Origin of the sequence: Streptomyces sp. NPDC058637 (assembly GCF_042717325.1) — a bacterium.
GTDB lineage: Bacteria > Actinomycetota > Actinomycetes > Streptomycetales > Streptomycetaceae > Streptomyces.
Genome location: NZ_JBHXRD010000037.1, coordinates 1 through 57,671, shown reverse-complemented (window position 1 = coordinate 57,671; position 57,671 = coordinate 1). Strand labels below are relative to the sequence as shown.

The 57,671-nt window shown below is 71.5% G+C and carries 47 protein-coding genes (1 of these 47 running past the window's edge); 32 read left to right on the top strand and 15 right to left on the bottom strand.

Annotation, left to right across the window (positions count from 1 at the left end):
* From ACFWVP_RS29465 to ACFWVP_RS29425, 9 genes are all read left to right on the top strand, one after another.
* Window positions 1-424: the 3' end of an acyl-CoA dehydrogenase family protein gene (locus tag ACFWVP_RS29465; RefSeq protein ID WP_384501015.1), read on the top strand. The gene continues 1,523 nt to the left of window position 1, outside the view; the window shows 424 of its 1,947 coding nt (coding positions 1,524-1,947); its start codon lies beyond the left edge, outside the window; its stop codon occupies window positions 422-424.
* 81 nt (window positions 425-505) lie between these two features.
* A complete protein-coding gene (gene aroA, locus ACFWVP_RS29460) occupies window positions 506-1,732 on the top strand; it encodes a 3-phosphoshikimate 1-carboxyvinyltransferase (protein ID WP_384501014.1) in 1,227 nt (408 codons plus the stop codon).
* Window positions 1,733-1,780: 48 nt separating this feature from the next.
* Complete coding sequence (locus ACFWVP_RS29455) at window positions 1,781-2,278, top strand: nucleotidyltransferase domain-containing protein (RefSeq protein WP_384501013.1); 498 nt, start codon at window positions 1,781-1,783, stop codon at window positions 2,276-2,278.
* An 87-nt stretch (window positions 2,279-2,365) separates the two neighbouring features.
* Window positions 2,366-3,619 carry a 1-deoxy-D-xylulose-5-phosphate reductoisomerase gene (gene dxr, locus ACFWVP_RS29450; protein ID WP_384501012.1) on the top strand — a complete coding sequence of 418 codons (1,254 nt, stop codon included), beginning with the start codon at window positions 2,366-2,368 and terminating at the stop codon, window positions 3,617-3,619.
* Window positions 3,616-4,926 carry a M50 family metallopeptidase gene (locus ACFWVP_RS29445; protein WP_384501011.1) on the top strand — a complete coding sequence of 437 codons (1,311 nt, stop codon included), beginning with the start codon at window positions 3,616-3,618 and terminating at the stop codon, window positions 4,924-4,926. Before dxr ends, ACFWVP_RS29445 begins: the two co-directional genes overlap by 4 nt.
* A gap of 171 nt (window positions 4,927-5,097) precedes the next feature.
* The gene (gene ispG / locus ACFWVP_RS29440) at window positions 5,098-6,255 is read left to right on the top strand and encodes a flavodoxin-dependent (E)-4-hydroxy-3-methylbut-2-enyl-diphosphate synthase (RefSeq protein ID WP_384501010.1); all 1,158 of its coding nucleotides are present in this window, start codon (window positions 5,098-5,100) and stop codon (window positions 6,253-6,255) included.
* Between the two features lie 166 nt (window positions 6,256-6,421).
* A complete protein-coding gene (locus ACFWVP_RS29435) occupies window positions 6,422-7,267 on the top strand; it encodes a GNAT family N-acetyltransferase (RefSeq protein WP_384501009.1) in 846 nt (281 codons plus the stop codon).
* 29 nt (window positions 7,268-7,296) lie between these two features.
* Window positions 7,297-7,872 carry a GNAT family N-acetyltransferase gene (locus ACFWVP_RS29430; RefSeq protein ID WP_384501008.1) on the top strand — a complete coding sequence of 192 codons (576 nt, stop codon included), beginning with the start codon at window positions 7,297-7,299 and terminating at the stop codon, window positions 7,870-7,872.
* A gap of 73 nt (window positions 7,873-7,945) precedes the next feature.
* Window positions 7,946-9,646, top strand: coding sequence for a proline--tRNA ligase (locus tag ACFWVP_RS29425; protein WP_384501007.1), 1,701 nt, complete (start codon window positions 7,946-7,948; stop codon window positions 9,644-9,646).
* Between the two features lie 125 nt (window positions 9,647-9,771).
* On the opposite strand, the gene ACFWVP_RS29420 is transcribed toward ACFWVP_RS29425, so the two are convergent.
* From ACFWVP_RS29420 to ACFWVP_RS29410, 3 genes are read right to left on the bottom strand one after another with little or no spacing between them, the layout of a single operon-like run.
* Window positions 9,772-10,677 carry an aminoglycoside phosphotransferase family protein gene (locus ACFWVP_RS29420; protein ID WP_384501006.1) on the bottom strand — a complete coding sequence of 302 codons (906 nt, stop codon included), beginning with the start codon at window positions 10,675-10,677 and terminating at the stop codon, window positions 9,772-9,774.
* A 29-nt stretch (window positions 10,678-10,706) separates the two neighbouring features.
* Window positions 10,707-11,207 (bottom strand): ferritin-like domain-containing protein, encoded by a 501-nt coding sequence (locus tag ACFWVP_RS29415; protein ID WP_384501005.1) that lies wholly within the window; start codon window positions 11,205-11,207, stop codon window positions 10,707-10,709.
* Window positions 11,204-11,737, bottom strand: a complete 534-nt coding sequence (locus ACFWVP_RS29410) for a hypothetical protein (RefSeq protein WP_384501004.1) — start codon at window positions 11,735-11,737, stop codon at window positions 11,204-11,206. Before ACFWVP_RS29410 ends, ACFWVP_RS29415 begins: the two co-directional genes overlap by 4 nt.
* A gap of 170 nt (window positions 11,738-11,907) precedes the next feature.
* On the opposite strand from ACFWVP_RS29410, the gene rimP reads away from it, so the two are divergent.
* The 10 genes from rimP to ACFWVP_RS29360 all read left to right on the top strand — a co-directional run bounded on the left by rimP (window position 11,908) and on the right by ACFWVP_RS29360 (window position 25,213).
* Entirely contained in the window at window positions 11,908-12,414 is a 507-nt protein-coding gene (gene rimP, locus ACFWVP_RS29405) for a ribosome maturation factor RimP (protein WP_384501003.1), read from the top strand.
* A gap of 2 nt (window positions 12,415-12,416) precedes the next feature.
* Window positions 12,417-13,457 carry a transcription termination factor NusA gene (gene nusA, locus ACFWVP_RS29400; RefSeq protein ID WP_384501002.1) on the top strand — a complete coding sequence of 347 codons (1,041 nt, stop codon included), beginning with the start codon at window positions 12,417-12,419 and terminating at the stop codon, window positions 13,455-13,457.
* A 148-nt stretch (window positions 13,458-13,605) separates the two neighbouring features.
* Window positions 13,606-13,893, top strand: a complete 288-nt coding sequence (locus ACFWVP_RS29395; protein ID WP_384501001.1) for a YlxR family protein — start codon at window positions 13,606-13,608, stop codon at window positions 13,891-13,893.
* 140 nt (window positions 13,894-14,033) lie between these two features.
* Window positions 14,034-17,171, top strand: a complete 3,138-nt coding sequence (infB, locus tag ACFWVP_RS29390) for a translation initiation factor IF-2 (RefSeq protein ID WP_384501000.1) — start codon at window positions 14,034-14,036, stop codon at window positions 17,169-17,171.
* Between the two features lie 211 nt (window positions 17,172-17,382).
* Complete coding sequence (locus ACFWVP_RS29385) at window positions 17,383-17,679, top strand: DUF503 domain-containing protein (RefSeq protein ID WP_384500999.1); 297 nt, start codon at window positions 17,383-17,385, stop codon at window positions 17,677-17,679.
* A gap of 25 nt (window positions 17,680-17,704) precedes the next feature.
* Window positions 17,705-18,163: a 30S ribosome-binding factor RbfA gene (gene rbfA / locus ACFWVP_RS29380; RefSeq protein WP_384500998.1), complete on the top strand. Its 459-nt coding sequence runs from the start codon at window positions 17,705-17,707 to the stop codon at window positions 18,161-18,163.
* Window positions 18,160-19,056: a tRNA pseudouridine(55) synthase TruB gene (gene truB, locus ACFWVP_RS29375; RefSeq protein WP_384500997.1), complete on the top strand. Its 897-nt coding sequence runs from the start codon at window positions 18,160-18,162 to the stop codon at window positions 19,054-19,056. The genes rbfA and truB overlap by 4 nt, the downstream gene beginning before the upstream one ends.
* A gap of 207 nt (window positions 19,057-19,263) precedes the next feature.
* Window positions 19,264-23,037 carry a trypsin-like peptidase domain-containing protein gene (locus ACFWVP_RS29370; protein WP_384500996.1) on the top strand — a complete coding sequence of 1,258 codons (3,774 nt, stop codon included), beginning with the start codon at window positions 19,264-19,266 and terminating at the stop codon, window positions 23,035-23,037.
* A gap of 43 nt (window positions 23,038-23,080) precedes the next feature.
* Window positions 23,081-24,034: a bifunctional riboflavin kinase/FAD synthetase gene (locus tag ACFWVP_RS29365; protein WP_384500995.1), complete on the top strand. Its 954-nt coding sequence runs from the start codon at window positions 23,081-23,083 to the stop codon at window positions 24,032-24,034.
* Window positions 24,035-24,109: 75 nt separating this feature from the next.
* A complete protein-coding gene (locus ACFWVP_RS29360; RefSeq protein ID WP_384500994.1) occupies window positions 24,110-25,213 on the top strand; it encodes an XdhC family protein in 1,104 nt (367 codons plus the stop codon).
* Between the two features lie 69 nt (window positions 25,214-25,282).
* On the opposite strand, the gene ACFWVP_RS29355 is transcribed toward ACFWVP_RS29360, so the two are convergent.
* The 8 genes from ACFWVP_RS29355 to eccE all read right to left on the bottom strand — a co-directional run bounded on the left by ACFWVP_RS29355 (window position 25,283) and on the right by eccE (window position 36,752).
* Complete coding sequence (locus ACFWVP_RS29355; RefSeq protein WP_384500993.1) at window positions 25,283-26,296, bottom strand: oligopeptide/dipeptide ABC transporter ATP-binding protein; 1,014 nt, start codon at window positions 26,294-26,296, stop codon at window positions 25,283-25,285.
* Entirely contained in the window at window positions 26,293-27,351 is a 1,059-nt protein-coding gene (locus tag ACFWVP_RS29350; RefSeq protein WP_384500992.1) for an ABC transporter ATP-binding protein, read from the bottom strand. The genes ACFWVP_RS29355 and ACFWVP_RS29350 overlap by 4 nt, the downstream gene beginning before the upstream one ends.
* The gene (locus ACFWVP_RS29345) at window positions 27,348-28,268 is read right to left on the bottom strand and encodes an ABC transporter permease (protein WP_384500991.1); all 921 of its coding nucleotides are present in this window, start codon (window positions 28,266-28,268) and stop codon (window positions 27,348-27,350) included. The genes ACFWVP_RS29350 and ACFWVP_RS29345 overlap by 4 nt, the downstream gene beginning before the upstream one ends.
* Window positions 28,265-29,356 (bottom strand): ABC transporter permease, encoded by a 1,092-nt coding sequence (locus tag ACFWVP_RS29340; protein ID WP_384500990.1) that lies wholly within the window; start codon window positions 29,354-29,356, stop codon window positions 28,265-28,267. The genes ACFWVP_RS29345 and ACFWVP_RS29340 overlap by 4 nt, the downstream gene beginning before the upstream one ends.
* Window positions 29,357-29,359: 3 nt before the next feature.
* The gene (locus ACFWVP_RS29335; RefSeq protein WP_384500989.1) at window positions 29,360-31,234 is read right to left on the bottom strand and encodes an ABC transporter substrate-binding protein; all 1,875 of its coding nucleotides are present in this window, start codon (window positions 31,232-31,234) and stop codon (window positions 29,360-29,362) included.
* 198 nt (window positions 31,235-31,432) lie between these two features.
* The gene (locus ACFWVP_RS29330; RefSeq protein WP_384500988.1) at window positions 31,433-34,342 is read right to left on the bottom strand and encodes an SCO5717 family growth-regulating ATPase; all 2,910 of its coding nucleotides are present in this window, start codon (window positions 34,340-34,342) and stop codon (window positions 31,433-31,435) included.
* A gap of 335 nt (window positions 34,343-34,677) precedes the next feature.
* On the bottom strand, window positions 34,678-35,400 hold the full coding sequence (locus tag ACFWVP_RS29325; protein WP_384500987.1) for a hypothetical protein: 723 nt from the start codon (window positions 35,398-35,400) through the stop codon (window positions 34,678-34,680).
* Window positions 35,400-36,752: a type VII secretion protein EccE gene (eccE, locus tag ACFWVP_RS29320; protein WP_384500986.1), complete on the bottom strand. Its 1,353-nt coding sequence runs from the start codon at window positions 36,750-36,752 to the stop codon at window positions 35,400-35,402. The genes ACFWVP_RS29325 and eccE overlap by 1 nt, the downstream gene beginning before the upstream one ends.
* Before the next feature lie 224 nt (window positions 36,753-36,976).
* Here eccE and eccB point away from each other — a divergent pair, with 224 nt between their 5' ends.
* From eccB to ACFWVP_RS29300, 4 genes are all read left to right on the top strand, one after another.
* On the top strand, window positions 36,977-38,518 hold the full coding sequence (gene eccB / locus ACFWVP_RS29315; protein WP_384500985.1) for a type VII secretion protein EccB: 1,542 nt from the start codon (window positions 36,977-36,979) through the stop codon (window positions 38,516-38,518).
* Between the two features lie 44 nt (window positions 38,519-38,562).
* Window positions 38,563-39,792, top strand: coding sequence for a type VII secretion-associated serine protease mycosin (gene mycP / locus ACFWVP_RS29310; RefSeq protein ID WP_384500984.1), 1,230 nt, complete (start codon window positions 38,563-38,565; stop codon window positions 39,790-39,792).
* Window positions 39,793-40,015: 223 nt separating this feature from the next.
* The gene (locus ACFWVP_RS29305) at window positions 40,016-40,366 is read left to right on the top strand and encodes a hypothetical protein (protein ID WP_384500983.1); all 351 of its coding nucleotides are present in this window, start codon (window positions 40,016-40,018) and stop codon (window positions 40,364-40,366) included.
* Between the two features lie 51 nt (window positions 40,367-40,417).
* Window positions 40,418-40,726 (top strand): WXG100 family type VII secretion target, encoded by a 309-nt coding sequence (locus ACFWVP_RS29300; protein WP_384500982.1) that lies wholly within the window; start codon window positions 40,418-40,420, stop codon window positions 40,724-40,726.
* 76 nt (window positions 40,727-40,802) lie between these two features.
* Here the strand turns inward: ACFWVP_RS29300 and ACFWVP_RS29295 are convergent, their stop codons facing one another.
* Both ACFWVP_RS29295 and eccCa read right to left on the bottom strand, forming a co-directional pair.
* Window positions 40,803-41,036 carry a DUF397 domain-containing protein gene (locus tag ACFWVP_RS29295; RefSeq protein ID WP_384500981.1) on the bottom strand — a complete coding sequence of 78 codons (234 nt, stop codon included), beginning with the start codon at window positions 41,034-41,036 and terminating at the stop codon, window positions 40,803-40,805.
* 346 nt (window positions 41,037-41,382) lie between these two features.
* Window positions 41,383-45,336, bottom strand: coding sequence for a type VII secretion protein EccCa (gene eccCa, locus ACFWVP_RS29290; RefSeq protein WP_384500980.1), 3,954 nt, complete (start codon window positions 45,334-45,336; stop codon window positions 41,383-41,385).
* 185 nt (window positions 45,337-45,521) lie between these two features.
* Here eccCa and eccD point away from each other — a divergent pair, with 185 nt between their 5' ends.
* From eccD to ACFWVP_RS29260, 6 genes are all read left to right on the top strand, one after another.
* Window positions 45,522-47,003 carry a type VII secretion integral membrane protein EccD gene (gene eccD, locus ACFWVP_RS29285; RefSeq protein ID WP_384500979.1) on the top strand — a complete coding sequence of 494 codons (1,482 nt, stop codon included), beginning with the start codon at window positions 45,522-45,524 and terminating at the stop codon, window positions 47,001-47,003.
* 177 nt (window positions 47,004-47,180) lie between these two features.
* A complete protein-coding gene (rpsO, locus tag ACFWVP_RS29280) occupies window positions 47,181-47,471 on the top strand; it encodes a 30S ribosomal protein S15 (RefSeq protein ID WP_003965855.1) in 291 nt (96 codons plus the stop codon).
* A gap of 274 nt (window positions 47,472-47,745) precedes the next feature.
* Window positions 47,746-49,959 carry a polyribonucleotide nucleotidyltransferase gene (locus ACFWVP_RS29275; RefSeq protein ID WP_384501031.1) on the top strand — a complete coding sequence of 738 codons (2,214 nt, stop codon included), beginning with the start codon at window positions 47,746-47,748 and terminating at the stop codon, window positions 49,957-49,959.
* The gene (locus tag ACFWVP_RS29270; RefSeq protein WP_384500978.1) at window positions 49,956-51,335 is read left to right on the top strand and encodes a M16 family metallopeptidase; all 1,380 of its coding nucleotides are present in this window, start codon (window positions 49,956-49,958) and stop codon (window positions 51,333-51,335) included. The genes ACFWVP_RS29275 and ACFWVP_RS29270 overlap by 4 nt, the downstream gene beginning before the upstream one ends.
* A gap of 38 nt (window positions 51,336-51,373) precedes the next feature.
* On the top strand, window positions 51,374-52,126 hold the full coding sequence (gene dapB / locus ACFWVP_RS29265; protein ID WP_384500977.1) for a 4-hydroxy-tetrahydrodipicolinate reductase: 753 nt from the start codon (window positions 51,374-51,376) through the stop codon (window positions 52,124-52,126).
* A gap of 13 nt (window positions 52,127-52,139) precedes the next feature.
* Window positions 52,140-52,592, top strand: coding sequence for a hypothetical protein (locus ACFWVP_RS29260; RefSeq protein ID WP_384500976.1), 453 nt, complete (start codon window positions 52,140-52,142; stop codon window positions 52,590-52,592).
* Between the two features lie 76 nt (window positions 52,593-52,668).
* Here the strand turns inward: ACFWVP_RS29260 and ACFWVP_RS29255 are convergent, their stop codons facing one another.
* Together ACFWVP_RS29255 and ACFWVP_RS29250 are read right to left on the bottom strand one after the other, a co-directional pair.
* Complete coding sequence (locus ACFWVP_RS29255) at window positions 52,669-53,223, bottom strand: hypothetical protein (RefSeq protein ID WP_384500975.1); 555 nt, start codon at window positions 53,221-53,223, stop codon at window positions 52,669-52,671.
* Window positions 53,224-53,328: 105 nt separating this feature from the next.
* Window positions 53,329-53,568, bottom strand: coding sequence for a hypothetical protein (locus tag ACFWVP_RS29250; RefSeq protein ID WP_384500974.1), 240 nt, complete (start codon window positions 53,566-53,568; stop codon window positions 53,329-53,331).
* Between the two features lie 233 nt (window positions 53,569-53,801).
* On the opposite strand from ACFWVP_RS29250, the gene thyX reads away from it, so the two are divergent.
* The 3 genes from thyX (at window position 53,802) to ACFWVP_RS29235 (ending at window position 57,406) form a co-directional block, all read left to right on the top strand.
* Window positions 53,802-54,539 carry an FAD-dependent thymidylate synthase gene (gene thyX, locus ACFWVP_RS29245; RefSeq protein ID WP_384500973.1) on the top strand — a complete coding sequence of 246 codons (738 nt, stop codon included), beginning with the start codon at window positions 53,802-53,804 and terminating at the stop codon, window positions 54,537-54,539.
* 152 nt (window positions 54,540-54,691) lie between these two features.
* Window positions 54,692-55,591, top strand: a complete 900-nt coding sequence (gene dapA, locus ACFWVP_RS29240) for a 4-hydroxy-tetrahydrodipicolinate synthase (RefSeq protein ID WP_384500972.1) — start codon at window positions 54,692-54,694, stop codon at window positions 55,589-55,591.
* A 129-nt stretch (window positions 55,592-55,720) separates the two neighbouring features.
* Window positions 55,721-57,406, top strand: coding sequence for a ribonuclease J (locus tag ACFWVP_RS29235; RefSeq protein WP_384500971.1), 1,686 nt, complete (start codon window positions 55,721-55,723; stop codon window positions 57,404-57,406).
* Window positions 57,407-57,671: the final 265 nt, after the last annotated feature.

Here is a 57,671-nt window from a genome sequence, read left to right as displayed (position 1 = left end):
CGTCGAGCGTTCCGCCCGCAAGCTGGCCCGCTCGACCTTCTACGCGATGTCCCGCTGGCAGGGCCGCATGGAGACCAAGCAGGGCTTCCTCGGCCGGATCGTCGACATCGGCGCCGAACTCTTCGCGATGAGCGCGGCCTGCGTCCGCGCCGAACACCTGCGGGTCAACGACGACCACGGCCGCGAGGCGTACCAGCTCGCCGACGTGTTCTGCCGGCAGTCCCGCATCCGGGTGGAGGAGCTCTTCAACCGGCTCTGGTCCAACACCGACGACATCGACCGCCGCGTGGTCGACGGAGTCCTCGCCGGCACGTACACGTGGCTGGAGGAAGGCGTCATCGACCCCAGCGGCGACGGCCCCTGGATCGCCGACGCCACCCCCGGCCCCGCCACCGGGGAGAACGTCCACCGCCCCATCCGCTGAACCGGCACCATCCTCGCGGGGCGCGTCCACTGCCTGGACGCGCCCCGCGCGCACGCCCGGCGCACGGCAAAATGGGCGCCCGTGACCGTCATCCACATCCCCGGCTCCAAGTCCGTCACCGCCCGCGCCCTGTTCCTGGCCGCGGCGGCGGACGGCAACACCACCCTCCTGCGCCCCCTGTGTTCGGACGACACCGAGGGGTTCACCGAGGGACTGACCCGCCTCGGATACGGAGTCAGCCGCGAGCCGGACCGCTGGCACATCGAGGGCCGCCCCTCCGGACCCGCCGTCACCGACGCCGAGGTCCACTGCCGCGACGGGGCCACCACCGCGCGCTTCCTGCCGACGCTCGTGGCCGCCGCGCCCACCGGCTCGTACCGCTTCGACGCCTCCGCGCAGATGCGCCGGCGCCCTCTCGCCCCGCTCACCGAGGCCCTGCGGACCCTCGGCGTCGACCTGCGCCACGAGGGCGCGGAGGGCCACCACCCGCTGCGGATCGAGGCGTCCGGCGTCAGGGGCGGCGAACTGACCCTGGACGCGGGGGAGTCGTCCCAGTACCTCACCGCCCTGCTCATGCTCGGCCCGCTCACCGCCGAAGGGCTCCGGATCGACGTCACGGAGCTCGTGTCGGCCCCGTACATCGAGATCACCCTTTCGATGATGCGCAGCTTCGGTGTCGAGGTCGTCCGGAAGGGGAACACCTTCACCGTCCCGCCGGGTGGCTACCGTGCCACCACGTACGCCGTCGAGCCCGACGCGTCCACCGCGAGCTACTTCTTCGCCGCGGCGGCCCTCACCGGCCGCGAGGTCACCGTCCCCGGCCTCGGCGCGGAAGCGCTCCAGGGCGACCTGCGCTTCACCGACGTCCTGCGCCGCATGGGCGCCGAGGTGCACACCACGGCCGACGCGACCACGGTCCGGTCCACCGGATCCCTCCGCGGCCTCACCGTCAACATGCGCGACATCTCCGACACGATGCCCACCCTCGCCGCGATCGCCCCGTACGCCACCTCACCCGTACGCATCGAGGACGTCGCCAACACCCGGGTGAAGGAGTGCGACCGGCTGGAGGCCTGCGCGTCGAACCTGCGGCGGATGGGGATCACCGTGCACACCGGGCCCGACTGGATCGAGATACACCCCGGCACGCCCCGCCCCGTCGAGATCGCCACCCACGGCGACCACCGCATCGTGATGTCGTTCGCGGTCGCCGGACTGCGCGCACCGGGAATGAGCTACGACGACCCCGGCTGCGTGCGCAAGACGTTCCCCGGCTTCCACGAGGCGTTCGCCGAGTTCGCCGGCTGACGGGAAAACGCCGTGCGTCCGGACGGCGGCAACACCTACCCTGCGCCCATGATGTCCCGGAACGACGTCCTGACCATCCTGGCCCTGCTGCGAGGGGCCGGAGCCGGCGTGGTGATCGCCGGAGGCTGGGGCATCGACGCCCTGCTCGGCGAGGAGACCCGCGAGCACCGTGACCTCGACCTCCTGCACGTCCGGGAGCAGGAGCCCGTCGTCGTCGAGGCCCTGGTCTCGGCCGGCTACACCGAAACGCTCGACTGGCGGCCCGCACGCTTCGTGCTCAGCCACCCCTCCGGTCTCGAGATCGACCTGCACCCGCTGGAGTTCGCCCCCGACGGCTCCGCCCTGCAGTCCTCCCTCGATCCCGCCGAGCCCTTCCGCTACCCCGCGTCCTGCTTCGTCACCGGCACCATCGGCACGACCACCGTGCGCTGCATCTCCGCCGAACAGCAGGTGCGCTTCCACCAGGGGTACGAACCGGCCGAACGCGACGTGCTGGACATGGCCCGGCTGAAGGGCAGGTTCGGCATCGATACGGCCGCCCGGTGACGAGATCCCGTGCGGCACGTCCCCGGGGCACGGCCGACCGGGGACGCACTGTCGGAGCGCACAGCCGATGCGGCAACAATGGGGGGCATGAGCGACAGCCCCGTACCCCTCGCCGATCCGCATCTCGTATTCGACGCCGCGGACGGACGCCGGGACCTTGTGATCCTCGGCTCCACCGGGTCCATCGGCACCCAGGCCATCGACCTGGTGCTGCGCAACCCCGACCGCTTCCGTGTCACGGCGCTGTCCGCCGCGGGCGGCCGGGTCGAGCTCCTCGCGGAGCAGGCGCGTCGGCTGCGGGTGCGTACGGTCGCGGTCGCCGCCGAGGACAAGGTGCCCGCGCTGCGCGAGGCCCTGAGCGCGCGGTACGGCACCGGGGAGCCGCTGCCCGAGATCCTGGCCGGGCCCGACGCCGCCACGGAACTCGCCGCGAGCGACTGCCACACCGTGCTCAACGGGATCACCGGTTCGATCGGCCTGGCCCCCACGCTCGCCGCGCTGGAGGCGGGCCGTACGCTCGCCCTCGCCAACAAGGAGTCGCTGATCGTCGGCGGCCCGCTGGTGAAGGCACTCGCGGCCCCCGGCCAGATCATCCCGGTCGACTCCGAGCACGCCGCGCTCTTCCAGGCCCTCGCCGCCGGAAAGCGCGCCGACGTGCGCAAGCTCGTCGTGACCGCGTCCGGCGGGCCGTTCCGCGGCCGGACCCGGAGCGAGCTGGCCGACGTCACCCGCGAGCAGGCCCTGGCGCACCCGACCTGGGCCATGGGCCCGGTCATCACCGTCAACTCGGCGACCCTGGTCAACAAGGGACTGGAGGTCATCGAGGCGCATCTTCTCTACGACATCCCGTTCGACCGGATCGAGGTCGTCGTCCACCCCCAGTCATACGTTCACTCGATGGTGGAGTTCACCGACGGTTCCACCCTCGCCCAGGCCACCCCGCCCGACATGCGCGGCCCGATCGCCATCGGGCTCGGCTGGCCCGAGCGCGTCCCCGACGCTGCCCCCGCCTTCGACTGGACGAAGGCCTCCAGCTGGGAGTTCTTCCCGCTGGACACCGAGGCGTTCCCGTCCGTAGGGCTCGCCCGGCACGTGGGCACGCTGGGCGGCACGGCACCCGCGGTGTTCAACGCCGCGAACGAGGAGTGCGTGGACGCGTTCCTGGCGGGACGGCTGCCGTTCAACGGAATCATGGATACGGTCACAGCGGTGGTGGCCGAACACGGCACCCCCGTCACGGGAACTTCACTGAGGGTCGCGGACGTCCTCGAAGCGGAGACCTGGGCCCGTTCCCGGGCCAGGAAACTCTCGGCGGAAGCGACAGCGGAGGCGCGCGCATGAGTATGACGACGATCCTGATGACGATCCTGGGGATCGCCATCTTCGCCGTGGGTCTGCTGTTCTCGATCGCGTGGCACGAGTTGGGCCACCTCTCGACCGCCAAGCTCTTCGGCATCCGGGTGCCGCAGTACATGGTCGGCTTCGGCCCGACGATCTGGTCGCGCAGGAGGGGCGACACCGAGTACGGCATCAAGGCCATCCCCGCGGGCGGCTACATCCGGATGATCGGCATGTTCCCGCCGGGAGCCGACGGACGGCTCGAGGCGCGCTCCACCTCCCCCTGGCGCGGCATGATCGAGGACGCCAGGTCCGCCGCCTTCGAGGAGCTCCGGCCGGGCGACGAGAGCAGACTCTTCTACACGCGCAAGCCGTGGAAGCGCGTGATCGTGATGTTCGCCGGACCGTTCATGAACCTGGTCCTGGCCGTCGCGATCTTCATGGGCGTGGCCATGACCTTCGGCTTCCAGACCCAGACCACCGAGGTCGCCGGCGTCCAGCAGTGCGTGATCGCGCAGAGCGAGAACCGCGACACCTGCGAGGCATCCGACCCGGTCTCGCCCGCCAAGGCGGCCGGACTGCGGGAGGGCGACAGGATCGTCGCCTTCGACGGGCAGAGGATCGACGACTGGGCGACCCTCTCGGACCGGATCCGGCAGACCGTCGGCCCGGCCACCATCACCGTGGAGCGCGACGGCGGGGAACAGACCCTGAACGCCGTGCTGAAGAAGAACGCCGTCGCGAAGAAGGACGCCGACGGCCAGGTCGTCCCCGACCAGTACGTCACCGCCGGCTACCTCGGCTTCGCGGCCAACACGGAGATCCTGCCGCTCTCCTTCGGCGACTCGGTCGTCCGCATGGGCGACATGATCGAGAACGGCGTCGACTCGATCATCGCGCTGCCGTCCAAGATCCCCGACCTGTGGAACGCCGCCTTCGGCGACGGCGAGCGCGCCGACGACTCCCCGGTCGGTGTGGTCGGCGCGGCCAGGATCGGTGGCGAGGTGATGAACCTCGACATCCCCGCGCAGAACCAGATCGCGATGATGCTGTTCCTGCTGGCCGGCTTCAACCTCTCGCTGTTCCTCTTCAACATGCTGCCCCTGCTGCCGCTGGACGGCGGGCACATCGCGGGCGCGCTCTGGGAATCCCTGCGCCGCAACATCGCCCGGGTGTTCAAGCGCCCCGACCCCGGACCCTTCGACGTGGCCAAGCTGATGCCGGTCGCCTACGTCGTCGCCGGGATCTTCATCTGCTTCACGCTGCTGGTGCTGGTCGCCGACATCGTGAACCCCGTCAAGATCACCTGATACCTCTCGTGTCCCACAGGTGGCGGCCGGACACACAGATGGCGTCCGGCCACTCACCGTGGGGGTGACTTGCCGACGGGGTGCGCCCGGTATGCGTCCGGTGCCGTAACCTCGAAGCCTGGAGCCCGGCGTTCTCGGGACCTCGATCCACACCTTGGGGATGCACAGCGCATGACTGCGATTTCTCTCGGAATGCCGGCCGTTCCGACCAAGCTCGCCGACCGACGGGTCAGCCGTCAGATCCAGGTCGGGTCGGTGGCGGTCGGCGGGGACGCACCGGTCTCGGTGCAGTCGATGACGACCACACGCACGTCGGACATCGGCGCGACGCTGCAGCAGATCGCGGAGCTGACGGCGTCCGGCTGTCAGATCGTGCGCGTGGCGTGCCCGACCCAGGACGACGCGGACGCGCTGTCGACGATCGCCCGCAAGTCGCAGATCCCGGTGATCGCGGACATCCATTTCCAGCCGAAGTACGTGTTCGCCGCGATCGACGCGGGGTGCGCGGCGGTCCGGGTGAACCCGGGCAACATCAAGCAGTTCGACGACAAGGTCAAGGAGATCGCGAAGGCGGCCGGTGACGCGGGGACGCCGATCCGCATCGGCGTGAACGCCGGCTCCCTGGACGCGCGACTGCTGAAGAAGTACGGCAAGGCGACGCCGGAGGCCCTGGTGGAGTCCGCGCTGTGGGAGGCGTCGCTGTTCGAGGAGCACGGCTTCCGGGACATCAAGATCTCGGTGAAGCACAACGACCCGGTCGTGATGGTGAACGCCTACCGTCAGCTGGCGGCGCAGTCCGACTACCCGCTGCACCTGGGTGTGACCGAGGCCGGCCCCGCGTTCCAGGGGACGATCAAGTCCGCCGTCGCGTTCGGCGCGCTGCTCTCCGAGGGGATCGGGGACACGATCCGCGTCTCGCTGTCGGCCCCTCCGGCGGAGGAGGTCAAGGTCGGTCTGCAGATCCTCGAGGCGCTGAACCTGAAGCAGCGGCGACTGGAGATCGTGTCGTGCCCGTCGTGCGGGCGCGCGCAGGTGGACGTGTACAAGCTGGCCGACCAGGTCAGTGCGGGACTGGAGGGCATGGAGGTCCCGCTGCGGGTCGCCGTGATGGGCTGCGTCGTGAACGGCCCCGGCGAGGCCCGCGAGGCGGACCTGGGCGTCGCCTCCGGCAACGGCAAGGGCCAGATCTTCGTGAAGGGCGAGGTCATCAAGACGGTCCCGGAGTCGAAGATCGTGGAGACCCTCATCGAGGAAGCCATGAAGATCGCCGAGCAGATGGAGAAGGACGGCATCGCCTCCGGCGAGCCCCAGGTCTCCATCGCGGGCTGACCCCACCCGACACCGTGCCCCGCAGGGCCCGCCCTGCGGGGCACAGCCATGTCCGCGGCCGGTCGCTTTCCCGCACCCCCGGGGCCCCGCATCCCGTGCGGGCGGCGCCTCCCGGCCTTGTTGGGTACAGTGCGGAAATCAGCAGACCATATGGTGAGGCCCCCCAGTGTTGACGCAGACCACCACCCGGGTCCTCGACCCGAGCGAGCTCCCCGCCGTGCTCGCGATCCTCGAGAGCGAACCCGTGGACAACGCGTTCGTGATGTCCCGCGTCCAGGTCGCGGGCCTCGATCCCTGGCGGCTCGGCGGCGAGATGTGGGGCTGGTACGCCGACGGCCGACTGCGCTCGCTCTGCTACTCCGGCGCCAATCTCGTACCCATCTGCGCCACCCCCGAGGCCGTCCGGGCCTTCGCCGACCGTGCCCGGCGGGCCGGACGCCGCTGCTCGTCCATCGTCGGCCCCGCCGGTCCCACCGCCCAGCTGTGGCGGCTCCTCGAACCGAGCTGGGGGCCCGCCCGCGAGGTCCGGCCCAACCAGCCGCTCATGGTCACCGAGAGTCCCTCCGCGGAGGTCGCGCCCGACCCCCTCGTCCGCCGCATCCGCAAGGACGAGGTGGAGGTGCTCATGCCGGCGTGCGTGGCCATGTTCACCGAGGAGGTCGGCGTCTCCCCGCTCGCCGGTGACGGCGGGCTCCTCTACCAGGCCCGGGTCGCCGAGCTGATCGGCACCGGCCGCTCCTTCGCCCGGATCGAGGACGGCAAGGTCGTCTTCAAGGCGGAGATCGGCGCGGCCACCTCCCGGGCCTGCCAGATCCAGGGCGTCTGGGTCGCCCCCGAATTCCGCGGCCGTGGCCTCTCCGAGACGGGAATGGCAGCCGTCCTGCGCTACGCGCTGGCCGATGTGGCACCGGTCGTCAGCCTGTACGTCAACGACTACAACACCGCCGCACGCAGGGCCTACAGCCGCGTCGGCTTCCGCGAGACCGGTGCGTTCATGAGCGTGCTGTTCTGACCGGGCGGCCCGGCCAGTAGGGTTCCGGCATGGCAGCAGCAACCCCCGCATCCCCCCGGGGCTCCGGGGCCCCCGACATCCTGGTCGGACCGCTCGACCTCGCCGCGCACGTCGACGAGGCCCTCGCCGTGCAGGCCGTCGCCTTCGGCCTCTCCCAGGACGAGATCGACGTACGCCGCCATATCGTGCTCCGGCACCTCGACCACCCGCAGGCCCGCGCCCTCGGCGCCACCACCCCCGCCGGACGGCTCGTCGGATTCGTCTACGGCCTGCCGAACAACCGCGCCCACTGGTGGTCCACCGTCGTCGAGCCGTACCTGCGCGCCACCGGCTCCGAGCGGTGGCTCGACGACTCCTTCGTGATCACCGAACTCCACGTCCACCCGGAGTTCCAGCAGCGCGGCATCGGCCGCAGCCTGATCACCGCCATCACGGACGCCGTCGGCCAGCCCCGCTCGATCCTCTCCGCCATCGACACGGAGAGCCCCGCCCGCGGTCTCTACCGCGCCCTCGGCTACCAGGACCTGGCCCGGCAGGTGCTCTTCCCCAGCGCCCCCATGCCGTACGCGGTGATGGGCGCGCCCCTTCCACTGCGCCGCCCCTGAACGAATCGATTTCCGCCCGCGCGGGGCACACGGCTAACCTCGGGCTCACCACCCTTGCGAGCAGGAGTTCATCATGGCCCAGGTCCAGCGCATGTCCCGATTGATGATCAAGACACTGCGTGACGACCCGGCGGACGCCGAGACGCTCAACCACAAGCTCCTCGTCCGGGCCGGATACGTACGTCGCACCGCAGCCGGCATCTGGACGTGGCTCCCGCTCGGCAAGAAGGTCCTGGAGAACATCACCCGCGTCGTCCGTGAGGAGATGGACGCCATCGGCGGGCAGGAGGTCCTGCTGCCCGCACTGCTCCCCAAGGAGCCGTACGAGGCGAGCGGCCGGTACGACGAGTACGGCGACCTGCTGTTCCGGCTCAAGGACCGCAAGGGCGCCGAATACCTCCTCGGACCGACCCACGAGGAGATCTTCACCCAGGTCGTCAAGGACATGTGCTCGTCCTACAAGGACCTGCCCGTGATCCTCTACCAGATCCAGACCAAGTACCGCGACGAGGCCCGTCCCCGCGCCGGAGTGCTGCGCGGCCGTGAGTTCCAGATGAAGGACTCGTACTCCTTCGACACCACCGACGAGGGTCTGGTCGAGGCGTACCAGGCGCACCGCGCCGCCTACATCAGGATCTTCGAGCGCCTCGGCCTCGACCACCGCATCGTCTCGGCCGTCTCCGGTGCCATGGGCGGCTCGGCGTCCGAGGAGTTCCTGGCGCCCGCCCCGGCCGGCGAGGACACCTTCGTCGACTGCCCGAACTGCGACTACGCCGCCAACACGGAGGCGGTGACCTTCAAGGCCACCCCCGCCGACGGTTCCGCGGTGGGCCCCGTCGAGGAGCTGGACACCCCCGACACCCCGACCATCGAGACGCTGGCCGCCCACCTCGGCGTCCTGGCCTCCGCAACCCTGAAGAACCTCCTGGTCAAGGTCGACGGCGAGATCGTGGCCGTGGGCGTGCCGGGCGACCGCGAGGTCGACCTCGGCAAGCTCGGCGAGCACCTCGCCCCCGCGGTCGTCGAGCTCGTCACCGCCGAGGACTTCGTGGGCCGCCCCGACCTGGTGCGCGGCTACGTCGGCCCTCAGGGCCTGGAGAAGGTCCGTTACATCGCGGACCCCCGCGTCGCCCCCGGCACCGCCTGGATCACGGGTGCCAACAAGGAGGGCAAGCACGCGAAGAACGTCGTCGCGGGCCGTGACTTCGAGGTCGACGACCAGCTCGACGTGGTGGTCGTCCAGCCGGGCGACCCCTGCCCCAACTGCGGCACCGGCCTGCGGGTGGACCGCGCCATCGAGATCGGCCACATCTTCCAGCTCGGCCGCAAGTACGCCGACATCTTCTCCCTCGACGTCCTCGGCCAGCAGGGCAAGCCCGTCCGCGTCACGATGGGCTCGTACGGCATCGGGGTCTCCCGTGCGGTGGCCGCCCTCGCCGAGCAGACCGCCGACGACAAGGGCCTGTGCTGGCCCCGTGAGATCGCGCCGGCCGACGTCCACGTCGTCGCCGCCGGCAAGGCGCTCCAGACCGAACTGGCCCTCGACGTCTCCGAGAAGCTCGGGGCCGCGGGCGTCCGCGTCCTGGTCGACGACCGCCCGGGCATCTCGCCCGGCGTGAAGTTCACCGACTCCGAGCTCATCGGCGTCCCGCAGATCCTGGTAGCCGGCCGCCGTTCGGCCGAAGGCGTCCTGGAGCTGAAGGACCGCCGTACGGGCGAGCGCGAGGAGCTCACCGTCGACGAGGCGATCGCCCGCCTGACCGCCCGGAGCTGACCCGCGTCCGGCGGAACGCGGAGGGGCCCCCACAGCCGTGGGGGCCCCTTTGCACGTCGTACCGCACAGCTCGCGTCGTGCGCGGCCCCCGTGCCCCGTGCCACGGCCGCCCGGCGGCGGCGGCGCTACAGCCAGCCGGCGAACTCCAGTGCCAGCTCCCCGTCCTGCCTGCGGCCCACGGACAGCGCGCGCGTGCCGGACTCCACGGCCCGGAACAGCGTCCAGCCGCGCAGCCGTGACTGGTCCACCTCCAGCGAGTCCGCCAGCTTCTTGACCCGGCGCCGTGCCGTCGCCGCGCCGCCCGGCGAGGCGATCAGATCCTCGACCCGGTCGCGCACCAGCCTGGCCAGGTCGTAGGCGCGCTCACCCACCAGCGGCTCGGGACCGACCGCCAGCCACGGCGCACGCTCGCCCGAGAGCACCTTGCTCTGACGGAAGTTGCCGTGCAGCAGGAGGAGTTCGGGGGAGTGCGCGACCAACTCCTCGCGGGCCTCCAGCGCCGAGGACACCAGCGGTCCGAGCTCCGGGTCCGCCGCCGCGGCCTCCCGCATCGGCCCCGTCCGCCGGGCGGTCCGCTCGGCGACCGTCTCGAAGGGGTGACCGGCCGGCGGCTCGACCCACAGCCGCCGCAGTGTCCCCGCGGCCTCCAGCAGGGCCTTCGCCTCGGGGAGGGAACGCAGGGACACCTCGTGGTGCAGCCGCTCCAGCAGCAGCGAGCCGCCGGTGGACGCGGGGGCCAGCAGTTCCACCGCACCCCAGCCGTTCCAGTGGGCGAGCGCCGCCCGCTCCGGGGCGGGCGCGGCGGCGGGCGGGGCGATCTTCAGGACGGCCGCCGTGCCGTCCCGCCGGGTCACCAGCACGACGAGGCTGCTGCGTCCGCCCGGGGCGACCACCCGGTCGAGGGTGACCTCCTCGGCGGACAGCGCCTCGTCGGTGAGTGCGGGGAGCCGCCCGAGCCAGTCGGCCGCGGCGGCGTCCCCGCACGTCTCGCCGAGCGCTCGCACCAGACGCTGCGGCGGTTCGAAACCCATACGCGCCTTGTTCCCTTTCAGATCCTGCTTCAGTGCGTCGCGCCCGTGGCGCCTGCCTCCGCCGTTCCGTCCGACGGGTCAGCCGCGGCCTTCTCGGCGAGCCCCGGAAAGGCTACGCCCGTGCCGCGCCAGCGCACCGCGCGCACGGCGGCCTCCCGGAGCGCGCCCGCGGCCTCCTGCCGCAGCGGCCCCTCGGCGGCCCGTACGAGATCGGAGCAGACGCCCGCGACCCGGTCCTCCAGCACGGCGGCGAGCCGCAGCGCGGCCGACGGGTCCGGCACCGCGAACGGCAGAGCGTACGCGGCGTCCGCCGCCACCGGCGTACCGCCCAGGTCGCGGACGGTCCGTACCAGCGCGTCACGGCGGGCCCGGTGCGCGTCATGGGCCGTCTTCGCGTCGGTGCGCCGGCCGCCCTCCAGGCGGCCGCCCAGCACCCCGTAGCCGTACACCGCGGCGTGCTCCGCGGCCAGCGCCGCCTGCGCGGCCGTCAACGTGCCCTTGTCGTCGCCCCGCTTGGTGCCGTCGGTCATGACGAGGTCTCCTTGGCCAGCTCGGTCAGCAGGTACGCGTGGACCGCTCCGGCGGCGGCGACCGAGGCCAGCAGCCGGGCCAGCTCGGGTGGGGCCTCGACCAGGGTCCTGGCGCGTTCGCCGGCCACCCGCCGTTCCTCGGCCGCCAGTTCCTTCAGGGCGGTCCTCGGGTCGGCGGGCGGAGCCGAGGACGTGGCGGCCTTCGGGTCCGCGGGGGCGGGCTTCCTCGCCGCGCTCCCGGAGAGCGCCGAGGCGTGTTCGCGGACGGCGGCCCTCAGCGGAGCCAGTCCGGCCGCCGTCGTCGGATGGAGGGCCGCCACCTGCTCGTACCGGGTGAGCAGTGCGGTGCTCGCGCGCGCGGCGGCCGTCCGCAGCGCCGTCTCGGCGCGCAGCGAGGCGGTCCGTGCGTCGGAGTCCGATCCGGGTGTCCCCGGGCCTTCGCCGCCACCGCACCCTGTCAGTACCGCGCCCAGGGCGACCGCTCCCGTGCTGATGAGCGCGTTCCTGCGCGTCGTCCCCGTGCGCCGCACTTGTCTCCTTCGACATGGTTTCTGACAGATTCTGTCCCGAAGTGATCACCGCGGCTGAGCGTACCCGCGGTCCGGCGGGAGGCGGACGGCAACACCCCCGCGGACCGGATACCCTTTGACCTGACACGCGACGAACCCACAACAGCACACGCGGCCGAGGAGTCACCCGGATGAGCACCACCCAGAGCGAGAGGCTGCGCGGGCTGCTCGAACCGCTCGTCAGCGCCAAGGACCTGGATCTCGAAGAGATCGAGGTGTCCCGGGCGGGCCGCCGGAGGGTGCTGCGAGTCATCGTCGACTCCGAGGACGGCGTGGAGCTCGACACCTGCGCCGAGCTGAGCCGCACGATCTCCGAGACCCTCGACGAGACAGACGCGATGGGCGACGACGAGTACGTCCTCGAAGTGAGCTCTCCGGGCGCCGACCGCCCGTTGACCGAGCACCGCCACTACGTACGCGCCATCGGCCGGCTGGTGAAGCTGACCCTGCGCACCGGGGAGCCGGCCGTCGAGCTGGTGGCCCGCATCCTCGCCGTCGACGACGAGGGACTCGACCTCGAAGTGCCGGGCGTCAAGGGCCGCAAGCCCACGTCGCGCCGTGTCGCCTTCGACGAGATCGCCAAGGCGCGCGTGGAGATCGAATTCAACCGCAAGGACAAGAAGGAAGAGGAGGCGTAGCCGTGGACATCGATGTGAAGCTTTTGAAGGGCTTGGCGCAGGACAAGGAGATCCCCTTCGACGTGCTCGTCGGGGCGATCGAGTCGGCCCTCCTCATCGCGTACCACCGCACCGAGGGCAGCCACCGCCGGGCACGCGTCGAGCTGGACGCCGGCGGCCACGTCGTGGTGTGGGCGAAGGAGGACCCGGCCGACCTCGAGGAGGGCCAGGAGCCCAAGGAGTTCGACGACACCCCGTCCGGCTTCGGCCGTATCGCCGCGACCACCGCCAAGCAGGTCATCCTGCAGCGGCTGCGCGACGCCGAGGACGACAGGACGTTCGGCGAGTACGCCGGGCACGAGGGTGACGTCGTCACGGGGCTCGTCCAGCAGGGCAAGGACCCGAAGAACGTCCTCGTCGACATCGGCAAGCTGGAAGCGATCCTGCCCGTGCAGGAGCAGGTGCCGGGCGAGGAGTACACCCACGGCCTGCGGCTGCGTACCTACGTCGTCCGGGTGGCCAAGGGCGTGCGCGGTCCGTCCGTGACGCTCTCGCGCACCCACCCCAACCTCGTGAAGAAGCTCTTCGCGCTGGAGGTCCCGGAGATCGCGGACGGCTCGGTCGTCATCGAGGCCATCGCCCGCGAGGCCGGCCACCGCACCAAGATCGCCGTACGCTCCACCCGGGCCGGCCTGAACCCCAAGGGTGCCTGCATCGGCCCGATGGGCAGCCGTGTGCGCAACGTCATGGCCGAGCTGCACGGTGAGAAGATCGACATCGTCGACTGGTCGGACGACCCGGCCGAGATGGTCGCCAACGCCCTTTCACCCGCACGGGTGAGCGAGGTCGAGGTCGTGGACCTCGGGACCCGCTCCGCTCGGGTGACGGTGCCCGACTACCAGCTGTCGCTGGCGATCGGCAAGGAGGGCCAGAACGCCCGCCTCGCCGCCCGGCTCACCGGCTGGCGGATCGACATCCGGCCGGACACCGAGACCGGCGAGGCGCGCGACATCGCCGACCGTGAGCGCGCCGAGCGCGCCCGGGAGCGGTCCGAGCGCGGCTGAGACACGGACGTCCGGAGGGCCCGCTCCGGCGGGTCCTCCGGGGTCTCCGAAGGAATAGATCAAGGCGTCATGCCGCTGAGATCACGACAACATCCGTTCGATTCTTGCCCCGAAGGGGTGAGGTCGGTGCGGGGAGGTAGACTTAAACGTGTCTGGCCGGACGCACGCCCGCGCTTGCCCCGAACGAACCTGTGTGGGATGCCGGGAGCGGGCGGCCAAGAGCGAGCTGCTGCGCATCGTGGTGGACAAGGGAGAAGTCGTCCCTGATCCACGCGGTACGCTGCCCGGCCGGGGTGCGTACGTGCACCCGGTCTCTGTCTGTCTCGACCTGGCGGTTCGCCGCCGGGCGTTCCCCCGGGCCTTCAAGGCCAAGGGGCCGTTCGATTCCGCGGCACTGCAGCGGTTCGTCGAGCGGGTGACACCGCAAGAAAAGTGAACGGCACGGGTCCCCGTGCGGTCAGGTACCTCGCGAGTTGGAAGTAGGTCGAGATTGCGATGAGCACTCGATGAGTACGCGATGAGTACGCCCATGAAGTAGCGACGGTCCGGCGGTAACCCGGACCTAAAAGGAGCGAAGTGGCTAAGGTCCGGGTATACGAACTCGCCAAGGAGTTCGGGGTGGAGAGCAAGGTCGTCATGGCCAAGCTCCAAGAACTCGGTGAATTCGTCCGTTCGGCGTCCTCGACCATCGAGGCGCCGGTCGTACGCAAGTTGACTGACGCACTGCAGGGTCCCGGTGGCAACGCCGGCAAGTCCGCTGCAAAGCCTGGCGCGCCCCGCAAGGCCGCCCCTTCCAAGCCCGCAGCGCCCTCCCCGGCCGCTGCGGCACGTCCCGCTGCCCCGAAGCCCGGCGTCCCGGCCCCCAAGCCGGCCGCCGCCGAGGTTCCCGAGAGCAGCGCCCCCGCGGCGCCCTCCGCGCCGTCCGCAGGCCCGCGTCCGGGTCCGAAGCCGGCTCCCAAGCCCGCTCCGGTCACCCCGGTGCCCGCCGCCGAGTTCTCGGCTCCGGCACCGGCCCAGCCGGCCGCACCCCAGCAGCCCCAGGCCCCGCGTCCCGCGGGTGCCACCCCGGGTCCCCGCCCCGCCCGTCCGGCTCCGGCCGGCGGTCAGCGTGACGGTGGCCGCGGTGGCGAGCGTGACGGCGGCCGTGGTGGCGAGCGCGGCGGCGACCGTCCGGCACGTCCCGCGGGCCAGGGCGCACCGCGCCCCGGCGGCGCACGTCCGGCGGGTCCCCGCCCCGGTAACAACCCGTTCACCTCCGGCGGCTCCACCGGCATGGCGCGCCCCCAGGCGCCCCGTCCCGGCGGTGCCCCGCGCCCCGGCGGCGGTCAGGAGCGCCCCGGCGCCCCGCGCCCCCAGGGTGGTCCCGCACAGAGTGGACGGCCTCAGGGCCCCGGCGGCGCACGTCCGTCCCCGGGCGGCATGCCCCGTCCGCAGTCCCCGCGTCCCGGCGGCGGTGCCGGTGCCCCCTCGGGTAACCGTCCGAACCCCGGCATGATGCCGCAGCGTCCCGCCGCGGGTCCGCGTCCCGGCGGTGGCCCCGGTGGCGGTGGCCGTGGTCCCGGCGCCGGTGGCGGCGCGGGCCGTCCCGGCGGTGGCGGCGGCGGTCGTCCCGGTGGCGGCGGCTTCGCAGGCCGTCCGGCCGGTCCCGGTGGCGGTGGCGGCGGTTTCGCCGGCCGTCCGGGTGGTCCCGGTGGCGGTGGCGGCGCGGGCCGTCCCGGTGGTGGCGGCGGCTTCGGCGGTCGTCCCGGCTTCGGTGGACGTCCCGGCGGCCCGGGTGCCCGTGGTGGCACACAGGGTGCGTTCGGCCGTCCCGGTGGTCCCGCGCGTCGTGGCCGCAAGTCGAAGCGGCAGAGGCGCCAGGAGTACGAGGCCATGCAGGCCCCGTCGGTGGGCGGCGTCATGCTGCCCCGTGGCAACGGACAGGCTGTCCGGCTGTCGCGCGGTGCCTCCCTCACCGATTTCGCCGAGAAGATCAACGCCAACCCGGCGTCGCTCGTCGGCGTGATGATGAACCTCGGCGAGATGGTCACTGCCACGCAGTCCGTCTCCGACGAGACGCTGAGGATGCTCGCGGACGAGATGAACTTCGTCCTGGAGATCGTCAGCCCGGAGGAGGAGGACCGCGAGCTGCTCGAGTCCTTCGACATCGAGTTCGGTGAGGACGAGGGCGGCGAAGAGGCTCTGGTCTCGCGTCCGCCGGTCGTGACCGTCATGGGTCACGTCGACCACGGTAAGACCCGACTGCTGGACGCGATCCGCAAGACGAACGTCATCGCGGGCGAGGCCGGCGGCATCACGCAGCACATCGGTGCCTACCAGGTCGGCGCCGAGGTCAACGGCGAGGACCGCAGGATCACCTTCATCGACACCCCGGGTCACGAGGCGTTCACCGCCATGCGTGCACGTGGTGCGAAGTCCACCGACATCGCGATCCTCGTGGTGGCGGCGAACGACGGTGTGATGCCCCAGACGATCGAGGCGCTGAACCACGCCAAGGCGGCCGACGTGCCGATCGTGGTCGCGGTCAACAAGATCGACGTCGAGGGCGCGGACCCGACCAAGGTGCGCGGTCAGCTCACCGAGTTCGGTCTGGTGGCCGAGGAGTACGGCGGCGACACGATGTTCGTCGACATCTCCGCCAAGCAGGGCCTCAACATCGAGGCTCTTCTGGAGGCCGTCGTCCTCACCGCCGACGCCTCGCTCGACCTGCGGGCCAACCCGGAGCAGGACGCGCAGGGTATTGCGATCGAGTCCCACCTCGACCGCGGCCGCGGTGCCGTCGCGACCGTCCTGGTCCAGCGAGGCACGCTGCGGGTCGGCGACACCATGGTGGTCGGCGACGCGTACGGACGAGTCCGCGCGATGCTCGACGACAAGGGCGAGAACGTGGAGGAAGCGGGTCCCTCGACCCCCGTCCTCGTGCTCGGTCTCACCAACGTCCCGGGTGCCGGCGACAACTTCCTGGTCGTCGACGAGGACCGTACGGCCCGTCAGATCGCCGAGAAGCGTGCCGCTCGTGAGCGCAACGCCAACTTCGCCCGCAAGGGTGTCCGGTTCTCCCTGGAGAACCTGGACGAGGCGCTCAAGGCCGGTCTGGTCCAGGAGCTCAACCTCATCATCAAGGGCGACGCGTCCGGTTCGGTGGAGGCCCTCGAGTCCTCGCTGCTCCAGCTCGACGTCGGTGAAGAGGTCGACATCCGGGTCCTGCACCGCGGTGTGGGTGCGGTCACCGAGTCGGACATCGACCTGGCGACCGGCTCCGACGCCATCGTGATCGGCTTCAACGTGCGCGCCGCAGGGCGTGCCGCGCAGATGGCCGACCGCGAAGGTGTGGACGTCCGGTACTACTCGGTCATCTACCAGGCGATCGAAGAGATCGAAGCGGCCCTCAAGGGCATGCTCAAGCCGGAGTACGAAGAGGTCGAGCTCGGTACGGCGGAGATCCGCGAGATCTTCCGCTCGTCCAAGCTGGGCAACATCGCCGGTGTGCTGGTCCGGTCCGGCGAGGTCAAGCGCAACACCAAGGCGCGCCTGCTCCGCGACGGCAAGGTCATCGCGGAGAACCTCAACATCTCCGGTCTGCGCCGCTTCAAGGACGACGTCACCGAGATCCGCGAAGGCTTCGAGGGCGGTATCAACCTCGGAAACTTCAACGACATCAAGATCGACGACGTCATCGCGACGTACGAGATGCGCGAGAAGCCGCGAGGCTGATCCACGGAGAACCCCGGGGGGTGACCCCCGGACTCTCCTGCACGGTCGGGGCCGGTCGACGGGTCGTATTTCCGTCGATCGGCCCCGGCCGTTCCGTGTACGGTTCGGGTGTTCCCGCCGAGTGACGGCGGGGCGTGGCTGTGCCGGTCCGGGGGACCCCCGGCACCGGCCACAGCCCCCGAACCCGAACCGGCGGGACATCCGGACATACATGTATGTGGGGACACTGTCATTCGATCTGCTCCTCGGCGACGTACGGTCGTTGAAGGAGAAACGCTCCATCGTCCGCCCGATCGTCGCCGAGATCCACCGCAAGTTCGGGGTGAGCGTCGCGGAGACGGGCGACCAGGATCTCCACCGCAGGGCCCGGATCGGTCTTGCCGTGGTCTCCGGGGACACCGGGCACCTCACAGACGTACTCGACCGGTGCGAGCGGATGGTCGCAGGCCGGCCGGAGGTGGAGCTGCTGTCCGTACGGCGGCGGCTGCACAACGACGAAGAAGACTGAGCACGTTCAAGAAGGAGACGGACCAGTGGCCGACAACGCGCGGGCAAAGAAGCTGGCAGACCTCATCCAGGTGGTGGTCGCCGAGAAACTGCAGCGCGGTATCAAGGACCCGCGTCTGGGCACGCATGTGACCATCACGGACACCCGGGTCACCGGCGACCTGCGGGAGGCCACGGTCTTCTACACGGTCTACGGGGACGACGAGGAGCGGGCGTCCGCGGCGGCCGGGCTGGAGAGCGCCAAGGGCATCCTGCGCTCGGCGGTCGGCGCGGCGGCGGGGACGAAGTTCACCCCGACCCTCGCCTTCGTGGCGGATGCCCTGCCGGACAACGCCAAGGCGATCGAGGACCTCCTCGACCGGGCCCGGGCCTCGGACGCCAAGGTCCGCGAGGCCTCCTCGGGCGCCGCGTACGCCGGTGACGCGGACCCGTACCGCAAGCCGGAGGACGAGGACGAGAACGGCGAGGGCTCACCTTCCGCATGACGCAGAACAAAACGCCGGACGGCCTTGTCATCGTCGACAAGCCGTCCGGCTTCACTTCGCACGACGTCGTGGCCAAGATGCGCGGCATCGCCCGCACCCGGCGGGTCGGCCACGCCGGCACGCTGGACCCGATGGCGACCGGTGTCCTGGTGCTCGGCGTCGAGAGGGCGACCAAGCTACTCGGTCACCTCGCCCTGACCGAGAAGGAGTACCTCGGTACGATCCGGCTCGGCCAGGACACCGTCACCGACGACGCCGAGGGCGAGATCACCTCGTCCACCGACGCCTCGGGCGTCACCCGTGAGGGCATCGACGCCGGGGTGGCCGCGCTGAGCGGCCCGATCATGCAGGTGCCGTCGAAGGTCAGCGCCATCAAGATCGACGGCAAGCGGTCGTACGCCCGGGTTCGCGGCGGCGAGGAGTTCGAGATCCCGGCCCGGCCGGTGACCATCTCGTCCTTCCGCGTCTACGACGTCCGCGAGGCGGTCGCCGAGGACGGCACCCCCGTCGTCGACCTGGTCGTCTCCGTCGTCTGCTCCTCGGGCACGTACATCCGCGCCCTGGCCCGGGACCTCGGTGCCGGACTCGGCGTCGGCGGACACCTGACCGCGCTGCGGCGCACCCGGGTCGGCCCGTACGGGATCGACGCCGCCCGGACGCTGGAACAGCACCAGCAGGAGCTGACCGTGATGCCGGTGGCCGAGGCCGCGGCCTCGGCGTTCCCCCGCTGGGACGTCGACGAGAAGCGCGCCAAGCTGCTGCTCAACGGTGTCCGGGTCGACATGCCGGCGTATCCGCCGGGGCCGGTCGGGGTCTTCGGGCCCGACGGGACCTTCCTGGTGCTCGTCGAGGAGCAGAAGGGCAAGGCCAGGAGCCTCGCCGTCTTCGCCTGAGGACCGCCCCTGAGAGGGCCGGTCCGTCGTGGAGCGGGCAGCCCCCCGGTGCCCGCTCCACGATCCCCCTCCCGCGACCATTCCTGTCCACGGAGAACTGCGAATTCACCCCGATGGACGGGCGCTCGGAGTGACGAAGGGGTGTGAGGGGGGCGCTTTGGCCCCTCGCGCTTCTCGTACCGATCACCCGGGACCTACCGTCGGACCATGGGTAGCGGGGACCGGTCGAAACTGGTGAGAATCTGCGATCGGGCCGGCCGGCCGCGAGGGACGGGATTCGTCGCGGACGACCGCGGGACGGTCGTCACCAGCCACCAGGCCGTCGGCTCCGCCACGGCCTTGATGCTGCACGCGGCGGACGGCCGTAGCTGCCCGGTCGGGCCCGACGACATCACAGCGCTGCCCGCTCTGGGGCTCGCCCTGCTGCGCACCGGAGGGCCGGAGGTCCTCGGTGCGGAGCCGCTCCCCATCGCCGTCCGCGACCGGGTCGGGACGGGCACCTACGTGCGGATCGCCGCCCACGGCTGGCGGGAGGCGCGGGTGCTCGGCACGACCCCGGCGACGTACGCGGAGGGCGGGCGCAGCCACCCGGTGGGCGAGGTGCTGGAGCTCGCCCTCGGCACGGACGGACGCGACGCGCTCCGCTCGGGCGGGGCGGCCGTCGGCGGTCCGGTGACCGACCCACGCACCGGGGCCGTCCTGGGCGTGCTCTCCACCGCGCTCACGGCCGGGCACGAGGCGGCGGGACTCGCGGTGCCGCTCGTCGGCCGGGAGCACGGCCGGGGTGCCGAAGGTCCGCTCGCCGAGCTGCTGCGCCGCAACGCGGGCGGGGTCCCCGGATACGGCTGCGACCTCAACCTCGCGGGTGCCCTCCAGCTGACCGCCACCTCGCTCGGCCACACGGTCCGGCCGACAGGCGCGGAAGCGGTCGAACGCCCCCACGTCGGTGCGGAGTTCACCGCCTTCGAGGCGGGCACAGGACCCGTCCTGGGGCTCGTAGGAGGTCCCGGGACGGGCCGCACCACCGAACTGGCCGCGCTGGCCGGCCGCCGTGCCGACGGGCCCGTGCCGGCGCTCACGCTCTGGCTGCGCGGCGCCGATCTGTACGCCGACGACACCTCGGTCGCCGACGCGATGACGCGGGCGCTCCGGGGTTCCGGGCGGATCGTCACCGCGGCCGGGGCCCGGGGTGACATGACGACGGCCACCCCCGAGCGGGTGGCCGGCCTCGCCGCCGCGTCCGGGCACCCGCTGCTGGTCGTCGTGGACGGCCCCGAGGAGATGCCGCCGCTGCTGGCCCACCGGCTCGCCGAATGGACCCGGGGAACGGCCGCGTGGCTGCGGGCGCACGGGGCGCGGATGGTCGTCGCCTGCCGTCCGGAACACTGGGAGACCGCAGGCGCGCTCTACCCTCCGGACGCCCTGCACCGCCCCGAGCGGCCCGCCCGGGGTCTGCCGCCCGCGGTCCGACTGGGCGACCTGACCGCGGACCAGGCCGAGCGGGCCAGGGAGCGGTACGGCATTCCGCCGGACGCCATCGCCCCGGGGCACGACCGGCATCCGCTCACCCTGCGGCTGCTCGCCGAGGTGCGGGCGGCGCTGCCGCCCGACGTGCCGGGCCGGCCCGGCACGTCGGAGGTCTTCGCCGCCCACCTGGACCTGGCGTGCGTCCGGATCGCCGTCCGTATCGGGGCGGAGGCCGAGCCCCGGCTCCGGGGCACCGCGGTCCGCAGGCTCGCGGCCAAGGTGGCGGGCCAGGTCCACGAGGCGGCCCGGCGCTGCCTCGGGCCGGGCCAGGGGGAGTTGGACCGGGCCACCTTCGAGGAGATCTTCCCCTGGCGCACGGGGTGGGCCCCCGCCGTCCTCACCGAAGGGCTGCTGGCCCCGGCGGGTGCCGGATACCGCTTCGCCCACGAGGAGTTGGGCGACTGGGTCCAGGGCGCGCACCTGGACCTCGACGCCGCGCTGCGCTCCCTGGTGCACCGCTGGCACACGCGGAGCACGCCCTCGCCCGCCGTGGCTTCCGGGCCTGCCGGGCCTTCCCGGAGCGTGGAGGCGCTGCGGTCGGTCGCCCCGCCGGAGGATCCGCCGGGGGCTCCGGGGGCTCCGGGGGCGGAACCCCGCAACCTCCCCGTCCCGCGTCACCGCATCGGTCCGGTCATCCAGGCCATGCTCCTGCTGGAGCGCCGCCAGGGGACGGCCGCGCTGGCCCACCGGATGGCCGACCTCATCGAGGCGATGGACCGGCTGCACGCCGCGGAGGCCGGCGAGACGGCGGTCCGGCCCCCCGACGCCTCGTGGTGGGCGTCCCATCTGCTGCGGGAGAGCCTCCTGCGGGTCCCCGACGCACGGCCGTACCTCGGGGTGCTGCGGGTGCTCACCGGACGGATCACCCGGCGTTCCCGGGCCGGTGGCGGACCGGCGGGGCTCGGGCCGTACGCCGTGTTCGGGCCGTGGTTCTGGCGGCGGATCCGGCTGCCCGAGGACGACCGGATCGACCTGCTCCGCAGGCTCGTGCCCGCGGACGGCGCCCCGCGCGCCGGAGTCCCCGCACGCGCGGACGGCCCTTCACGCACCGAGGGTTCTCGCTGCCTCGACGGATGCCTCGACGGTTCCCCGGGGCCCGACGGTTGTCCGGAGCCGGAGGGTTCCCCACATTCCGGCGAGCGGTATCTGGACGCCGTGGCCCGGCGCCTCACCGCCCACCCCCGGACCGTGCAGCGCCTGCTCTGCCGGTGGTTCACCGACGAGACCCCGCTGACCACCGACCCGAGCCCGCGGCCCGCCGGCGACGGGGCGCGGATGAGGCTCACCGTGGCCGCCGCCGCACAGGCCCTCCTGTACGCCCGCCGCGACCTCGCCGTCGACGACCTGACCGAGGCGCTCGTCGACTCCGGCCACCCACGCGCCGCCGAACTGCTCACCGCGCTCGCCGAGGACGAGCCGTCCGCGCTCTGCCGGGCCGTCGACCGGTGGGCACGCGACGAGGAGTGCCCCGAACGGCGCGCCGCCGCCGCGCTGTACGCCACGCTCACGGCGGGCCCCGCCACCACCGAGACCGACCGCGCCCTGCTGCGCGGCGCCGCGCTCGTCCTGCTGGGCCGGCCCGACGACACCGCCCTGCACGCCCCGGCGCTCACACTCCTCGTACGGGACCCCAGCACGCGGGGCCGCTACCTGCCCCAGGCCCTGCGGGCCTTCGCCGCGGGGGACCGCGGGCTGCCCGTGACCCTGCCGGCCGAGGTGTTCACTGAGTTCCCGGAGCCGGTGCTCGCCGCCCTGGGGGCCAGGCTCTCGCTGCCCGGGGAGGCCGCCGACGACGTACTGCGGGCGCTGGCGGGGCTGGACACCCCGGCCCTCGCCCTGCACGCCCCCGGCCTCGTACGGCAGTACATCGACAGCCACCCCGAGGACGGTGCGCAGGCCGCCGCGTACGTGGAGCTGCGGCTGGAGCACAGCCCGGCCGCCCGCGCGCTGCTGCTGCCCCTGGTGACCGGGCTGCTGCGGGACCGCCCCGCCCCGCCACCGGTACGCGCCGCCCTGGCCCGGGTGCTCGCCGCCCCGGGGAGCGCGGCCTCGCGCCCGCTCCGGGCCGAGCTGCTGGAGGTGCTGCTGGACTTCGAGCAGGACACCGGCAGGGACCCCGAGGTGCTCTGCGCCCTGCTCCGGGCCGCCGCGGGAGGATCCGGCCGACGGCCCGAGGCCCGCACGAGGGCGCTGGTGCACCGTACCGGCATGCTCCTCGTACGCACGCCCGAAGGCGCCGCCCGCTTCGACCGCGGACTGGTCGAACTCGCCCGTGACGTGCCCGGATTCGCGGCGCTCGTCACCGGCTGGCTGGACGACGCCCCACAGGAGTGGGCGGCCGTCGTGGGCCCCGGCGCCCGACGGACGATGGAAACGATGGACAGATCACAGTCCGGGTTGCCGATGCCGATGCAGGCGGCGGGACGTGAGCATGGCAGTCTTAGACCTGCGTAATGGACATACACACGTACACAGGTTCGGGCGAGGAGCGGTCACAGTGCAGTGCTGGCGCGGCTTGGAGGACATCCCCGAGGACTGGGGACGCAGCGTCGTCACCATCGGCTCCTACGACGGAGTGCACCGCGGGCACCAGCTGATCATCGGCCGGGCCGTCGAGCGGGCGCGTGAGCTCGGGGCTCCCTCCGTGGCCGTCACCTTCGACCCGCACCCCAGCGAGGTCGTCCGCCCCGGTACCCACCCGCCGCTGCTCGCCCCGCACCACCGGCGTGCCGAGCTGATGGCGGACCTGGGCGTGGACGCGGTGCTGATCCTGCCGTTCACCGCCGAGTTCTCGAAGCTGGCGCCCGCCGACTTCATCGCGAAGGTCCTCGTCGACAAGCTGCACGCACAACTGGTCATCGAGGGCCCGAACTTCCGCTTCGGGCACCGGGCGGCGGGGAACGTCGCGCTGCTGGCCGAGCTCGGCGAGACGTACGACTACCGCGTCGAGGTCATCGACCTCTTCGTGAGCGGGGACGCGGGCGGCGGCGAGCCGTTCTCCTCCACCCTCACCCGCCGGCTGGTCGCCGAGGGCGATGTGGCGGGAGCCGCCGAGATCCTCGGCCGCCCGCACCGGGTGGAGGGCATCGTGGTGCGCGGCGCGCAGCGAGGCCGTGAGCTCGGCTTCCCGACGGCGAACGTGGAGACCCTCCCGCACACCGCGATCCCCGCCGACGGGGTCTACGCGGGCTGGCTGACCGTGAACGGCGAGGCCATGCCCGCCGCGATCTCCGTCGGCACGAACCCGCACTTCGACGGCACGGAGCGGACGGTGGAGGCGTACGCGATCGACCGTGTCGGCCTCGACCTGTACGGGCTGCACGTCGCGGTCGACTTCCTCGCGTACGTACGCGGCATGCTGAAGTTCGACTCGGTCGACGACCTGCTCGTGGCGATGGCCGCCGACGTGAAGCGGTGCGGCGAGCTGATCGCCGCGTACGACCCGGCCTGACGCACTCGCGGTGCGCCCGGCGGCGTCCCGGGGCATCGTCAGGGGGAGGACCGTCGAGCCGGGAGGTCGTCCGCCGTGCGTGAACTGCTGTCGGATCTGCGCGCCTGGCACGACGCCGCTACGCCCTTCGCCCTGGCCACGGTCGTGGCGGTCCGGGGCAGCGCCCCGCGCGCACCCGGTGCCGTGATGGCGGTCTCCGCCGACGGGACGGTGGCGGGCAGTGTCTCCGGGGGGTGCGTCGAGAGCGATGTGTACGAGGCCGCCGCCGAGGCGCTCGCCACGGGTGTCCCGCTGCTGCGGACGTACGGCATCAGCGACGACGAGGCCTTCGGGGCCGGACTGACCTGTGGCGGCACGATCGACGTCCTGGTGCGGCCGTACACCACGGCGGACGGCCGCGACCGGCTGCGCGGGCTCGTCGACACGATCGCCCGCGGGGAGCCCGTGGCGGTCGCCACCGTCGTCTCCGGAACGCCACCCGTGGGCGCCACGCGGACGGTCCTGGCCGACCGGGCGACCGGCTCGCTCGGCGACGAGGGGCTCGACGCCGCCGTCACCGACGACGCGCGCGGGCTGCTCGCCCAGGGAGCCACCGGAACCCAGCGGTACGGCCCGCGCGGCGAACGCCGGATGCAGGACGTCACCGTCTTCGTCCAGGCGTACGCCCCGGCACCCCGCATGCTCGTCTTCGGGGCCATCGACCACGCGGCGGCCACGGCGCGCATCGGTTCCTTCCTCGGTTACCGCGTGACGGTCTGCGACGCACGGCCGGCCTTCACCACCCGGGAGCGCTTCCCCACGGCCGACGAGGTGGTCTGCGCGTGGCCGCACACCTACCTGGAGTCGACCGCGGTGGACGCCCGCACGGTCATCTGCGTGCTGACGCACGACCCGAAGTTCGATGTGCCCCTGCTGGCCGCCGCGCTGCGCACGCCCGCCGCGTACATCGGCGCGATGGGCAGCAGGCGCACCCACCAGGACCGGATCCGACGGCTCCGCGACGCCGGGGTGGACGAGGCGGGACTGGCCCGCCTCGCCTCACCCGTGGGCCTGGACCTCGGCGCCCGTACGCCCGAGGAGACGGCCGTCTCCATCGCCGCCGAGATCATCCAGCACCGCTGGGGCGGCACGGGCCGCCCGCTGGCCGAACTGACCGGAACGATCCACCACCGGCCCTGAACACGGACCGGGGCGGCCACGCCCGCTCGACGCGGCTCCCGACCTTCGGCCGGACTCAGCCGGCCGCACTCAGCCCCCGGCCGAAGCCGGTTCGGGCTTCGGCGCCGCCGCCCAGTGGCAGGCCACCTGCGTCCGGCCCCCGCCCTCCAGCACCGGCAGGTCCTTCGTGCGGCACGCGTCCGCCACTCCCGCGCGTTCCGCCTCGCCCGAGGCGAGGATCTGGCAGCGGGCGTGGAACCGGCAGCCCGAAGGCACCTTCGACGGGTCCGGCGGTTCCCCGGTCAGGATCACCGGGTCGCCCTCCGCCTCCGGCAGCACGGACAGCAGCGCCTGCGTGTACGGGTGCCGGGGTGCCGTGAGGATCTGCTCCACGTCACCCGTCTCGACGATCCGGCCCAGATACATCACCGCCACCCGGTCCGCGATGTTCCACGCCAGCCCCAGGTCGTGCGTGACCACCAGCGCCGACAGTCCCAGCTCGTCGCGAAGCCGCAGCAGCAGGGCCAGGATCTCGCCGCGCACCGACGCGTCGAGCGACGCCACCGGCTCGTCCGCGACGATGAGCTCCGGCTCCAGGACCAGCGCGCCCGCGATCACCACGCGCTGACGCTGGCCGCCGGACAGCTCGTGCGGATAGCGCAGGAAGAACCGCTCCGGGGGCCGGAGCCCCGCACGCGCCAGCGCCCCCGCCACCGCGGTCCGCTCGTCGCCCGCGGACCCGTGGATGCGCAGGCCCTCCGCCACCGCGTCGTACACCGTGTGCCGGGGGTTGAGGGAGCCGCTGGGGTCCTGCAGCACCAGCTGCACCCGCTTGCGGTACGCCTTGAGCGCCCGGCCCGAGTAGTCGAGCGGCTTGCCGCCGAACGTGACCCGGCCGGACGTGGGCGGCACCAGGCCCAGCAGGGAGCGGGCCAGCGTCGTCTTGCCGCAGCCGGACTCGCCGACCAGGGCGACGATCTCGCCGGGCCGGATGTCGAGGTCGACGCCGTCGACGGCACGCGCCGTCGCCGCCCCGCGCCGCCCGGGGAAGGCGACCCTCAGGGCCTCCGCGCTGAGCAGGGGGGCCGGGGGAGTGGCGGTCATGAGGTGCTCCTTGCCGTGTCGCCGTCATGCGGCCGGGCCGTCGTGACGGCGTCCGGGTCCATCAGCACGCAGGCCGCCCTCCGGTGCTCACCGGCGGGCCGCAGCTCCTGGTCCTCGGTGGCGCAGGAGTCCAGTGCCACCGGGCAGCGCGGATGGAACGTACAGCCGGACGGCAGCGCCGACGGGTCCGGCGGGTCGCCCGGCAGACCGCGCGGCGCGTGCCGGGACGAGAGGTCCCCGATCCGGGGGAAGGCCGCCGACAGCGCGTTGCCGTAGGGGTGCCGGGCGTTCTCGTACACCTGCTTGGCGGGCCCCTCCTCGACGACCCGTCCCGCGTACATCACCGACAGCCGGTCGCAGGTGTCGGAGAGCACCGCGAGGTCGTGGCTGATCATGATCAGACCGAGGTCCTGGTCCGCGACGAGCTGCTCGATCAGTCGCAGGATCTGCGCCTGGATCATCACGTCCAGCGCGGTGGTCGGCTCGTCGGCGATGATCAGCCGCGGGTCGCAGGCCAGCGCCATGGCGATCATCACGCGCTGGCGCTGGCCGCCCGACAGCTCATGGGGATAGGCGTCCGCCCGCGCGGCCGGAAGGCCCACCTGCTCCAGCAGCTCGCCGGCCCGCTCGTGCGCGGCGGCCTGGGTGGCCTTCCCGTGCAGCAGGATCGGCTCGGCGATCTGGTCCCCGATCCGGTGCACCGCGTTCAGCGAGTGCATCGCGCCCTGGAAGACGATCGAGGCCCCGGCCCAGCGCACCGCGCGCAGCCGGCCCCACTTCATGGTGAGGACGTCCTCACCGTCCAGCAGGATCTGGCCGCTGAGGGTCGCGGTCGCGGGCAGCAGCCGCAGCAGCGCGAGCGCCAGCGTCGACTTCCCGCAGCCGGACTCCCCGGCGATGCCGAGCTTCTGGCCGGCCTCGACCCGCAGATCGACGCCCCGTACGGCAGGGACGGCCGAGGCCCCCGTGCCGTACGTGACATGGAGGTCGCGGACGTCGAGCAGCGGCTGCCGGACCTCCGGCTCCGTCATGGTCTCCGTCTTCACGGCGGTCAACGGGTCACCCCCAGCTTGGGGTTGAGCACGGACTCGACGGTGCGGCCGCACAGCGTGAACGCGAGGGCGACGACAGCGATGGCGAGTCCGGGCGGGGCGAGGTACCACCAGTTGCCCGAGCTGACCGCCCCGGCCTCACGGGCGTCCTGGAGCAGCCCGCCCCAGGAGACGACCGTGGGATCGCCCAGCCCGAGGAAGGCGAGGGTCGCCTCGGTGAGGATGGCGGTCGAGATCACCAGTGTGGTCTGGGCGAGCACCAGCGGCATGACGTTGGGCAGCACATGACGGGACATGATGTGGCCGTGGCCACCGCCGAGCGCCTGGGAGCGCTCGATGTAAGGCCGCGACTCGACGGACAGTGTCTGCGCCCGGACCAGCCGCGCGGTCGTCGGCCACGTCGTGACACCGATGGCGAGGATCGTCGTCCAGAGCGACCGCGACAGCACGGTCGCCAGCGCGATGGCCAGTACCAGGGTCGGCATCACCAGGAACCAGTCGGTGATCCGCATGACGACGTTGCCGTACCAGCCCTTGAAGTGGCCGGCCGTGATGCCCACCAGAGTGCCGATGGCCACCGAGAGGAACGCCGCGAGCAGCCCGACGGTCAGCGAGACCCGCGTCCCCCAGACCAGCAGGGCCAGCAGACTGCGGCCGAACTGGTCGGTGCCGAGCGGGAACGCGCCGCTCGGCGACTCCAGCGGCCCGCCGGGAGCGTCCGTGACGCTCTGCGAGTCCGTGCCCACCAGCAGCGGGGCGAACAGCGCGGTCAGGGCGATCAGCGCGAGCACGGCGAGACCGGCGAGGCCGGCCCGGTGGCCGCGGTATTGGCGCCAGAAGCGGGCGGCGGCCTGTCGCCTGCGGGCCCAGGTGAGGGCGCGCGGGCCGGCGGCCGGCGCCGCGTCGGTCGTGGTCGTCATCGGCCCACCCGGGGATCGAGGAGCGGATAGATCACGTCGGCCAGGGTGTTCATCAGGATCACCGCGGCGGCGAAGACGAAGAACAGGGCCTGCACCAACGGCAGATCGGGCACGCTCAAGGCTTGGTAGAAGAGCCCGCCGAGGCCGGGCCAGGAGAACACCGTCTCCACCAGGATCGCTCCCGCCACCGTGTTGCCCAGGTTGACGAACAGCAGCGTCACCGTGGGCAGCATCGCGTTCGGCACGGCGTGGCGTCGGCGTACGAGATCGTCGCGCAGCCCCTTCGCCCGTGCCGTCGTCAGATAGTCGCTGCCCATCTCGTCGAGCAGCGAGGAGCGCATCACCAGCAGGGTGCGCGCGTACTCGACGGCGACGAGGGTGACGACCGGAAGCACCAGGTGGTGGGCCACGTCCAGGACGTAACCGAAGCCGCTCGAACTGCCGGACTCCATGCCGCCGGTCGGGAAGAGCCCGGGGATCGGGCCGATGCCCACCGACAGGGTGATGATCAGGAGGAGGCCGAGCCAGAACGACGGCACCGAGTACAGCGTCAGGGCGAAGGCCGTGTGGAAGCGGTCACCGGCCGAGCCGTTGCGCCAGGCGGACCTGGCACCCAGCCAGATGCCGATCACCGTGTAGATCACGAAGGCGGTGCCCGTCAGCAGCAGCGTCGCGGGGAGCGCCTCGGAGATCTTGTCCATGACGGGGGCGCGGAACTGGTACGACGTGCCGAAGTCCCCGGTCAGGGCCTTGCCGCAGTACTCGGTGAACTGCTGCCAGAGCGGCAGGTCCAGCCCGAACTCCCGACGCATCGCGGCGATCTGCTCGGTGGAGACCTGCCGGCCGCCGGTCATCTGCTTGACCGGGTCGCCCGGGATCAGGCGGAAGAGGAAGAAGCTGGTGACGAGCACGGCGAACAGCGAGACGGCCGCACCGGCCAGCTTGCCCGCCACATAACGGAGGTACGCGGTCGTGCTGCGGGAACGCGGACCGCGGGCCGGCGGCCCGGCCGGAGCCGGGCCGCCGGTCCGCACAGCGTCCACGCCCGCGGCGCCCTTCAGGAGCGCGGGAGTGCTGTCTGTGCTCATGGACTATTCACGGTCTTCCGCGGTGGAACGACGACGCATGGCGAACAGCAGTCCGCCACCGGCGAGGACGACTACGGCGATCCCGACACCGATGAGGACTCCGGTGGAGCTGCCGCTGTCGCCGGACGAATCGCCCGACGCGCCGGCGGCCGGGACCGCCGACCACCAGCTCCAGTAACCGTCCTGGCCGAAGATGTTCCCCGCGTCGGAGGGCATCGTCGTGATGGACTTGATCTGGTCGGTGCGGTAGGCCTCGACGGCATTCGGGTACGCCATGACATTCATGTACCCCGTGTCGTACAGCCGCGACTCCATCTGCTTGATGAGGTCAGCCCGTTTGGCGGGGTCGTACTCCGCGAGCTGCTTCGCGTAGAGCTCGTCGTACTGCTTGTCGCAGATGAAGTTGTCGGTCGCCGCCGACTCCTTCGCCTTGGCCGGGAGGGCCGCGCAGGTGTGGATCGACATGACGAAGTCGGGGTCCGGGTTGACGGACCAGCCGTCGAAGGCGAGGTCGTACTCACCCGCGTACCAGGGGTCGGAGACGTTGTCGCGGCAGTCGACCTTGAGGCCGATGCCGAGGTCGCCCCACCACTCCTGGAGGTACTTGCCGATCGCCTTGTCGTTCGGGTCCGTGGCGTGGCACAGGATGCGGAAGTCGAGCGGCCTGCCGTCCTTGCCGGCCCGCTTGCCGGCGCTGTTCTTCTTGTAACCGGCCTGGTCGAGGAGGGCGGCGGCCTTCGCCGGGTCGTAGGCGAGCTTCTGCTCGGCCGTCGGCTTCCAGAAGTACGAGCCGTAGCGGGGCGGGATGTAACCCTCGCCCTCTGTGGCGTGCCCCTGGAAGACCTTGTCGATGATGGTCGTGCGGTCGACTGCCATGAAGAGCGCCTGACGGACCTTCTGGTCCAGCAGCGCCGGATGCCCGTCGCCGAACTTCGTGCCGTCCTTGGTCCGCGCGCCCGGGTTGGTGGCCAGCGCGTAGAAGCGCCGGCCCGGGGCGTCGTTCACCTTGATGTTCTCGGCGGTCTTCAGCGAGGCGGCCTGCGCGGGCGTCAGGCCCGGGCTGCCGGCGACGAAGGAGACTTCACCCTTTCGGAGGGCGGCGACGGCCGCGTCCTGGTCCTTGTAGTACCGGAAGACGAGCTCGTCGAACTTGGGCGCGCCACGCCAGAAGTCCTTGTTGGCCTTCAGCTTCACATAGCTGTCGACCTTGTAGTCCGTCAGGATGAACGGCCCGTTGCCGACGATCGGGAACTTCGTGTCGTTGTTGAACTTGGAGAAGTCGCCGACCTCCTCCCAGACGTGCTGGGGGACGATGGGCACATCCAGCGCCGTCATCGTGGCCTGAGGCTTCTTCAGCTCTATGACCAGCTTGTCCGGACTCGGCGCGGTCACCTTCTCGAAGTTTCCGACGAAGCTGCCGTTCGACGTGGCGGCGGCCTCGTCGGTCATCATCTTGTTGAAGGTCCACGCCGCGTCCTCGGCGGTCGCCTTCTCGCCGTCCGACCACTTCGAGTCGTCCCGGATGGTGTACGTCCACGTCAGCTTGTCCGCCGAGGTCTCCCACTCGGTGGCGAGCCCGGGGATCGTGTGGCTGTCCTTGGCGTCGTAGTTGGTGAGGTAGTCGTACATCAGCCGGTGGATGCTCGTGGAGAGCAGCCGCTGCGCGAGGAACGGGCTCAGGGAGTCCACGCTCTGCGCGACCGCGATCGTGAGCGTCGACTTCCCGTCGGCCGCCTGTGCCTCCTGCGCGGCGGGACCGACCGGGTTGCCCGGGACGACCGATCCGGCGGCCAGCGCCAGCGCGGCGGCTCCGGAGGCGAGGAGGATGCGCACGCGGCCCCGCGGGCGGGGAGGGCGTGGGGGGAATCTTGTGACCATAGGACGTAGACCTCGCGTCATGACTCGCACGGTGAAGGCGGGCAGATCTCTGGTTCGCCAGCTGGTGAAGCGAAGGTTTATCAGCGCCGGTCGAGTCACGTCAACGGTCCGCCAAACCGCGTGTGGTCTGCGGGAATGCAAGAAGGGCCCGCACCGTGGGAACGGTGCGGGCCCTCATTGGTTTAGACCTCTCCTGTCTTACTGCTGGGGCGCCGGCGGTGGCTGCGGAGGGTACTGCTGCCGGCCCGCCGGCGGAACGGGCCCTTGCAGTTCGCGCTGTCCGGGCTGATGTGCCTGGCCATCGGCGTGCGGGGCCCCCGGAGGGAGCCCGGCCGGGTTCGCGCCCGGCTGTGCCTGGGAGGGCGGTGACTGCTGCCAGCCGTTGTGCTGCACACCCTGACCCGGGTGCTGCGGATACGGCTGCTGCGGGGCCGCGCCCTGCTGCTGCGGAGGCTGCTGGCCCCCGTACGGCTGCTGCCCCCCGTACGGCGGTTGTCCTCCGTACGGCTGCTGCGGATACGGCTGTTGGGGGTGCTGCCCCGGGTACGGCTGCTGGGGCTGTCCGGGCTGCGGCTGCCCCGGGTACGGCTGCTGTCCGGGCTGCGGCTGAGGTGCGTACTGCTGCGGACCGGGCATCGGCGGGGCGAACTGCGGCGGCGGGTTGCCGCCCTCCGCCGTCCACAGCCCCTGCTGCTGCTGGGCCCGCTGGAAGTCCTCGGCGACGAGTGCGGAGAGGTTGAAGTACGCCTCGCGCGTCTTCGGACGCATCATGTCGAGGTCGACCTCGGCGCCCGCCGACAGGTGCTCGTCGAACGGCACGACCACCACACCGCGGCAGCGCGTCTCGAAGTGCTGGACGATGTCGTCGACCTTGATCATCTTTCCGGTCTCGCGGACACCGGAGATGACGGTGAGCGAACGCTGCACCAGGTCCGCGTAGCCGTGCGCCGACAGCCAGTCCAGCGTGGTGGACGCGCTGGACGCGCCGTCGACGGACGGCGTCGAGATGATGATCAGCTGATCGGCGAGGTCCAGCACACCGCGCATCGCGCTGTAGAGCAGACCGGTGCCCGAGTCGGTGAGGATGATCGGGTACTGCTTGCCCAGGACGTCGATCGCCCGGCGGTAGTCCTCGTCGTTGAACGTCGTGGAGACCGCCGGGTCCACGTCGTTGGCGATGATCTCCAGACCGGAGGATGCCTGCGAGGTGAAGCGGCGGATGTCCATGTACGAGTTGAGGTACGGGATCGCCTGGACCAGGTCGCGGATGGTGGCCCCGGTCTCACGGCGCACCCGGCGACCGAGCGTACCGGCGTCCGGGTTGGCGTCGATGGCGAGGATCTTGTCCTGCCGCTCGGTGGCCAGGGTCGAGCCGAGCGCGGTCGTCGTCGTGGTCTTGCCGACGCCGCCCTTGAGGCTGATGACCGCGATCCGGTAGCAGGACAGCACCGGGGTGCGGATCAGCTCCAGCTTGCGCTGCCGCTCGATCTCCTCCTTCCTGCCGCCCAGCTTGAAGCGGGACGCACCGGAGGGGTTGCGGCTGCTCTTCGCCTTCTGCTTGCCCCTGACCAGCCGGTCGGAGGAGAGCTCGACCGCGGCCGTGTAACCGAGGGGGGCGCCCGGCACGGAACGCTCACGCTGGTCGTGGGTCACCGGGGTGGGCCAGGCGGCTCCGGCACGCGGATCGGCGGGCGGGGCCTGGGGGGCGGGCTGCTGGGGCTGGTACGCCCCGGGCTGCTGGGGCTGGTACTGCTGCTGGGGCGGCTGGTGCGGTGCGGCCGGAGCGGGCAGGTCGGGCGTGGCCTGGGCAGGCTGCTGCGGGATTTGCGGAGGGAGCGGGGCGCTCTGCGCGGGCAGCTGCGGGGCCTGCGGGGGGAAGCCCCCAGGCTGCGGCTGCCCCTGCGGTGGGAAGCCGTAACCGGGCTGCGGCTGCCCCTGCGGTGGGAAGCCGTAACCGGGCTGCGGCTGGGGCTGCGCCTGGGCCGGGGGCAGTTGAGGTGCGCCCTGCGCCGGGAACTGCTGCGGCGGCGCCTGAGGGAACCCGTAACCATGCTGCGGCGACGGAACCTGAGGATGGGCCGGCGGTCGGGGCGCGGGCGTCGGCGCCTGCGCGGGCCACTGCGGTGCGGGCTGGGGCGCGCCGGGCTGCGGCGCGGCCGGCTGGAAGGCCGGGGGCAGCGGCGGAACGGCGCCCGGCGCGGGCGGTGCGGGGGACCACGGCGCCGGTACGTTCGACCGCTCGGCGTACTGGGGGGCGTCGGCGGGAGGGGCGTCGGCGGGAGGGGCGTCGGCGGGAGGCGCGCCCTGGGGTGCCGCGTCCGTGGTGAGGCCGGCGCGGTCCACGGGCTCGTCGGCCTTCGGGGTGTCCGTCGCCGGCGCCTCGGAGGCCGCCGGAACGGAATCCGCGTCGGTGCCGGTGCCCGGGTCCGGGGCGGAGGCGTCCGCGGTCTCCTCGGACTCGCCGGCCCTCTCGTTCACCGGAACGGACGGGTCCGCGTCGATGTGCCCGGGCTCGGCAGCGGAACCGTCCGTGGCGTCCTGCGCCGTCTCGGCCGAGGGCGCGTCAGCAACGGAAGCGGGCGAGACCGCGGCCTCTGCCGCCGCCTCGCGATCCGCGATCTCCCGCTTCAGCGCGGCGGGGGAGAACCGCATCGTCGCGCCACTCTCCAGATCACCGCCGCCGAACGGATCCGGCGCACCGCTCCCGGCACCCGTTCCCTCGGAACCGGCCGAAGTCGAAGCCGGTGTCGGAGGCGGAGCCGGAGTCGGACCCGACACCGAGGCCGCACCCGCCGCCCCGGTCTCGGACGGTACGGACGGCGCAGAGGGCGCGGGAGGCGCAGAGGGCGCGGGCGGAGCCGGCGACCAGCTCGGCTCGAATCCGCCCCCGGCGGGCAGCCCGGGCACCGGAGCCCCGTGCGGCGGCGGAGGCGGCGCCAGATGCGACCCGGCCCCGCCCGACGAGTCCCCCGACGCGCTCTGCGTGTACCAGGCGGGCGGGGTGTAGTCGATGGTGAACTCACCCGTCATCTCTGCGGGCTCCGCGTCGGACGACTCGTCGACGGGCGTGTTCCATCCCCCGCGGATCTCGTCCCGATCGCCGTTCACTTTGCCTCCTGGTGTGGTCGAGCACCCTTGTGCCGTGGTGGGCGGGGGCGACCGCTCCCGTTGTCCGGTCCGCCCGGCTCTCCCCCCTTGCGACGCGCAGTGCCTGCCCGCAGGTTCCTCTGCCGCGCCCGCACCCACCCTAATCGCCATGTGGCGTGCTACGGCAGGCCGTATCGCACGGGAGGACTGTCCAGCAGGTCACGCCGCGCCTACAAGTGAACGAACTGTGCGGGAGCGGGCAGGCCGAAGTGGTCGAAAGGGCGCATCCGATGACGAACACGAACCGTGGGCGGCCCGTACGCGGCCCCTCACGTACGAGCGTTCCGCGGGAACGCTCAGTCCATCCGGCGCGCGCTGCCCAGCAGTCCGGACTCGGCGTCGGTGGCCTGGGTCATCACGAACTGCCGGTCCCGGTCCGTGCACCACAGCGTGACGCCGTCGGCCAGGGTGGACAGCGCCTGCGTCTCGGCGGCCGGCAGATTCATGATCCGGCCGATCTGCGCCGCCTCGTCGGGAGAGACCCGCTGGACACCGACGAGCGCCGACTTCTCCATCAGCCGCGGGGCCACCGGGCTCAGGTACGGCAGCAGGGTCACCACCGACTGCCAGGGCCCCGCCACCACGCGCCCGCGCGGCGGTCGCATGCCGCAGTCGCGCACCACGACCACCGGCGACCCGGCCGAGGCACCCTGCGGCGGGATCCGGCCCACGTCGTGCAGCGAGACGCACGGCTGCCCGCCGCCCGCCGCCTGCGCGAGAGCCGTCCAGACCTGCGACCGCCCGGTCTCGACGGCGATCCGGGCACCCGTCGCCGCCGCACGCAGCGCCAGGACCTGGGCGGTCCACAGCCCGCCGATCAGCGTGACCTCGTACGGAGTCGGCCGGTTGATGCCCAGCACCGCCGGGCGCCCCTCCGCGTCCACCCCGATGACCGTGCCGTCGTCACCGACGGGCAGCGCCAGCGAGGCCAGCTCGTCGAGCGACACCGTGTGCCGACCTCGACGTGGACCGATCAGACCGAATCCCAGCCGGGACCGGGAGCTCGTGGTGGCGGACATCAGCGGGTACCCCCGAGCGGCAGCGTGGCGAGCACGCCGGGCAGCTGCTCGCGGTCCAGCCGTACCAGCGACGCCTTGACACCGCGCGCGGTGCGCTCCAGTTCGTGCCGGGCGGCGAGGAGTTCCTCGTCGCTGCGCCCGGTGATGCGGATGTGCCCCGTGACCGAGACCGCCGAGCGGTCGCCGTGCCCCAGCGTCAGGCTGAACGTCGTGGCGAGTGCCGGGATGGAGGTCAGCAGTGCGACGAGCTGCGGCATCGACGCCCCGCCGCCGCCCAGGTGCGGCCAGCGGCTCACCCAGTAGCTGGTGTGCCAACGGTCGTCGCAGCGCCAGGTTCGCGAGGACTCCTCGGTACGACGGCCCGGCGTCTCCGTGCGGCCGGCCTGCGCCATCGCCGACGGACTGACGCACGCCGAGGTCGCGATCGCCGAGATCAGCTCCTGCTCGGTGAGCACGGTCGCCCGGAACCCGGCACCGGTCAGCCGGCTGGCGAGCTGGTCCGCCGCGCGTACGGCGCACTTCTGCGCCCCCACGATCCCGCCGCCGCGCGCCGCCACCGCCTCCGGGCAGAGCTCCGGGTCCAGCTTCAGCGCGATCCAGGTGACCCGCAGCGCCGGCGTACCCGTCCGGGCCTGCAACGGGGCGTAGTTCCGCACCGCCACCGACTGCGGCGGCAGGTGCGGGGCGGGAGCCGGCTGGGTGTGCTGCACGACCTGCGCCGACTCCAGCCGGATCCCGTCGACCTCCAGCACGTCCCGTACGAGCGTCAGGGGCAGCGGCCGTTCCGAGCGGTCCGGGCGCAGCGCCGTGGCGTCCGACTCGACCTGGACGACGGCCGAGAGGTAGGTGCCGTCACCGATCATCCCGACCGGGCGGCGGTCGCGGTCGCTGAACGAGTAGGTACGCAAGGCCGGTTCGCACTCCACGGCGGGCGCCAGCCCCGGCTCCGTACCCGCGGGCAGGACCAGGGAGGCGGCCCGGCGGCTGCGGGCGCGCAGCGCGAGGACGGTGCTCAGCCACTCCGGGAGCGACCGGCGGTGCCTGCGGACGACGGCGAGCGGCACCAGCACCGCGGCGACGACACCCGCGGGCACGAGGAGCAGCGGCTCGATCACCCACGCGGCGAGCAGCAGGGCCGCCGCGATCTCGACCAGTACAAGCTGTTGCAATCGGAACGAACCGACCTGTCCGGCACGTCCGTCCAGTCGCGGAGCGGCGGCGCCACCGGGGCCGGAGGGACCATCGGGAGCCGTACGCGAACCTCTGCGGGAGACCCCCCGGCGGCCGGACCCGGGACCCCCGGACGGCTGCGCGTTCCCGGCCGGACGTGTCCGCGTCGCGGAAGCCATCATTCCGGCATTCCCCCGTTCATAAGGCCCCAACTCGACCCGATCGCCCCTGTCCCGCCGGGGCTTCGGCGGCTGGATCACCCTACCCGCCCCGTCGGCGGCCACGATCAGCAGGCATAGTAGGGGGCCGGTCCGGCACCAGGGTCCGGTATCCGGGGTCCGGCACAGGGGACGGGGGTGCGTACGCTCTTGGGCCGCGCGGGGAGACACGGGAGACAGACACACTCATGGCATCACGGCGGGATGAGCTCAACGCGTACACCTTTGCGAAGAAACGCACGGTGGCCGCATTCCTCCAACCCTCGCCCACAGGCACGGAGGAGGGCGCCCCGCGCCCACTGCGCGCCGTCGTCCCGAGCCTGATCGTCGGCGCGCTGATCGTGGCGGGCTTCGGTGCCTGGGGGATGTTCAAGCCCACGGCGCCCAAGGACTGGGACAAGCCCGGCACCAAGGTGATCGTCGGCAAGAAGTCCACCACCCGGTACGTCGTGCTCTCCACGGGCAAGGGCAAGGACAGCAAGACCCTCCTCCACCCCGTGCTCAACCTGGCCTCCGCCAGACTCCTGCTGACCCCGCAGCAGTTCGACGTCGTCCAGGTCGGCGACAACATCCTGGACGCCGGCAAGCCCCCGCGCGGGCCGATCCTCGGCATCCCGTACGCCCCCGACCGGCTGCCCGAGGCGAAGGACGCGGGCACCGCCAAGCGGTGGGCGGTCTGCGAGCAGCCCGGTGGCAAGGGGAACACCGTGCAGAAGGCGGCCTTCGTCCTCGCCGAGCGGGACGACGAACTGACCGAGGGCAAGCAGCGGCTGAGCGGCGGCCAGGTCCTCTACGTCCAGGGGCAGGACAAGGCCCGCTACCTCGTCGACGCGAGCGGCACCAAATACCGCGTCGACGAGAGCGCCACGGACAACGGCCACCTGACCAACGCCCTGGTCGGCAGCAGGCAGCCGCAGGCCGTCACCGACGACTGGCTGGCCACCCTGCACGACGGCAGTCCGCTCGTCTTCCCGCGGATCCCCGGAACCGTCGGCGCACCCGCGAACATCGAGGGACAGCTCTCCGCCGAGGAGAACAAGGTCGGCATGGTCCTGCGGACCAGGACCGGCGAGGGCACCACCCACTACGTCGTCCTGGACGGCAAGGTCCAGCCGGTCTCCGAATTCACGGCCTGGCTCCTGATCAACTCCCCGCAGACGGCGCCGCTGAACCTCGACAGCGAGGCACGCTCCGTCGGCCTGCAGGACTTCGTCCCGGACGCCCGGACCTTCGCGGGGCAGGCGAGCCGCTGGCCCGCGCACAGGGCCGAGCAGGTCAACTCGGCAGGAGGCGGCGGCCGGGACACCGTGTGCAGCGTGCTGCGCAAGGTCGACGAGAAGGGACGTACGACGCTGTCCACCTGGGCGGGCACCGCCTATCCGGCCGTGATCAACGCCGGGGGCACCAGCACCTACGTCACCCCGGGCAGCGGGCTCCTCTACACGCAGGTCCAGGGCGAGCAGACGAGCCCCGACGGTTCGCTCTTCCTGGTGACCGACACCGGGCTGCGGTACGCGGTCCAGGCGAACGGCGACAGCGACGCCGAGCGCTCCGACATCGGCGCCGGGGAACAGCAGGCACAGGACGGCAGGCCCGAGGCCAGCCAGGCGCAGATCCGGCTCGGCTACGAGAAGGTGACGCCCATGCTCGTGCCGATCGCCTGGTCGGACTTCCTGGCCAAGGGGCCCCGGCTCGACACCAACAGCGCACGCCAGCCCCAGGGCTCGTAGCCGCGGGCACCACGACGAACGCGGGACACGGGGGAGAGGGACAGATGTTGTACCGGAGGACGGCCGCGGTGGCGGTGGCCACCGCCGCACTGGCCGCACTGGCCACACCGCACACCGCGTACGCCGACCGGGGAGCGCGGGACAGCGCCAGGCCGGCCCTCGACGGCAGCGGCGAGTGCACCTTCCCGATGAAGAAGCAGTTCGAGGGCCGCCCCTGGCCGCTGCAGCGGGTCCTGCTCGACGAACTGTGGCAGGACACCAAGGGCGAGGGCGTCAAGGTCGCGGTCATCGACACCGGTGTGGACATCACCAATCCGCAGCTCGTGGAGGCCGTCGACACCTCGGCGGGACGCAACCTCCTCAGGGGCGGCAAGAGCGACGGCACCACCGACGAGGTCGGTCACGGCACCAAGGTCGCCGGCATCATCGCCGCACGCCCCCGCCGGGGAACCGGATTCGTCGGGCTGGCCCCCGAGGCCACGATCATCCCGATCCGGCAGAACGACGAGAAGAACAGCGGCAAGGACACCACGATGGCCACCGCGATCGACCACGCGATCGCCGAGGGGGCCGGGGTCATCAACATCTCCCAGGACACCACCAAGGCGCTCACCGAGGACTCCGCGCTGGGCCGGGCCGTGGCCAGGGCGCTCGCGAAGGACATCGTCGTCGTCGCCTCCGCGGGCAACGACGGCATGGACGGAAAACTCAGGAACACCTACCCGGCGGCCTTCCCCGGCGTCCTCGCCGTCGCCTCCTCGGACCGCAACAACGAACGGGCCGCCTTCTCCCAGGCCGGTGAGTTCGTCGGGGTGGCCGCCCCGGGCGTCGACATCGTCTCCACCGTCCCGGGCGACGGCCAGTGCACCGACAACGGGACCAGCTTCTCCGCGCCGTACGTCGCGGGCGTCGCCGCCCTCCTCGTGGCCAAGTACCCCGACTGGACGGCGGCCGAGATCGTCGCCCGCATCGAGCAGACCGCCGAGCGCTCCATCAACGGCCACGACGCCTTCGTCGGCTGGGGTGTCGTCGACCCCGTACGGGCCCTGGCGGGGGGCAAGGACGACGTCCCGTTGCCGGCCGCACGCCCCGACCCGGCACCGCCCAGGGCGCCGGCGCCGGAGCCCGCGTATCTCGCGATGTCCGAGACGCCGCAGGAACGGAGCGAGCGCTACGCCACCTACGCCCTTGCCCTGGCGGCCGTCCTGGTGTGCGTCGTGACCGGCACCGCGACGGTCGTCCGGGATGTCCGGCGGCGTCGTGATGTGCGCTGAGACCGCGCGACGGTGAGGCACGTCTCTCGCCGTGAAGCCGGTTGGGCGGAGATGACGAAGTGGCTAGGGTGGCGGCAGACTTCACGTGTGTGACGGGGGAACGAGAAGTGGACGAGCCTGATTCCGGGGTGCGCGAGCACCGCCGGACGCTTCTTGGAACCCGTACAGGAAACCTGCCCGCGACCTGCGGACAGGCCCGGGAACTGAGAGATAGGACCTCCGGATGAGCAACACCGGTGCGGGTTTCGGACTTGCCGACGATCCGATCATCCAGGCGAAGAACAAGATCGTGGACACCGCGGAAGCGGTCTCCAGGCAGGCCCGTGAGCTCGCCGACATCCTCGCGACCGTCAGTGCGGGCTGGACCGGTGTCGGCGCCGGCGGATTCTCCTCCGCGCAGGTCGTCATCAACGAGGACCACGACGAGATCCGGCGCCTGCTGCAGGTGCTCCTCAACGGTGTGAGCCAGACCAAGAACCTCAGCAACGCCAACGACGACGAGGTCCGCGCGGCCTTCAACTCCGTGAAGGAGCCCGCCTCCTCGGGCAACTCCTCCGGGCTCAACAACGTCTGAGCCGGCCGTAGCACCCCTTTCACAGACCCAGAACAACCGGAGGAGCGGACCATGTCCGGAGCAGACCCGAACACCAAGGTCAGGTACGAGAGCGTCCAGGAGATCGCGAACCGCATCCGTGTGGTGTCGCGCAACATCATCAAGGACCTCGAAGAGATGGACGCCGCCCTCAAGGTCGTCACCGACACCTGGGACGGTGAGGCCCACGGCGGGTACGTCGCCCTCCAGGGGAAGTACAAGGGCAAGGCCGACCACATGAAGAACCGCCTGGAGCAGGTCGCGAAGATCATCGAGAACGGCAAGGACAGCTACCGTTCCACCGACCTCAAGTCCTCGCGCCTGTTCACCGAGGCGTACTGATCCGGGAACCGCACACGGAAGAGGGGCACGCCCACCGGGCCGTGCCCCTCTTCCGTGTCCCCGTCCGCGCGAGGGCCTACTTCAGGTCGAACTCGCCGTCCCGCGCACCCAGGACGAAGGCACGCCACTCGGCCTCCGTGTAGCGCAGCACGGTCTCCGGATCGAGCGAGGACCGCATCGCCACGGCACCGCCCGGCAGATACGCGATCTCGACCCGCTCCTCGGCCTGCTCGGTACCGGGGGCGCTCAGCCACTCGACTCCCGAGATGTCGAGCGCGTACAACTCGTCCTTCTCCTGCTGGGTGCCCATCAGACGCCTTTCCTGGTCCGCGGCGGAGTGCGTCACCGCCGGTGGCTCCGTGTTCGTGGCCTGCGCGCCGATTATCCCCGCATCCCCGGGACCGGGGTACCAGGAGCGGAATTGCGGCCCCCGCCGCCCGGCGCCGACGGTAGGGTCCCCGCTTCCGTGCCTGCCGCGACGGACCGCCGCGTGCCTCCGCGCCGGGCGTAACGGGCCGCCGCCCGCTTGCGCGCACCGGCCGGACGGACCCGGGCGCCCGCCGTACGGACTTCGCCGCACCCCCCGCACCCCCGTCGTACGCGGGAAGGGCCCCCGCACACCGGTGCGGGGGCCCCTCCGTCACATCGCGTACGCCTCAGCGCTGCTCGGGCAGCCGCCCGGTCTGCACCAGCGGCGTCCCGCGCCGGCGTGACGCGAAGTACCCGCGCCCCGGCGGCATCGTGTGCCCACGGACCGACCCGATGAGATCGCCCTCGGACGGATCACCGGACAGCACCACACCCTGCGCACCCAGCTCCTTGACGCGCTGCATGAAGCCCTCGTACATCGACCTCGACGCCCCCGCCGAGTTGCGCGCGATGATGAACCGGACCCCGGTGTCCCGGGCGAACGGCAGGTACTCCGCGAGCGGCGCCAGTGGGTTGCCCGCGTTCGTGGCCACCAGGTCGTAGTCGTCGACGACGATGAAGATCTGCGGCCCCGACCACCAACTCCGGTCCCGCAGCTGCTGCGGCGTCACATCGGTCGGCGGCTGCCGCCGCGAGAACACACCCGCGAGCGCCTCCATGTGCATCTGCATCGCACTCGCCATCGGCGCGTACTCCAGCAGGTGCGACTCCGGCAGCGCCCCCAGCAGGGCCCGCCGGTAGTCACCGACGACGATCTTCGCCTCGTCCGGGGAGTAGCGCTCCGCGATCTGCTTGGCGATCAGCCGCAGCAGGTTGGTCTTGCCGGACTCGCTCTCCCCGAAGACCAGGAAGAACGGATCCGTCTCGAAGTCGACGAACACCGGCTCCAGGGACGTCTCGTCGATACCGATCGCGACACCCCGCTCGGGGAACTCGAAGCCCTTGGGCAACTGGTCCGCCGGGAGCTTGCGCGGCAGCAGCCGCACCGCGGGCGCGGACGGTCCCGACCAGCTCGACCGCACCGCCGCGACGAACGCCGCGGTGCCCTCGGAGAGATCCGTGCCGCTGCTGACGGAGTCGACGCGCGGCAGGGCGCCCATGAAGTGCAGCTTCTCCGGGACCTGACCACGGCCGGGCACACCCGCCGGGACGTTCGCCGCGACCTTGCGGTCGAACTCCGAGTCCATGACGTCACCGAGCCGCAGTTCGAGCCGCCCGAGGATCTGGTCCTTCAGCGCCGCCCGCACCTCCATGTAGCGGGCCGCCGTGATCACCACATGGATGCCGTAGCCGAGCCCGCGCGAGGCGATGTCCGTGACGACCTGCTCCAGGCCCTCGTACTCGGCGCGGAAACCGCCCCAGCCGTCGATGACCAGGAACACGTCCCCCCACGCCTCGCCGGGCAGCTCACCCCGGGCACGCTTGCGCCGGTAGGTGGCGATGGAGTCGATGGAGTGGGCCCGGAAGAACTCCTCGCGCCGGGTGAGCACGCCCCCGACCTCCGCGACCGTCCGGCGCACCCGCTCCGGGTCCAGCCGCGACGCCATCCCGCCGACATGCGGCAGGTCCGCCAGCGAGACGAGACCGCCACCACCGAAGTCCAGACCGTAGAACTGCACCTCGTGCGGGGTGTGCGTGAGCGCGAACGAGGAGACCAACGCCCGCATGATGGTCGACTTCCCGGACTGCGGACCGCCCACGACCAGCATGTGCCCGGCCGCACCGGAGAAGTCCCGGTACAGCACCTCACGCCGCTGCTCGAACGGCTTGTCGATCAGACCGAGCGGAACGGTCAGCCCACCGGGCCGGGTGTACTCGGTCGACGTGAAGCCCCGGTCCGTGGTCGCCGCCAGCCCCGGCAGCAGCTGGTCCAGCGTCGGCGCCCGGTCCAGCGGCGGCAGCCACACCTGGTGGGCGGGCACGCCCTGCCCCTCCAGCCGCCGCACGATCACGTCGAGCACCGTGTCGGCGAGCGCGTCGTCGTCCGCCGTCCGCGCCGCCAGGTGCGCCGGATCGGGCGCCGCGTACACCACCGGCACCGGCGCGGCACTGAACACCGCGGGCCGCCGTTCGATCGGCAGCTGCCCCACCGACAGATCCGGGCCGCCCGTGCGGTACGTCCCCGACACGTACGCCGCCTTGAAACGGGTCATCTCGTCCGTGCCGAACTTCAGATAGCCCGAACCCGGCACCGACGGCAGGTGGTAGGCGTCCGGCACACCCAGCGCCGTACGCGACTCGGCCGCCGAGAAGGTCCGCAGACCGATCCGGTACGAGAGATACGTGTCCAGACCGCGCAGCTTGCCCTCCTCCAGGCGCTGCGAGGCCAGCAGCAGATGCACACCCAGCGAACGGCCGATGCGGCCGATCTGGATGAACATGTCGATGAAGTCCGGCTTGGCGGTCAGGAGTTCGGAGAACTCGTCGATGACCAGCACCAGCGAGGCCAGCGGCTCCAGCGCGGCGCCCGCGCCCCGGGCCTTCTCGTAGTCGTGGATGTTGGCGTAGTTGCCCGCCGACCGCAGCAGCTCCTGCCTGCGCTGCAGCTCACCGCGGATCGCGTCGCCCATGCGGTCGACCAGGGTCAGGTCGTCCGCGAGGTTGGTGATGACCGCCGCCACGTGCGGCATCTGCGACATCCCGGCGAACGTCGCACCGCCCTTGAAGTCGGCGAGCACGAAGTTCAGCGTCTCCGAGGAATGCGTCACCGCGAGCCCGAGCACCAGCGTCCGCAGCAGCTCCGACTTGCCGGAACCCGTCGCACCGACACACAGCCCGTGCGGACCCATGCCCTCCTGCGCGGCCTCCTTGAGGTCCAGCATCACCGGCCGGCCGTCCTCACCGACACCGATGGGCACCCGCAGCCGCTCCGACACCGACCGCGGCCGCCAGGTGCGCGCCACATCGACCGAGGCCGCGTCCCCCAGATTCAGCAGATCCGTGAAGTCCAGTTCGGCCAGCAGCGGTTCGTCGTCGTCACCCCCGCCCATCCGCAGCGGCGCCAGCTGCCGGGCCAGCGCCTCCGCGGCCTGGAGCGACATGGAGTCCGGCACACCCTCGTACGCCAGACCGGCACCGGACTCCAGGCGCAACAGCCCCGGCCGCACCACGATCGACAGCCCGCCGCGCGGCTCGTCGAGCTCACCCGGCACCACCTCGACGATCGTCACGCCCTGCAGGCCCTCGGCCGCCGCGAACAGCGAGTCCGGCGGCACCATCCCACCGTCCAGGACCACCACGATGTGCGGCTGGTCCAGCACCGGCCGGCTCTCCCGCCCGAACCGCGGCCGCCCGTCGAGCCGGCCGGCCAGCAGCGGCTCCAGCTCACCCAGGTCGTCCCCGAACAGCCGCTTCGTCCCGGCCCCGTCCACCTGGCCCGGCACCTGCGTGTGCGGCAGCCACTTCGTCCAGTCCCAGCGCCCCACGGCACCCGGCGCCGCGACCACGGCGACCATCAGGTCCTCGGGGGAGTGCAGCGTCACCAGCTGGGCCACCAGCGACCGCGCCGTCGACTGCGCCGCGTCCGGCCGCCCGGAGACGGTCACGTGGTAAAAGGCCCGCATCGATACCGCCATCGGCAGCCCGTCCAGCGTCCCGTGCACGGCCAGGAACTGCTGCATCGCCCCCGCCGACATGGGCTCCAGCTCATCCACCGGAGCGGTGTCCGGAGCGACCAGCGGAGTCGACAGCTGCTGCGCCCCGAGCCCCAGCCGCACCTGAGCGAAGTCCTTGTCGCCGACCCGCCGCTCCCACACCCTGCTGCCCTCGGCCACCACCGACCAGAGCTGCTCGGGCGCCGGGTGCAGATACAACTGCACATCGCGCTGGGCACGCGCCGTCCGGCGCACCGTCCGCCGGGTCTGGGCGAGGTACTTGAGGTAGTCACGTCGGACATCGCCCATTTGCCCCTGCGTACCGCGACGGTGCCGGACGATCTGCGCGACCACCATGGCGACGGTCGAGACCAGCATCAGAACACCCATGATCCGCATGAACGGAGGTGCCTGCGGCGAGAAGAAGAAGACCACCGACGAGCCCATGCCGAGCACCGGCAGGATCTGCATCAGCATGCCCTCCTGCTGCCCGCGCGGCAGTTCGGGAGGAGCTTCCAACGTCAACTCGTCCGCGGGTACTTCCGGCGGCAGAGACCGCGGAGGTCGTTTCACGACGATCTGGCTCACCGGCACACCAATCCCTCAATACGGACGGGCGGAAGGCCGGTCCGGTCCGCACCGACGCCCCCGTGGCTGCGTTCGCTGCGGACTTGCCTCCGCGCGACGGTGATCCTACGTGCAGATCACTTCCACCCCTCCCGGTAGGGTGACGCGCGCACCGTGCGCAACCGCGAATCAGGGGGACCGGACACGTGAGTACGACCGCAGCGACAGGCTTCTGCCGCGTCACTGTCGTGGCACCCGACAGCCGTATCGACGTCGCCCTTCCGGAAGACATCGCGGTCGCCGACGTCTACCCCGAGATACTGCGTCTCACGGGACAGACCCAGGCGGCCGGAACACCCACCGGCTACCACCTCGTACGCCGCGACGGAACCGTCCTCGACGGCGCCCGCACGCTCTCCGCCCAACAGGTGCTCGACGGCGAACTCCTCAGCCTGCGGCCCTTCGCGCGGTCACTGCCGCCCGCCGTCTTCGACGACGTCTCGGACGCCGTCGCCTCGGCCGTCACCCGCGACCGCCACCTGTGGAGCGACGAACTCCTGCGCGGCGCCGGGCTGGTGGGCGGCGTTCTGCTGCTCGTCCTGATGGGCTTCGTGCTCTGGTTCGCCGACCCCGTACGCCACGACATGCACAGCCTGCCCGGCATCATCGCCGGCTCCGCGGGACTCCTGCTGACCGCCTTCGCGGGAGTACGCGCCAGGGTCTACGCGGACCGGGCGACGGCCGTCGCCCTCGGGCTCGGCGCGCTGCCCCTCGTCCTCATCGCCGGATCCGGCATCATCGGCGCCGACGCGGGCCAGGGCCCCGGACGGCTGCAGTTCCTGCTCGGCTGCGTCGCCGTCCTGCTCGCCTCCGTCGTCCTGGCCGCCCTCACCCCGAGCGGCGACGCGCCGTTCGTCGCGGCGACCTTCCTCGCCACCGTCGGCACCCTCGCCACGTTCGTCGCGATCCTCACCGAGGCCTCCGCCACCGAGACCGCGGCCGTCACCGTCGTCGTCGCCCTCGGCCTGGTCGCCTTCCTGCCGGGACTCTCCGCCCGCTTCGCCCGGCTGCCCATCGGCTACGCGTCGCCGCGTACCGCCCCCGCCGGCTACGACGACTCCTTCACCGAACCGGGCGCCGGACCCGAGGCCGGCGCCGAGCCCGTCGACGCCGACCGCATCGCCGCCCAGGCCCGCCGCGGCCACGAGATGCTCCTCGGCCTCGTCGGCGGCTGCGCCGCCGTCGTCGTCGGATCCGCCGCCGTGCTCGGCTTCTCCAGCAGCATCTGGGGCCAGATCCTCGCCCTCACCGCCGGACTCGCGATGCTGCTGCGCGCCCGCCTCTTCCGCTACACCTCCCAGGTCGCCTGCGTCCTGGTGGCCGGCATCGGCGCCACGGGCCTGCTCGTCCTCGGCCTCTCGCTCAACCCGCCGGCCGACCTGCTGTACGACCTGGTGCGCTACGGGGACCGGGGCTCCCTGGACATCCGCACGATCTGGCTCTCCGCGGCCGTCGCCGCCGGAGCGGCCCTGCTCACCGCGATCGGCCTGGTCATCCCGCGCAAGGGCCTCTCACCCTTCTGGGGCCGGCTGCTCGACCTCACGGAGAGCGCCCTGCTGCTCTCCCTGGTCCCGCTCTGCCTGGCCGTACTGGACGTCTTCACGCGCGCCAGGGCCATGACCGGCTGAAGCCCGTCGGAGGCACTCCGGACGGCTGGTACTCTGACCAGTGGCCGTTTGTGTACGCGTCTCCGGATCATCCTGGGGGCTGCGCTCATCGGACCTTCGCCTCCGAGTCACGGAAGCTCCCCTGAGATCAAGACCAGGGGCACTCGTGGGCGCATCGAACAAAAATGAGGAGTACGCGTGCCGCTCGACGCCGCTACGAAGAAGCAGATCATGTCCGAGTTCGCCCAGAAGGAGGGTGACACCGGATCCCCCGAGGTCCAGGTCGCCATGCTCTCCCGCCGGATCTCGGACCTGACGGAGCACCTCAAGACGCACAAGCACGACCACCACTCCCGTCGTGGTCTGCTGATCCTGGTCGGCCAGCGTCGCCGCCTCCTTCAGTACCTGGCCAAGAAGGACATCCAGCGCTTCCGTGCGCTCGTCGACCGCCTCGGCATCCGCCGCGGTGCGGCCGGCGGCGCCAAGTAAGGACGCTGTGAGAGGGAGCGGTTCCCCCATTCCTGGGGGCCGCTCCCTTTGCTGTACGTGCGGGACCGGGGTCAGGCTCAGTAACCTGGACGCACGACAAAAGAACAACGAGGAGAGGCGCGCCACGGCCGCCGCCGGTCCTCGGTAGTGGCCCCCGGGACAACGCCCGGGAGCTTCGATCGAAGACCGGCCCGCACACACGGTGCGCTTCTCCGCACCGTCCTCCGCCACACGGGCGGCAGGACGAAAGACGACGAGTATGGAGAAATCACTAGTGGAGAACGAGACCCACTACGCCGAAGCCGTGATCGACAACGGCACCTTCGGCACCCGCACCATCCGCTTCGAGACGGGCCGCCTGGCCAAGCAGGCCGCCGGCTCCGCCGTCGCGTACCTGGACGACGACACCATGGTGCTGTCGGCCACCACCGCTTCCAAGCGGCCCAAGGACCAGCTCGACTTCTTCCCCCTCACGGTGGACGTGGAGGAGCGCCAGTACGCGGCCGGAAAGATCCCCGGATCCTTCTTCCGCCGCGAGGGCCGGCCCTCCGAGGACGCGATCCTCACCTGCCGCCTGATCGACCGCCCGCTGCGCCCCTCCTTCAAGAAGGGCCTGCGCAACGAGATCCAGATCGTCGAGACGATCATGGCGCTCAACCCCGACCACCTGTACGACGTGGTCGCGATCAACGCCGCCTCCGCCTCCACGATCCTGGCGGGCCTGCCCTTCTCCGGCCCGATCGGCGCCACCCGCGTCGCCCTGATCAAGGGCCAGTGGGTCGCCTTCCCGACGCACACCGAGCTCGAGGACGCCGTCTTCGACATGGTCGTCGCCGGTCGCGTCCTGGAGGACGGCGACGTCGCGATCATGATGGTCGAGGCCGAGGCCACCGAGAAGACCATCCAGCTCGTCAAGGACGGTGCCGAGGCCCCGACCGAAGAGGTCGTCGCCGCCGGTCTCGAGGCCGCGAAGCCCTTCATCAAGGCGCTCTGCAAGGCCCAGTCCGACCTCGCCGCCAAGGCCGCCAAGCCCACCGGCGAGTTCCCGGTCTTCCTCGACTACCAGGACGACGTCCTGGAGGCGCTCACCAAGGCCGTCCGCACCGAGCTCGCCAAGGCGCTCACCATCGCCGGCAAGCAGGAGCGCGAGGCGGAGCTGGACCGCATCAAGGAGATCGCGGGCGAGAAGCTCCTCCCGGCCTTCGAGGGTCGCGAGAAGGAGATCTCGGGTGCCTACCGCGCGCTGACCAAGAAGCTGGTCCGCGAGCGCGTCATCAAGGACAAGGTCCGCATCGACGGCCGTGGCGTCACGGACATCCGTACGCTCGCCGCCGAGGTCGAGGCCATCCCGCGCGTGCACGGCTCGGCGCTGTTCGAGCGTGGCGAGACCCAGATCCTGGGCGTCACCACCCTCAACATGCTCCGCATGGAGCAGCAGCTGGACACCCTTTCCCCGGTGACCCGCAAGCGCTACATGCACAACTACAACTTCCCGCCGTACTCCGTCGGTGAGACCGGCCGCGTGGGCTCGCCCAAGCGCCGCGAGATCGGCCACGGCGCGCTCGCCGAGCGCGCCATCGTGCCGGTGCTGCCCTCGCGCGAGGAGTTCCCCTACGCGATCCGCCAGGTCTCCGAGGCGCTGGGCTCCAACGGCTCGACGTCCATGGGCTCGGTCTGCGCCTCCACCATGTCCCTGCTGAACGCCGGTGTGCCCCTCAAGGCCGCCGTCGCCGGTATCGCCATGGGCCTGATCTCCGAGGAGATCGACGGCAAGACCCACTACGTCGCCCTCACCGACATCCTCGGTGCGGAGGACGCCTTCGGCGACATGGACTTCAAGGTCGCCGGTACGAAGCAGTTCGTGACCGCGCTCCAGCTCGACACCAAGCTCGACGGCATCCCCGCCTCGGTCCTGGCCGCCGCGCTGAAGCAGGCCCGTGACGCGCGCCTCCACATCCTCGACGTGATGAACGAGGCCATCGACGTCCCGGACGAGATGTCCCCGAACGCCCCGCGGATCATCACGGTCAAGATCCCGGTGGACAAGATCGGTGAGGTCATCGGCCCCAAGGGCAAGATGATCAACCAGATCCAGGAGGACACCGGCGCCGACATCACGATCGAGGACGACGGCACCATCTACATCGGTGCCCAGCAGGGCTCGCAGGCCGAGGCCGCCCGCGCCACGATCAACGCGATCGCCAACCCGACCATGCCGGAGGTCGGCGAGCGCTACCTGGGTACGGTCGTCAAGACCACCACCTTCGGCGCGTTCGTCTCCCTGATGCCCGGCAGGGACGGCCTGCTGCACATCTCGCAGATCCGCAAGCTCGCCGGTGGCAAGCGCGTGGAGAACGTCGAGGACGTGCTCGGCGTCGGCGCCAAGGTCCAGGTCGAGATCGCGGAGATCGACTCCCGCGGCAAGCTCTCCCTCATCCCCGTCGTCGAGGGTGAAGAGGACGAGAAGAAGGACGACACCGACAAGTGACGTCCCGTAGTTCCGTGACGACGGCCCGCCCCTCCTCGGAGGGGCGGGCCGTCGCCCGTACCCAAACGCTTCTCAAGGGCACCAACGGCATCGGCACCGTCCGCCGCACCGTCCTCCCCGGCGGCCTCCGGGTCGTCACGGAGACCCTGCCCTCCGTCCGCTCCGCCACCTTCGGGATCTGGGCCAACGTCGGATCACGCGACGAGACGCCCACCCTGAACGGCGCGACGCACTACCTCGAACACCTCCTCTTCAAGGGCACCGCCAGGCGCAGTGCCCTCGACATCTCCTCCGCGATCGACGCGGTCGGCGGCGAGATGAACGCCTTCACGGCGAAGGAGTACACCTGCTACTACGCGCGGGTCCTGGACACCGACCTGCCGCTGGCCATCGACGTCGTCTGCGACATGCTGACCGGCTCGCTGATCGCGACCGAGGACGTCGACGCCGAGCGCGGCGTCATCCTCGAAGAGATCGCCATGACGGAGGACGACCCGGGCGACTGCGTGCACGACCTGTTCGCGCACACCATGCTCGGCGACACCCCGCTCGGCCGGCCGGTCCTCGGCACGGTCGACACGGTCAACGCCCTGAACCGCGGCCAGATCGCCCGCTTCTACAAGAAGCACTACGACCCCACCCACCTGGTCGTCGCGGCGGCGGGCAACGTCGACCACGCCACCGTCGTACGCCAGGTCCGCAAGGCCTTCGAGCGCGCCCGTGCCCTCACCCGCACCGACGCGGTCCCCACCGCGCCGCGCGAGGGCTCCCGCACCCTGCGCACCGCCGGCCGGGTCGAGCTGCTGAACCGCAAGACCGAGCAGGCCCACGTGGTCCTCGGCATGCCCGGTCTGGCCAGGACCGACGAGCGCCGCTGGGCGCTCGGCGTCCTGAACACCGCCCTCGGCGGCGGCATGAGCTCACGCCTCTTCCAGGAGGTACGGGAGAAGCGCGGCCTCGCCTACAGCGTGTACTCGTACACCTCGGGCTTCGCCGACTGCGGTCTCTTCGGTGTGTACGCGGGCTGCAGGCCCAGCCAGGTGCACGACGTCCTGAAGATCTGCCGCGACGAGCTCGACCGCGTGGCGACGGACGGTCTCGGCGACGAGGAGATCGGCCGCGCCATCGGCCAGCTCGCCGGCTCGACCGTCCTCGGCCTGGAGGACACCGGCGCGCTCATGAACCGCATCGGCAAGAGCGAACTCTGCTGGGGCGAGCAGATGTCGGTCGACGACATGCTGGCGAAGATCGCGGCGGTCACCCCCGACGAGGTCCGCGCGGTCGCGGCCGACGTCCTCGGACACCGGCCCTCGCTGTCGGTCATCGGCCCCCTCAAGGACAAGCAGGCGGACCGCCTCCACGAAGCGGTCTCCTGACCCGGTTTCTCCACCTCTCAGTCAAGGAAGCAGAGCACATGAGCAAGCTGCGCGTGGCCGTTCTCGGTGCCCAGGGCCGCATCGGGTCCGAGGCGGTACGAGCCGTCGAGGCCGCCGACGACATGGAGCTGGTGGCCGCACTCGGCCGCGGCGACCAGCTGGAGACCCTCACGGACACCGGGGCCCAGGCCGTCGTCGAGCTCACCACCCCCGCGTCGGTGATGGACAACCTCGACTTCTGCGTCCGGCACGGCATCCACGCGGTCGTCGGCACCACCGGATGGACCGACGAACGGCTCGCGCGGCTGGACACCTGGCTCTCCGGTTCGCCGGAGACCGGTGTGCTCATCGCGCCGAACTTCTCGATCGGCGCGGTCCTCACCATGAAGTTCGCGGAGCAGGCCGCCCGCTACTTCGAGTCCGTCGAGGTCATCGAGCTCCACCACCCCGGCAAGGCCGACGCCCCCTCCGGCACCGCCACCCGCACCGCCCAGCTGATCGCCGCGGCCCGCGACAGGGCCGGCCGCGCGCCGCAGCCGGACGCCACCGCCACGGCACTGGACGGAGCCCGCGGCGCGGACGTCGACGGAGTCCCGGTCCACTCGGTCCGGCTCCGCGGCCTCCTCGCCCACCAGGAGGTCCTGCTGGGCGGCGAGGGCGAGACCCTCACCCTCCGGCACGACTCGCTGCACCACAGCAGCTTCATGCCGGGCATCCTGCTCGGCACCCGCCGCGTGGTGACCACTCCCGGCCTCACCTTCGGCCTGGAACACTTCCTCGACCTGAACTGACTGGGCCCCACCCATGCGCGCAAAGCTCACGTACCTCGTCACCGCCGCCGCCCTGGTCCTCTACTTCGTGCTGGCCGGCAGCCGTGGCGTCCTGCTCATCCGGCACGGCACCCTGCTCACGGTCACCTTCGGCGTGGCGGTGCTGATCCTGCCGGTGATCGGGATCTGGTTCCTCTGGAAGAACACCCAGTTCGTCCGCAGGGCCAACGCCCTCGCGGCGGAACTGGACGCGGCGGGCGGCCTGCCCGTCGACGAGCTGCTGCGCACCCCGTCCGGGCGGATCGACCGGGACTCCGCCGACGCCGTGTTCGCACGGCGCCGCGAGGAGACCGAGGACAGCCCGGACGACTGGCGCTGCTGGTTCCGGCTGGCCGTCGCCTACCAGGACGCCAGGGACACCCCACGGGCCCGTAAGGCGATGCAGCGCGCCATCGCCCTGCACGCGAACAAGCCGGTACGCGCCTGATCGGCGCCCACCGGCTCGTCCTGCCGTTCCACCGCTGTCCCGATGGGGGCCGTCCTTCCGGGCGGCCCCCATCGCGTCAGCCCACGACGCTGTACTCGTCGCCCCAGGCCTCGATCGTGTCGGTGGCACGCTCGAAGGCCTCGCCACGGGCCAGGAAGTCCGCGTTGTGGTCGGTGACCAGGGGAGGCAGTGTCTCGCCGCTCCGGCGCACCACCACCAGGGCCTGGCCCTGGACGGTGCGCGGGAACCCGAGCCACTTCACCGGCTGCTGGACCGTCCGGACCGCCGACGCACCGCTCCAGGGCACGGTGGTGGTACGGAAGAAGCCCACCCGGCGCACGCCGTGCCGACTGACCCAGGCGCCGACCCGCAGCAGGCGCAGCGCGCAGGCGATCACCAGACCGGAGAGCACGAAGCACGCCGAGGCGGCCGACAGCGATCCGGCCAACGAGATGATCATGGCCGCGAGCAGCACGAACGACGCGAGCAGCAGCAGGGTGGCCGCTGCTGCGACCCGCCACGGGCCGAGGCGGTAGGGCCGCCGCCAGATGTCGTGGTCGTCGAACGGCAGCGCGATGTCCTCTGCGCCCGCGTCGAATGCGCGGTCGGCCGTCAGAAAGGGCAGGGGCACGACTGATCCTCACTCACAAGCACGCTCGATTGCTGTGCCCGGCGAGGCTACCGAGCAGCCCCCCGGCCGACCACCCCAGGGGGCCCGTCAGGAGCAGCGGGACGGTCAGCGGTGCCGGGACGCCTCGGAGGACTGGCTGTGCGACGGCGTCGGGTCGGTGTCGAGAGCGGGCAGCCCGAAGAGCAGCGACCCGGCGAAACCGGCGATCAGGGTCAGCCCCACGAGAGAGCGGCCCGCCAGCTGGGAGACGCTGGCACGCGCGCGTGGCGGCGGAGTGACATTACTGCGGAACCGGTCGGCCTCGGCCACGAACGAGAACGGGACGGATTCACGCCGGCGGAACATGAGGAAACTCTCCTTGCGTTTTGTAACGGGTGCTGCTGATGAGTCAGACGTACGGGAGACCTGATCGGTGCCCCGAATCGCCGAACCGGCCGAAGAATTCCTGCGGACGGCTGCGCGCCCTCCGTACGGCCGCGCCCGGAAAACGCCTTCCCGGCAGCCGCGGGACAATGCGCGCCGCCCGGGCCCGTAGAGTGGACGCCGCCCGAGCGACGCCATTGGAAGGACCCCCGTCGGTGACCGACTCCCCCGAGCCCACGAAGGCCCATTTCCGCAGTGATGTCACCGTCGACCTGGTGAAATCCGCGGCCGGTGACTCCGATGTGCTGTTCGCAGCCCGTGTCTCCACGGCCGGTGAGCAGTCCCTGGAGGAGGTCACCAAGGACCCGGAGCGCTCCAAGGGGCTCATCAACTACCTGATGCGGGACCGGCACGGCAGCCCGTTCGAGCACAACTCGATGACCTTCTTCATCAGCGCCCCGATCTTCGTGTTCCGCGAGTTCATGCGGCACCGCGTCGGCTGGTCGTACAACGAGGAATCGGGCCGCTACAGGGAGCTGGAGCCGGTCTTCTACGTCCCGGGGGAGTCCCGCAAACTCATCCAGCGGGGCCGGCCGGGCAAGTACGAATTCGTCGAGGGAACCCCGGAACAGCACGAGCTCACCAGCCGTGCCATGGAGGAGTCCTACCGCCAGGCGTACGACGCCTACCAGGAGATGCTCGCCGCCGGAGTCGCCCGCGAGGTGGCCCGCGCGGTCCTCCCCGTCGGCCTGTTCTCCTCGATGTACGCCACCTGCAACGCACGGTCGCTGATGCACTTCCTCGGCCTGCGTACCCAGCACGAACTGGCGAAGGTGCCGTCCTTCCCGCAGCGCGAGATCGAAATGGTCGGGGAACAGATGGAACAGCACTGGCAGCGGCTCATGCCGCTCACTCATGCCGCCTTCAACAAAAACGGACGGGTAGCCCCGTAAGCGGTGTCCGTATTGCGACGTTTCGTGAAGTTCATCTAGGCTGAACAAACGGGCCCGGCACTGCTTGAACCCCCGAGCAGGCAGTGCCGGGCTCCTCTTCCCCGTCCCCCCGAGGGGACACGGCGCTCCGAGCAACGAGTAGCGTGTTACCCATGGCTCCGATCTCCACTCCGCAGACCCCCTTCGGGCGGGTCCTCACCGCTATGGTCACGCCCCTCACGGCGGACGGCGCACTCGACCTCGACGGTGCCCAGCGGCTCGCCGCCCATCTGGTGGACGCAGGCAACGACGGCCTGGTCGTCAACGGCACCACCGGTGAGTCCCCGACCACCAGCGACGCGGAGAAGGACCAGCTCGTACGGGCTGTACTCGAAGCCGTCGGAGACCGGGCCCACGTCGTCGCCGGCATCGGCACCAACGACACCCGGCACAGCGTCGAACTCGCCCGGACGGCCGAGCGCACCGGAGCCCACGGCCTCCTCGCGGTCACCCCGTACTACAACAAGCCGCCGCAGGAGGGCCTGCTCCGGCACTTCAGCGCCATCGCGGACTCAACCGGCCTGCCGGTGATGCTCTACGACATTCCCGGCCGCAGCGGTGTGCCGATCGACACGGAGACGCTCGTTCGGCTCGCCGAGCACCCCCGCATCGTCGCGAACAAGGACGCCAAGGGAGACCTGGGCCGCGCCAGCTGGGCCATCGCCGAGTCCGGCCTCGCCTGGTACTCAGGCGACGACATGCTGAACCTCCCGCTGCTCTCGGTCGGCGCCGTGGGTGTGGTCTCCGTCGTCGGCCACGTCGTCACCCCCGACCTGCGCGCACTCATCGAGGCCTACCTCGGTGGTGACGTACAGAAGGCCACCGAGATCCACCAGAAGCTGCTTCCGGTCTTCACCGGGATGTTCCGCACCCAGGGTGTGATCACCAGCAAGGCCGCTCTCACCCTGCAGGGCCTGCCCGCCGGTCCGCTGCGCCTGCCCCTGGTGGAACTCACCGCACAGGAGACGGCCCAGCTCAAGATCGATCTGGCGGCCGGCGGGGTACAGCTGTAACCACGGACTTCACAACTGAATACGCGAGGTCACTCGCACAGAAACACCACCTGACAACAGCAAGTGCACGAATGACATGCGCGCCACGTGCCCTCAGCGGTACGTGGCGCGCGTGGTAAGGAGAGTCTTTTGAGTCATCCGCATCCTGAACTCGGTACCCCGCCGAAGCTGCCGAAGGGCGCCCTGCGGGTCACCCCGCTCGGTGGCCTGGGCGAAATCGGCCGCAACATGACGGTCTTCGAATACGGAGGCCGCCTGCTCATCGTCGACTGCGGCGTCCTCTTCCCCGAGGAGGAACAGCCCGGCATCGACCTGATCCTGCCGGACTTCACCACCATCAGGGACCGCCTGGACGACATCGAGGGCATCGTGCTCACGCACGGCCACGAGGACCACATCGGTGCCGTCCCCTATCTGCTCCGGCTGAAGGCGGACATCCCGCTCATCGGCTCCAAGCTGACCCTGGCGCTCATCGAGGCCAAGCTCCAGGAGCACCGGATCCGTCCCTACACCCTTGAGGTGACCGAGGGACAGCGTGAGCGCATCGGTGTCTTCGACTGCGAGTTCATCGCGGTCAACCACTCCATCCCGGACGCCCTCGCGGTCGCCATCCGCACCCCTGCGGGCATGGCCGTCGTGACCGGCGACTTCAAGATGGACCAGCTGCCGCTGGACGGGCGCCTCACCGACCTGCACGCGTTCGCCCGGCTGAGCGAGGAGGGCATCGACCTTCTGCTCTCCGACTCGACGAACGCCGAGGTCCCCGGCTTCGTGCCGCCGGAGCGGGACATCTCCAACGTCCTGCGCACGGTCTTCGCGAACGCCCAGAAGCGCATCATCGTGGCCAGCTTCGCCAGCCACGTCCACCGCATCCAGCAGATCCTGGACGCCGCGCACGAGTACGGCCGCAGGGTCGCGTTCGTCGGCCGCTCCATGGTCCGGAACATGGGCATCGCCCGTGACCTGGGCTATCTGAAGGTGCCCGCGGGCCTGGTCGTGGACGTCAAGACGCTGGACGACCTGCCCGACGACGAGGTCGTGCTGGTCTGCACGGGTTCGCAGGGTGAGCCGATGGCCGCGCTCTCGCGCATGGCCAACCGGGACCACCAGATCCGGATCGTTCCGGGTGACACCGTGATCATGGCGTCGTCCCTGATCCCCGGCAACGAGAACGCGGTCTACCGCGTGATCAACGGTCTGACCCGCTGGGGTGCGAACGTCATCCACAAGGGCAACGCCAAGGTCCACGTCTCGGGCCATGCCTCGGCCGGCGAGCTGTTGTACTTCTACAACATCTGCAAGCCGAAGAACCTGATGCCGGTGCACGGCGAATGGCGCCACCTCCGGGCCAACGCCGAACTCGGTGCGCTGACCGGCGTGCCGAAGGACCACATCGTCATCGCCGAGGACGGCGTGGTCGTCGACCTCATCGACGGCAAGGCCAAGATCGTCGGCAAGGTCCAGGCCGGTTACGTGTACGTCGACGGCCTCTCGGTCGGCGACGTCACGGAGACCTCCCTCAAGGACCGCCGCATCCTCGGCGACGAGGGGATCATCTCGGTCTTCATCGTGGTGGACAGCTCCTCCGGCAAGATCGTGGGCGGTCCCCACATCCAGGCCCGCGGCTCCGGCATCGACGACGGTGCGTTCACCGCCGTGGTGCCCAAGGTCGAGGAAGCCCTGAACAAGTCGGCCCAGGACGGGGTCATGGAGCCGCACCAGCTCCAGCAGCTGGTCCGTCGCACGGTGGGCAAGTGGGTTTCCGACACCTACCGCCGGCGCCCGATGATCCTTCCGGTCGTCGTCGAGGTCTGACCCTCCTGACCAGCCCGTACGGGAGCGGGGCCCCTCGATTTGCATCGAGGCGCCCCGCTCCAGTACGTTTACGGCTCCGCCTGACCGGGAAGCACCGCGCGCAACCATGCGCCGGAGCGGACCGCACAGGGCGGGAATTCCGACTCAGAATCTCTGATAAAGTCGGATCCGCCGAAAGGCAAAGGCCGCTCCGCAGGCCGCTGGATTCGAATTCGGACCGGAAACGGAACGAAAATGAGTCTGGTAAAGTCGGACTCGCCGGAAA

Coding starts and splice junctions, on each gene's coding strand:
- ACFWVP_RS29455 (WP_384501013.1), top strand. CDS start 1,781: ATGATGTCCCGGAACGACGTCCTGACCATCCTGGCCCTGCTGCGAGGG.
- dxr (WP_384501012.1), top strand. CDS start 2,366: ATGAGCGACAGCCCCGTACCCCTCGCCGATCCGCATCTCGTATTCGAC.
- ACFWVP_RS29445 (WP_384501011.1), top strand. CDS start 3,616: ATGAGTATGACGACGATCCTGATGACGATCCTGGGGATCGCCATCTTC.
- ispG (WP_384501010.1), top strand. CDS start 5,098: ATGACTGCGATTTCTCTCGGAATGCCGGCCGTTCCGACCAAGCTCGCC.
- ACFWVP_RS29430 (WP_384501008.1), top strand. CDS start 7,297: ATGGCAGCAGCAACCCCCGCATCCCCCCGGGGCTCCGGGGCCCCCGAC.
- ACFWVP_RS29425 (WP_384501007.1), top strand. CDS start 7,946: ATGGCCCAGGTCCAGCGCATGTCCCGATTGATGATCAAGACACTGCGT.
- ACFWVP_RS29420 (WP_384501006.1), bottom strand. CDS start 10,677: ATGGGTTTCGAACCGCCGCAGCGTCTGGTGCGAGCGCTCGGCGAGACG.
- ACFWVP_RS29415 (WP_384501005.1), bottom strand. CDS start 11,207: ATGACCGACGGCACCAAGCGGGGCGACGACAAGGGCACGTTGACGGCC.
- rimP (WP_384501003.1), top strand. CDS start 11,908: ATGAGCACCACCCAGAGCGAGAGGCTGCGCGGGCTGCTCGAACCGCTC.
- ACFWVP_RS29385 (WP_384500999.1), top strand. CDS start 17,383: ATGTATGTGGGGACACTGTCATTCGATCTGCTCCTCGGCGACGTACGG.
- truB (WP_384500997.1), top strand. CDS start 18,160: ATGACGCAGAACAAAACGCCGGACGGCCTTGTCATCGTCGACAAGCCG.
- ACFWVP_RS29370 (WP_384500996.1), top strand. CDS start 19,264: ATGGGTAGCGGGGACCGGTCGAAACTGGTGAGAATCTGCGATCGGGCC.
- ACFWVP_RS29355 (WP_384500993.1), bottom strand. CDS start 26,296: ATGACCGCCACTCCCCCGGCCCCCCTGCTCAGCGCGGAGGCCCTGAGG.
- ACFWVP_RS29345 (WP_384500991.1), bottom strand. CDS start 28,268: ATGACGACCACGACCGACGCGGCGCCGGCCGCCGGCCCGCGCGCCCTC.
- ACFWVP_RS29340 (WP_384500990.1), bottom strand. CDS start 29,356: ATGAGCACAGACAGCACTCCCGCGCTCCTGAAGGGCGCCGCGGGCGTG.
- ACFWVP_RS29335 (WP_384500989.1), bottom strand. CDS start 31,234: ATGGTCACAAGATTCCCCCCACGCCCTCCCCGCCCGCGGGGCCGCGTG.
- ACFWVP_RS29325 (WP_384500987.1), bottom strand. CDS start 35,400: ATGTCCGCCACCACGAGCTCCCGGTCCCGGCTGGGATTCGGTCTGATC.
- eccE (WP_384500986.1), bottom strand. CDS start 36,752: ATGATGGCTTCCGCGACGCGGACACGTCCGGCCGGGAACGCGCAGCCG.
- eccB (WP_384500985.1), top strand. CDS start 36,977: ATGGCATCACGGCGGGATGAGCTCAACGCGTACACCTTTGCGAAGAAA.
- mycP (WP_384500984.1), top strand. CDS start 38,563: ATGTTGTACCGGAGGACGGCCGCGGTGGCGGTGGCCACCGCCGCACTG.
- ACFWVP_RS29305 (WP_384500983.1), top strand. CDS start 40,016: ATGAGCAACACCGGTGCGGGTTTCGGACTTGCCGACGATCCGATCATC.
- ACFWVP_RS29300 (WP_384500982.1), top strand. CDS start 40,418: ATGTCCGGAGCAGACCCGAACACCAAGGTCAGGTACGAGAGCGTCCAG.
- ACFWVP_RS29295 (WP_384500981.1), bottom strand. CDS start 41,036: ATGGGCACCCAGCAGGAGAAGGACGAGTTGTACGCGCTCGACATCTCG.
- dapB (WP_384500977.1), top strand. CDS start 51,374: ATGAGCAAGCTGCGCGTGGCCGTTCTCGGTGCCCAGGGCCGCATCGGG.
- ACFWVP_RS29260 (WP_384500976.1), top strand. CDS start 52,140: ATGCGCGCAAAGCTCACGTACCTCGTCACCGCCGCCGCCCTGGTCCTC.
- ACFWVP_RS29250 (WP_384500974.1), bottom strand. CDS start 53,568: ATGTTCCGCCGGCGTGAATCCGTCCCGTTCTCGTTCGTGGCCGAGGCC.
- dapA (WP_384500972.1), top strand. CDS start 54,692: ATGGCTCCGATCTCCACTCCGCAGACCCCCTTCGGGCGGGTCCTCACC.